At 67.7% G+C, this 52,445-nt stretch carries 47 protein-coding genes, 2 pseudogenes and 1 other annotated feature; of the genes and pseudogenes, 19 read left to right on the plus strand and 30 right to left on the minus strand.

Features of this window, described 5'->3' with window-relative positions; translation table 11 throughout:
- Nucleotides 1–122 precede the first annotated feature (122 nt).
- From ABD810_RS22945 to ABD810_RS22975, 7 genes are all read right to left on the minus strand, one after another.
- Nucleotides 123–593 carry a site-specific integrase gene (locus ABD810_RS22945; RefSeq protein WP_344943935.1) on the minus strand — a complete coding sequence of 157 codons (471 nt, stop codon included), beginning with the start codon at nt 591–593 and terminating at the stop codon, nt 123–125.
- Between the two features lie 802 nt (nt 594–1,395).
- Nucleotides 1,396–1,980: a hypothetical protein gene (locus ABD810_RS22950; protein WP_344943939.1), complete on the minus strand. Its 585-nt coding sequence runs from the start codon at nt 1,978–1,980 to the stop codon at nt 1,396–1,398.
- Between the two features lie 178 nt (nt 1,981–2,158).
- The gene (locus ABD810_RS22955; RefSeq protein ID WP_344943942.1) at nt 2,159–3,877 is read right to left on the minus strand and encodes a hypothetical protein; all 1,719 of its coding nucleotides are present in this window, start codon (nt 3,875–3,877) and stop codon (nt 2,159–2,161) included.
- Nucleotides 3,878–4,112: 235 nt separating this feature from the next.
- Nucleotides 4,113–4,988 carry a hypothetical protein gene (locus ABD810_RS22960; protein WP_344943945.1) on the minus strand — a complete coding sequence of 292 codons (876 nt, stop codon included), beginning with the start codon at nt 4,986–4,988 and terminating at the stop codon, nt 4,113–4,115.
- 219 nt (nt 4,989–5,207) lie between these two features.
- Nucleotides 5,208–6,515, minus strand: a complete 1,308-nt coding sequence (locus ABD810_RS22965; protein WP_344943948.1) for a tyrosine-type recombinase/integrase — start codon at nt 6,513–6,515, stop codon at nt 5,208–5,210.
- Nucleotides 6,512–6,964, minus strand: a complete 453-nt coding sequence (locus ABD810_RS22970; protein ID WP_344943951.1) for a hypothetical protein — start codon at nt 6,962–6,964, stop codon at nt 6,512–6,514. Before ABD810_RS22970 ends, ABD810_RS22965 begins: the two co-directional genes overlap by 4 nt.
- On the minus strand, nt 6,961–7,308 hold the full coding sequence (locus ABD810_RS22975) for a hypothetical protein (RefSeq protein WP_344943954.1): 348 nt from the start codon (nt 7,306–7,308) through the stop codon (nt 6,961–6,963). Before ABD810_RS22975 ends, ABD810_RS22970 begins: the two co-directional genes overlap by 4 nt.
- A gap of 165 nt (nt 7,309–7,473) precedes the next feature.
- Between ABD810_RS22975 and ABD810_RS22980 the strand changes: the two genes are divergently transcribed.
- A complete protein-coding gene (locus tag ABD810_RS22980) occupies nt 7,474–8,685 on the plus strand; it encodes a coiled-coil domain-containing protein (protein WP_344943957.1) in 1,212 nt (403 codons plus the stop codon).
- A gap of 13 nt (nt 8,686–8,698) precedes the next feature.
- Here the strand turns inward: ABD810_RS22980 and ABD810_RS22985 are convergent, their stop codons facing one another.
- The gene (locus ABD810_RS22985) at nt 8,699–9,493 is read right to left on the minus strand and encodes an IS3 family transposase (RefSeq protein WP_344944066.1); all 795 of its coding nucleotides are present in this window, start codon (nt 9,491–9,493) and stop codon (nt 8,699–8,701) included.
- Nucleotides 9,494–9,565: 72 nt separating this feature from the next.
- Nucleotides 9,566–9,694, minus strand: a sequence feature (AL1L pseudoknot).
- Nucleotides 9,655–9,972 carry a transposase gene (locus ABD810_RS22990; RefSeq protein ID WP_344943960.1) on the minus strand — a complete coding sequence of 106 codons (318 nt, stop codon included), beginning with the start codon at nt 9,970–9,972 and terminating at the stop codon, nt 9,655–9,657. It overlaps the preceding feature by 40 nt.
- Before the next feature lie 541 nt (nt 9,973–10,513).
- Between ABD810_RS22990 and ABD810_RS22995 the strand changes: the two genes are divergently transcribed.
- Nucleotides 10,514–15,010 (plus strand): nSTAND1 domain-containing NTPase, encoded by a 4,497-nt coding sequence (locus ABD810_RS22995; RefSeq protein WP_344943963.1) that lies wholly within the window; start codon nt 10,514–10,516, stop codon nt 15,008–15,010.
- Nucleotides 15,011–15,137: 127 nt separating this feature from the next.
- Here the strand turns inward: ABD810_RS22995 and ABD810_RS23000 are convergent, their stop codons facing one another.
- The 4 genes and pseudogenes from ABD810_RS23000 to ABD810_RS23015 form a co-directional block, all read right to left on the minus strand.
- A complete protein-coding gene (locus ABD810_RS23000; RefSeq protein ID WP_344943966.1) occupies nt 15,138–15,653 on the minus strand; it encodes a hypothetical protein in 516 nt (171 codons plus the stop codon).
- 93 nt (nt 15,654–15,746) lie between these two features.
- Nucleotides 15,747–16,037, minus strand: coding sequence for an AlbA family DNA-binding domain-containing protein (locus ABD810_RS23005; RefSeq protein WP_344943969.1), 291 nt, complete (start codon nt 16,035–16,037; stop codon nt 15,747–15,749).
- Nucleotides 16,038–16,152: 115 nt separating this feature from the next.
- Nucleotides 16,153–17,111, minus strand: a pseudogene (locus ABD810_RS23010) (IS481 family transposase).
- A 438-nt stretch (nt 17,112–17,549) separates the two neighbouring features.
- The gene (locus ABD810_RS23015; RefSeq protein WP_344943973.1) at nt 17,550–17,711 is read right to left on the minus strand and encodes a hypothetical protein; all 162 of its coding nucleotides are present in this window, start codon (nt 17,709–17,711) and stop codon (nt 17,550–17,552) included.
- A gap of 826 nt (nt 17,712–18,537) precedes the next feature.
- Here ABD810_RS23015 and ABD810_RS23020 point away from each other — a divergent pair.
- The 5 genes from ABD810_RS23020 (at nt 18,538) to ABD810_RS23040 (ending at nt 22,662) form a co-directional block, all read left to right on the plus strand.
- On the plus strand, nt 18,538–19,182 hold the full coding sequence (locus ABD810_RS23020; protein ID WP_344943976.1) for a hypothetical protein: 645 nt from the start codon (nt 18,538–18,540) through the stop codon (nt 19,180–19,182).
- Entirely contained in the window at nt 19,179–19,334 is a 156-nt protein-coding gene (locus ABD810_RS23025; protein ID WP_344943979.1) for a hypothetical protein, read from the plus strand. Before ABD810_RS23020 ends, ABD810_RS23025 begins: the two co-directional genes overlap by 4 nt.
- A gap of 268 nt (nt 19,335–19,602) precedes the next feature.
- On the plus strand, nt 19,603–20,427 hold the full coding sequence (locus ABD810_RS23030; protein ID WP_344943981.1) for a hypothetical protein: 825 nt from the start codon (nt 19,603–19,605) through the stop codon (nt 20,425–20,427).
- A gap of 55 nt (nt 20,428–20,482) precedes the next feature.
- Complete coding sequence (locus ABD810_RS23035; RefSeq protein WP_344943984.1) at nt 20,483–21,583, plus strand: helix-turn-helix domain-containing protein; 1,101 nt, start codon at nt 20,483–20,485, stop codon at nt 21,581–21,583.
- Nucleotides 21,584–21,672: 89 nt separating this feature from the next.
- The gene (locus ABD810_RS23040) at nt 21,673–22,662 is read left to right on the plus strand and encodes a hypothetical protein (protein ID WP_344943987.1); all 990 of its coding nucleotides are present in this window, start codon (nt 21,673–21,675) and stop codon (nt 22,660–22,662) included.
- A 496-nt stretch (nt 22,663–23,158) separates the two neighbouring features.
- Here ABD810_RS23040 and ABD810_RS23045 read toward each other — a convergent pair whose 3' ends face one another.
- Nucleotides 23,159–23,362, minus strand: coding sequence for a hypothetical protein (locus ABD810_RS23045; protein ID WP_344943989.1), 204 nt, complete (start codon nt 23,360–23,362; stop codon nt 23,159–23,161).
- Nucleotides 23,359–23,964: a hypothetical protein gene (locus tag ABD810_RS23050; RefSeq protein ID WP_344943992.1), complete on the minus strand. Its 606-nt coding sequence runs from the start codon at nt 23,962–23,964 to the stop codon at nt 23,359–23,361. Before ABD810_RS23050 ends, ABD810_RS23045 begins: the two co-directional genes overlap by 4 nt.
- 238 nt (nt 23,965–24,202) lie before the next feature.
- Here ABD810_RS23050 and ABD810_RS23055 point away from each other — a divergent pair, with 238 nt between their 5' ends.
- Nucleotides 24,203–25,333 (plus strand): ParB N-terminal domain-containing protein, encoded by a 1,131-nt coding sequence (locus ABD810_RS23055; protein ID WP_344943995.1) that lies wholly within the window; start codon nt 24,203–24,205, stop codon nt 25,331–25,333.
- Nucleotides 25,334–25,659: 326 nt separating this feature from the next.
- Here ABD810_RS23055 and ABD810_RS23060 read toward each other — a convergent pair whose 3' ends face one another.
- The 4 genes and pseudogenes from ABD810_RS23060 to ABD810_RS23075 form a co-directional block, all read right to left on the minus strand.
- Nucleotides 25,660–25,881, minus strand: coding sequence for a hypothetical protein (locus tag ABD810_RS23060; RefSeq protein ID WP_344943998.1), 222 nt, complete (start codon nt 25,879–25,881; stop codon nt 25,660–25,662).
- Nucleotides 25,882–25,893: 12 nt separating this feature from the next.
- Nucleotides 25,894–26,301, minus strand: a pseudogene (locus tag ABD810_RS23065) (helix-turn-helix domain-containing protein); the annotation flags it as partial.
- 408 nt (nt 26,302–26,709) lie between these two features.
- Entirely contained in the window at nt 26,710–27,051 is a 342-nt protein-coding gene (locus ABD810_RS23070; RefSeq protein ID WP_344944000.1) for a hypothetical protein, read from the minus strand.
- A 477-nt stretch (nt 27,052–27,528) separates the two neighbouring features.
- Nucleotides 27,529–28,158 carry an RNA polymerase sigma factor gene (locus ABD810_RS23075; protein ID WP_344944003.1) on the minus strand — a complete coding sequence of 210 codons (630 nt, stop codon included), beginning with the start codon at nt 28,156–28,158 and terminating at the stop codon, nt 27,529–27,531.
- Nucleotides 28,159–28,438: 280 nt separating this feature from the next.
- Between ABD810_RS23075 and ABD810_RS23080 the strand changes: the two genes are divergently transcribed.
- Nucleotides 28,439–29,071, plus strand: a complete 633-nt coding sequence (locus tag ABD810_RS23080) for a hypothetical protein (protein ID WP_344944006.1) — start codon at nt 28,439–28,441, stop codon at nt 29,069–29,071.
- Nucleotides 29,072–29,082: 11 nt separating this feature from the next.
- Here the strand turns inward: ABD810_RS23080 and ABD810_RS23085 are convergent, their stop codons facing one another.
- The 3 genes from ABD810_RS23085 to ABD810_RS23095 all read right to left on the minus strand — a co-directional run bounded on the left by ABD810_RS23085 (nt 29,083) and on the right by ABD810_RS23095 (nt 34,139).
- Nucleotides 29,083–30,348: a pyridoxal phosphate-dependent aminotransferase gene (locus tag ABD810_RS23085; protein ID WP_344944009.1), complete on the minus strand. Its 1,266-nt coding sequence runs from the start codon at nt 30,346–30,348 to the stop codon at nt 29,083–29,085.
- A gap of 16 nt (nt 30,349–30,364) precedes the next feature.
- Nucleotides 30,365–33,019, minus strand: coding sequence for an FxSxx-COOH system tetratricopeptide repeat protein (gene fxsT / locus ABD810_RS23090; protein ID WP_344944012.1), 2,655 nt, complete (start codon nt 33,017–33,019; stop codon nt 30,365–30,367).
- A gap of 250 nt (nt 33,020–33,269) precedes the next feature.
- Nucleotides 33,270–34,139 (minus strand): hypothetical protein, encoded by an 870-nt coding sequence (locus tag ABD810_RS23095; RefSeq protein WP_344944015.1) that lies wholly within the window; start codon nt 34,137–34,139, stop codon nt 33,270–33,272.
- A gap of 278 nt (nt 34,140–34,417) precedes the next feature.
- Between ABD810_RS23095 and ABD810_RS23100 the strand changes: the two genes are divergently transcribed.
- Nucleotides 34,418–34,891, plus strand: coding sequence for a formyl transferase (locus ABD810_RS23100; protein WP_344944018.1), 474 nt, complete (start codon nt 34,418–34,420; stop codon nt 34,889–34,891).
- Between the two features lie 26 nt (nt 34,892–34,917).
- On the opposite strand, the gene ABD810_RS23105 is transcribed toward ABD810_RS23100, so the two are convergent.
- Nucleotides 34,918–36,057: a UDP-N-acetylglucosamine--N-acetylmuramyl-(pentapeptide) pyrophosphoryl-undecaprenol N-acetylglucosamine transferase gene (locus ABD810_RS23105; protein ID WP_344944021.1), complete on the minus strand. Its 1,140-nt coding sequence runs from the start codon at nt 36,055–36,057 to the stop codon at nt 34,918–34,920.
- A 191-nt stretch (nt 36,058–36,248) separates the two neighbouring features.
- Between ABD810_RS23105 and ABD810_RS23110 the strand changes: the two genes are divergently transcribed.
- Together ABD810_RS23110 and ABD810_RS23115 are read left to right on the plus strand one after the other, a co-directional pair.
- Nucleotides 36,249–36,422 carry an antitoxin VbhA family protein gene (locus ABD810_RS23110; protein ID WP_344944025.1) on the plus strand — a complete coding sequence of 58 codons (174 nt, stop codon included), beginning with the start codon at nt 36,249–36,251 and terminating at the stop codon, nt 36,420–36,422.
- A gap of 104 nt (nt 36,423–36,526) precedes the next feature.
- A complete protein-coding gene (locus ABD810_RS23115; protein ID WP_344944027.1) occupies nt 36,527–37,213 on the plus strand; it encodes a Fic/DOC family protein in 687 nt (228 codons plus the stop codon).
- 124 nt (nt 37,214–37,337) lie between these two features.
- On the opposite strand, the gene ABD810_RS23120 is transcribed toward ABD810_RS23115, so the two are convergent.
- Together ABD810_RS23120 and ABD810_RS23125 are read right to left on the minus strand one after the other, a co-directional pair.
- Nucleotides 37,338–38,891 (minus strand): PucR family transcriptional regulator, encoded by a 1,554-nt coding sequence (locus ABD810_RS23120; protein ID WP_344944030.1) that lies wholly within the window; start codon nt 38,889–38,891, stop codon nt 37,338–37,340.
- Nucleotides 38,888–39,967 (minus strand): S-methyl thiohydantoin desulfurase family protein, encoded by a 1,080-nt coding sequence (locus ABD810_RS23125; protein ID WP_344944033.1) that lies wholly within the window; start codon nt 39,965–39,967, stop codon nt 38,888–38,890. Before ABD810_RS23125 ends, ABD810_RS23120 begins: the two co-directional genes overlap by 4 nt.
- A gap of 207 nt (nt 39,968–40,174) precedes the next feature.
- Here ABD810_RS23125 and ABD810_RS23130 point away from each other — a divergent pair, with 207 nt between their 5' ends.
- The 5 genes from ABD810_RS23130 to ABD810_RS23150 all read left to right on the plus strand — a co-directional run bounded on the left by ABD810_RS23130 (nt 40,175) and on the right by ABD810_RS23150 (nt 44,550).
- Entirely contained in the window at nt 40,175–41,041 is an 867-nt protein-coding gene (locus tag ABD810_RS23130; RefSeq protein ID WP_344944035.1) for a Scr1 family TA system antitoxin-like transcriptional regulator, read from the plus strand.
- Nucleotides 41,042–41,108: 67 nt separating this feature from the next.
- Entirely contained in the window at nt 41,109–41,924 is an 816-nt protein-coding gene (locus ABD810_RS23135) for an SAM-dependent methyltransferase (protein ID WP_344944038.1), read from the plus strand.
- Between the two features lie 10 nt (nt 41,925–41,934).
- Nucleotides 41,935–42,321, plus strand: a complete 387-nt coding sequence (locus tag ABD810_RS23140; RefSeq protein WP_425566942.1) for an ATP-binding protein — start codon at nt 41,935–41,937, stop codon at nt 42,319–42,321.
- Between the two features lie 54 nt (nt 42,322–42,375).
- Nucleotides 42,376–42,801 (plus strand): hypothetical protein, encoded by a 426-nt coding sequence (locus ABD810_RS23145; RefSeq protein ID WP_344944041.1) that lies wholly within the window; start codon nt 42,376–42,378, stop codon nt 42,799–42,801.
- Nucleotides 42,802–43,140: 339 nt separating this feature from the next.
- Nucleotides 43,141–44,550, plus strand: coding sequence for an AlbA family DNA-binding domain-containing protein (locus ABD810_RS23150; RefSeq protein ID WP_344944043.1), 1,410 nt, complete (start codon nt 43,141–43,143; stop codon nt 44,548–44,550).
- Nucleotides 44,551–44,652: 102 nt separating this feature from the next.
- Here the strand turns inward: ABD810_RS23150 and ABD810_RS23155 are convergent, their stop codons facing one another.
- The 5 genes from ABD810_RS23155 to ABD810_RS23175 all read right to left on the minus strand — a co-directional run bounded on the left by ABD810_RS23155 (nt 44,653) and on the right by ABD810_RS23175 (nt 50,525).
- On the minus strand, nt 44,653–44,802 hold the full coding sequence (locus ABD810_RS23155) for a hypothetical protein (protein ID WP_344944046.1): 150 nt from the start codon (nt 44,800–44,802) through the stop codon (nt 44,653–44,655).
- A 180-nt stretch (nt 44,803–44,982) separates the two neighbouring features.
- On the minus strand, nt 44,983–46,155 hold the full coding sequence (locus ABD810_RS23160) for a cytochrome P450 (RefSeq protein ID WP_344944049.1): 1,173 nt from the start codon (nt 46,153–46,155) through the stop codon (nt 44,983–44,985).
- 173 nt (nt 46,156–46,328) lie between these two features.
- On the minus strand, nt 46,329–47,507 hold the full coding sequence (locus ABD810_RS23165; protein ID WP_344944052.1) for an S-methyl thiohydantoin desulfurase family protein: 1,179 nt from the start codon (nt 47,505–47,507) through the stop codon (nt 46,329–46,331).
- 1 nt (nt 47,508) lies between these two features.
- Nucleotides 47,509–49,098 carry a hydantoinase/oxoprolinase N-terminal domain-containing protein gene (locus ABD810_RS23170; RefSeq protein ID WP_344944055.1) on the minus strand — a complete coding sequence of 530 codons (1,590 nt, stop codon included), beginning with the start codon at nt 49,096–49,098 and terminating at the stop codon, nt 47,509–47,511.
- A gap of 92 nt (nt 49,099–49,190) precedes the next feature.
- Nucleotides 49,191–50,525, minus strand: a complete 1,335-nt coding sequence (locus ABD810_RS23175) for a purine-cytosine permease family protein (protein WP_344944058.1) — start codon at nt 50,523–50,525, stop codon at nt 49,191–49,193.
- A gap of 637 nt (nt 50,526–51,162) precedes the next feature.
- On the opposite strand from ABD810_RS23175, the gene ABD810_RS23180 reads away from it, so the two are divergent.
- On the plus strand, nt 51,163–51,936 hold the full coding sequence (locus ABD810_RS23180) for a hypothetical protein (RefSeq protein ID WP_344944061.1): 774 nt from the start codon (nt 51,163–51,165) through the stop codon (nt 51,934–51,936).
- Nucleotides 51,921–52,409, plus strand: a complete 489-nt coding sequence (locus ABD810_RS23185) for a hypothetical protein (RefSeq protein WP_344944064.1) — start codon at nt 51,921–51,923, stop codon at nt 52,407–52,409. Before ABD810_RS23180 ends, ABD810_RS23185 begins: the two co-directional genes overlap by 16 nt.
- The last annotated feature ends 36 nt before the right edge of the window (nt 52,410–52,445 follow it).

Consider the following 52,445-nt stretch of genomic DNA (forward strand, 5'->3'; position numbering starts at 1 on the left):
GGTCGATGGTGGGAGAGGTACTGGCGGTACCCGCTGGCCATCGTGTCGTCCCGAAGCGATGAAAGCTGATTGGGGAGTCAAGCGTGACGGGGAGGCAGCTCCAGTGCCGACGAGAAGCCCCGTCACCGGGTTGTCGGTCCAGCGGTCGCCCTCCTCCAGGAACCCAGCAGCGCGGAGCCGTCGGCCCATCCGCCGTGGCGGCCGATGCGCTCCAGGTTCGCGCAGATGCGGCGGGCGGCGGTGGCGAACCCGCGGCGCAGCGAGTGGCCGGTCCACCGGCCCTCAAGTTCGGCGGCCGCCACGATGCGGGCCACGCCGTCGGCGACGGCCTCGGCGGTCATCCGGCCCTCCGCGTCGCCGATCGGGCACCCGGCCCGGGTCATCGGCGCGGCGATGCGGCCGTGCTTGTCGATGCGCAGCAGCAGCGGCCCGGCGGTGCGGGGAGCCTGCTCGATGACGGCCAGCAGCTGAGACGAGCCGCGCCGAGGTGGTCTAATCTCGCGCTGCGGCTTGCCGACCGCTTCATCGTCCTCGACGCCGGTCACGTGGTGCACGCGGGCACCGCCGAGGAGCTTCGCGGCCAGGAGGTGCACCGCCTCCTGGCCGTGTGATCACTCTCGCGGCTGGCGCGGGCACCGTCGGCTGGGTGGCTGCCTCACCGGTGTCGGCGCGCCTGGTGTACGCCGAAGTCGTCGAGCACAGCGTCTACATCCACCCGGCTGCCAGGCTCACGGGATCGACCGGGCCCTGCCGGCGGCGTTCATCACCGCCACCCAGGACGCTGGGATCTGGACGATTCAAGCCGGGATCTTCCCGCAGAACGCCGCCAGCCTCTCCCTGCACCCAGGCGCTCGGCTTTCGCGTGGTCGGCACCCGCGAGCGCCTCGGCCGCCACCACGGCACCTGGCGCGATGTGATCATGATGGAGCGGCGCAGCACGGTGGCCGAGCGATGACCTCACGGGCCGGCAGAACAAGGGGCAGGGTGCGGGAACATCCGGCGACCGGCGGTGGTTGTGCATCTTGTGGCCGGTGTGCCCAGTGTCCCCGGGCCTCATCTATCGCCTTCGCGGAATACCGTTCGGCTGGAGCCGCGTTGTGCATTTCGCCGAGAGGCGACCTGCACACCGGTACGCACACGTTGAACCGAAGGCCCCTCCCTGAGTTAGGGCGGGGCCTTCGGTGTGTCCGGGTGCCATTGACGAGGGCCTCCGGCTTCGAGGCGAGGGGAGGTTCTTGAAGCTCCGCGCCCTGATCGCCAACGGAGACTTCCCCACCTACTGGCGCTACCGCCTCGACCACGAACACCACGCCCGCTACCAGGACGACTACGACCTCAGTGCTTGATCAACCCAGTCCCTCAGAAGGAGCCGCACCCATCTCCTTTCGCCGGGTGTCAGGTGCAGGTGGAGGCGCAGGCAGCACAGAGCAACCGCACCAGGTGGTTGGGACGAATCACCACGGCTGGAGCCCGGCACGTGGTAGTGGGCCGACCGTAACGGTCGAACGCGGTCGGCCTCTGGCAGAAGCCGAGGTCGTGCTTCTCAATGTCACCAGCATCGATCACGACGGGCTTCCCCCCGACAACCCGGTAGTTCGTGTCATCGAGCTGGTTGTTGGTCTGCATGCGCATGAGCGCCATAGCCTCGGGGTCAGGGGCGCTGCCGTCGTTGACGAAGTACGGCATGGCCATGACGTACTTCTTGCGCCCGTTCCGGTCCTCCAGCTCGAACAGCGCGGACGGCGGCGCCCAGGGCATCTGGGACTGGCGGGCTGCCTGCAGCATCCTATGGTCGTGCAGGTTCTCCGGGAGCCACCCGTCCACCTTGTAGACGATCCCGCCGACCAGGTAGGCGGTGCGGTTCTGGCCGCACCCGATCTTCTGGACATAAGCGGTGTCCCACTTGACCTCGTAGAAGGCGTGGTAGGCGCGTATAGCGTCGTCGCTGTTAACCCGGGACAGGAACTCGGCTTCATCCACTTGGCACCATCCTTCGACGTGACCCGCCACCGGCCGCCCTACTTGATGGGGGCCCGTACAGGCTTGAGCGCGGAACATGGCGTCGTTGCTCACTCGGTTCCTCCGTCGCTTTGGCCTTCTGGTACGGGACGTGGATCCGGTCGGAGGCCTGGCGCAGCTCCTTGGCGACCGCGACGCGCTACCCCTCTGCCGCCGCCGGCGGCAGGACAAGAGGCCCTATCAGTGCCGTGGCCGCCCCGTGCGGGCCAGGTACCAAGGTGATCGTGTCATCGGCAGATTCGCCAAGAATGGCGCCTTGGTAGAACACATGCATGGCGCAGTCGAGTGTGATCTCCCGCCCTCCCAACTGCAAGCTCATCACCAGCGCTGCACGCAGGCGCATCTCCTGGTCTGTCTCCGGGAGGATTTCCTGCATGCGGGCGGGAAGAGGCAACCGGTCCCAGGACATGGGAACCTGCTCCCCATTAAGCAGGCGGCTGAACAGCAGGAGCTTCTTGAGCTCCTCCGTGTCGATGTGGGCGGGGATGACTACTCGTTGGGTGGTGTGCTGCTGCACCGTCCGCAGCGCCTCCAGCACCTTGACCGTTGGAGATCCCCACGGCGTGGTCGCCTCATCGACCTCTCCCAATCCCCAGACGTGGGAGAACGGCTGTCCCTCGCGCACCGCCAGCATGATCCCGGCACCCGAATTGAACGCTGAGACCAACCGGACTGCGGGAAGCACCTGCGCCGGTGTCTTGCCGGTGAGTGGCTGCATCGTCATCCGGAGCTGGCCGCTCCCGGGCCCGCCCATCAGAAACTCGCATTCCAGCACGCCGCTGCGGTCGCGTGCCGCGAGCCACCGTCCCTGCCCAGCCGAGCCCTGGGCATAGCGGATGTCGACCACGTCCAGATGCCCCAGCGGTGTCTCATCCGGAGCAATGAGCCGGATCTCCAGATCCGGTAGCTCCTCGGCGGCTCTTGGCGGGATCATGATGTGGATGCGGCCGTCACCGGTATCTCTTACCAGGCTCGGAGGTCCCTCAATGGCCGTGACCGTAGCTGGCACGTCTCGCAGCGGGGCGCCGTACTCGAGGAATTCCCGCACTGCCTGCAGTTCGGGGGACCCCTCCCCGGGCTTGAGGATGACGGATGTGGTGATCGGCCTCAGGTAGGCGGACTCACCTGCCCGCGGGATGGTCCACAACACCACGTAGGTGTCCTCGTCCAGTTCCTTGTACTCGATGAGTGCCGCCGAGGGACAGGACCGGGAGTCCGCGTCGTTCCAGGGCAGGTCTCTGAGTCGCCCGCTACGGATCTCGATCCTGTAGGTGTAAAACGGGTCGACGTCGTTCAGCGCGGCTGCGAGGCTGGCGTGCCGGCTCACCACGCCATCAAGCAGGCCCTGGCTGCCGAGACCTGGTTCGATCCGGGACCCGGCGTACATGGCCTGCGTCATCAACTCCTGCAGCCGTACCGCTCCGTTGCCGAAGAAGTACTCGACCAGTCGCGGGTTGTCGCCGGCTTTGCCATCGAGCGACGCGCGTCCCATCCAGTAGGTGGGGAACGCCTGGCCTCCAGTGAGCTCGCGGAACCAGTCCAGACGCTGATTCGAGGGATTCAGTGGCGCCACCAGCGTCCACGAGCGCACGTGACGGACCGGCAGCGTCTCGGCGAGGAAGATCTCCCACGACTCCTTCACCGCGTTCTTCTGGGCGGCGGTGAGCGGCCCGGTGTAGCGCTTGACCTGGTAGACGTCGAACCCGCCGTCGGGGTGCTCGATCTGGATATCGACGCCCCGGTCACCACCGGCCGGAGTGATCCGGTTGCCGTGAGGGTTCTCCAGCAACAGCAGTGCCGCCACGAACCGCTCAACGAGGTCACCATCCAGGTCGCTATCCCAGGGCACAGACGTCATGACGGCCAGCCAACCACACGGCCCCGACAGGAGTGGCCTACTCACCTCGCATATGGGAGCTACGAACGCGCGCCCGCGGCAGGCCACCACGGGGACCGTCGCGTCGCCGCTGCTCTCCCATACCGCGGGCGGAGGCAGAAGCGGGCGCGGCTTGTCGGGTCCATGGCGATGTCCTAACGTGCGGGGGAGGCACATTGGACATCGCTCGGTTTACGTCCCGGGGCCACCCTTAGCGCTACGGGGCCTTCCGGATGGCGCCGCTGGTGAACCACTGCACCAGGGTGACCGCTGCGTGGACCGCGGCCTCCGCCGTCTCCTGGCTGATGGGCTTGGTCGTCGGGCCCCCAGCGTGCCGGTTGCGCTGCCCATGCCAGAGCAGATCGATCAGGCCGATCACCACGCGGGCCGGCGTGGGCTGGCCGGTCTTGTCATCGATGACCAGGCTCCACTGGGATTCGGTATCTTCCAGGTGCTTGAGCGCCGTACCGAGCGTTGGCTTCCCAGACCGAGGGATGGTGACAGGGATGACGGCCGCCTCGACGGCCTTCACCGCTTCGCTGTAGGCGTCGCCAGGGTCTGGCCGGAATCCGTACGCCTTATCCCATGCCTTGCTCAGGTGGGCAGAGGCGTCCGCTGACGCATCCTTCACCACTGCGGCGACGGCCTGCGCAGCCGTTGGGTCTACCCGCCGGACGAGCCCATTGACCAGATGATTCACCTCCCACTCCGAGTGAGCTTCGTCCAGGATCATCATCAGGTCGCGCGCCATCCAGACCCACCACTGGTGGCTGTCCGGTTCAACGTCGGAGGCCAGGAGCCAGTTGTGGAGGTCCAAGGCGGCGTCGACCGCCTCGAACAACTCCTCCCCCTCCAGGAGCACGTCCATGATCGCTGTGCCGGTGACGCCGCCCATCTGGAAGATGTCGTTCCGCCAGAGGCGCAGCTCCAGCGATCTCTTCAGGTCGATCAGGTCCCGGAGGGTGACCGCGTGTACGAGCCAGACGCGAAGTGGCTTGAGCAGGAAGTCGGGCGTGCCCTCGACCATGGGGCGCTCGCCGGTCTTGCCCTGGCGCTCGCGCAGCGGACGCCAGGGGGTGTTCGAGTTCGTCACCGAACACAGCGTAAAGCCAGCGGCGACACTGCCGGGAACGAGGCAGGGCGGGAGCCGCAGCTCCCGCCCTTCCGCGTGCGGTCAGGTGTCACTGACCTTGTGCTCCCACCGGGTGACGCCGTCTACCAGCACCCCGGTGTCTCGCTGCGCACCCGCCTTGGCTTCCCCCACACGGGGGCTTCGCTTCCCAGCTGATCCGCGCCTTCACGGCGCGGCGGCCTAGATTTCGGTCGCCGGGTTGGCGTCAACCGGCATAGAGTCGGCGCCCGCGCGCCGGTACAGCACGTGGTCGGCCAGGTCGGTGCGGCGGCCGCGGTAGTCCAAGGTGGTGTCGATGGAGGCGTGCTGGGCGGCGTCGCGGACCTGTTCTGCTGGTGCGCCGTCTTCGAGGAGTTCGGTGATGGCGGTGGCGCGCAGCATGTGCGGGTGCAGTTGCTCGGCGCGCTGTTTGGGTATGCCACCGGCGATCGCCGCGGCGGTGAGTGCGGCGCTGGTCCACCATCGGTCGACGGGTCGGCCATCGTGCTGGGTGAACAGCAAAGCGGTGGCGGGCCGGCCCTTGCAGAGCTGGTTCAGCAGGTGGCGGGTGAGCGGGTCGGCGATGGGCAGGTGGACGTATTCGCCGCCCTTGTTGCGGAAGGTGACCACGGTGTGGCGGCGGCCGTTCATGTCCCTGCGGATCGCGATATCGCCGACGCTCAGGCCGGTCAGCAGTCCGACGCGGCCGGCAATGTCGTCCAGCAGTGCGATCGCGGCGGCCTCGGCAAGCCGGCCTTGCTCGGCCAGCCCGAGCAGGCCTGCGCGGAGCTGTCGGCGTTCCTCGCGGGTCAGTGCTTGGGTGCGGCCGCCGCGGGAGACCTTCGGCGGGATGACGTCGGCGGCCGGGTTGTGGGTGAGCACCTTGCGGCGCCGGGCGTAGATGAAGAAGCTGCTCAGGATGTTGCGCTGCTTGGCCACCGTCGCCGCGCTCAGCGGCTTGCCAGGTGCGCGCACACCGACGGTGAGTCTGCCGGTGGCCGCGGCGTCACGGTAGGCGATCAAGTGATCCTCGGTGACCGCGAGCAAACCCACCGGCGGGGTCAGGGTGTCCAGCCAGCGCAGGAAGGCGGCCAGCACCTGCAGCCGGGTCTGGCGGGTAGCCGCCGAGGGTTTGTCGGCCAGCCAGGCCGCCGCCACGTTGAAGGTCGCCCGGTCGAGCTGGTCGACCAGGTCGACGTCGTCACCCGGCACCTCGCCACCGTCGCGAGGAGCACGCCGCGGGCGCAGGCCGGCGATGTCCCCGATGCTGACCACCAGCGGCGCGGGCGGCGGGGCGGCATCCCGCACGGCCGGAAACTGATCGCGCCGGGTCTCCGCTGAGGAGCCATGCGGGTTCGGCTCGGGGGCGGTGTGGCCGCCTGGCAGCTGGCCCGGCCGGTACAGCGCACTGGGGGTCAGGACGAAGATGTCGTCGTCGGCGGCCGCAGCCCCTGGGGAGCCGTCTTCTGCTGTCGGGTCGAGCCCTGGGGTGCGGGACTGGAGCGTCATCGTCGGTCGCCTGCCTCTGCCATCTGTCCGGTGCGGGTGAACTCGTGCCGGACAAGAAAGCCGATCAGGCGGGTGCCGGTCTCGGTCGGCTGGACCCCCGCGCCTCGGCAATCGGTGCATCGACGGGGCTCGCGATGATCAAGGGTGGCGTGGGTATGATCGCGCAGCGCTCGCTCGGCGGCGACCGGGGCGCGCGGGAGGCTGCCATCGGGCGCGCCGCCCACGAGCCAGCTCATCTCCCCCGCCGGGCTGTGCCCGGCTGCGACCCGGGCCGCGCGCCGGACCTCCTCCAGCGCGTCGTAATCCCGCCGCCACGTGGTCCACGCGGCGCTGTCCACCATTCCCTCGCCCGCGCAGGAGCCGCACGAGCGCTCCATCGCCGCCAACAGGCCGCTGTAATCCGCCCGCTCCCCCTGCGGTGCGCCGGGCGGGGTGGCCGGAGCGCTCACGCCGGACCGCCGGCGCTGCAGTGCCACGTCGCGGCCAGGTGGGCGTTCAGCTCAGCCAGCACCCCGTCCAGGCGGGGCCCGCTCCCCGCACTCAGCCGGCCGCCGGAGCCTGGCACCACACGCACCCCCGCGTCGACGAGCTCGGCGCGGGTGAGCACCGCCCGTCCGCGGCCGCCGACCCAGAACGCGTCCGGGGTGGCGGTGTGCACCGTGCCGTCGCCGTCGACCACCAGCACGGTCCGCGGCGGCCGACCGCCGGGCGCCTCAAGCAGCAGCGCGCAGGCCTGGGTCCGGGTGAGGTGCGGAGGCCGGTCGGCCGGTGACGCGGCGGGGGTGCGGCGCATGCGAGGGCTCCTCTGCTCGACCTGAGGCGGGCGATGAGACTTAGATGATCAAGAGTGTCTCACAGAACCTGACTTCTGTGACACGATCCGACTAGAAAGATAAGAGATTCTAGATTCTCAAATCGAATATAGATATGAGAATCTTGATTCTGTAGGGTGGGGCACATGGACAGCGCTACTCCGCCCGGTGCCCAGCACCCCGCCGGCAGCCCGGACGTCTCCGTCGATCCCGCTGAGCATCCGGGCACGGCGGGCGCGCCGCATCCGCCGCCCGCACCGGGCGTCGGCGAGGCGAGTGGGGAGGCGGCCTCCGACGCCCCGTACGGCCGGTGCGCCAACCCCTCCTGCGCCGAGCTGCACGACACCGACGACGGGCTGCCCCGCCCGCTGCCCCGCCGAAAGACCAAGCCGTCGCGCTACTGCAGTGAGGGGTGCCGGGTCGAGGCCCGCAAGGCCCGCAACGCGCCGCCGGACACCGGCGAGGCGGTGGCCGGGGAGCGGTGGATGCTGCGTTTTGAGGAGAGAGCCCAGGACCGGAGCGCCCTGCTGCAGCAGGTGATGCAGGCCGTCGCCGGTGAGCAGGCGCTGCTGGGGCAACTGCGCGATCAGCTGTTGGCGCGCAACAGCGAACTGGAGGCGCGGACCGCCGAGGCGGTGCGCGCCGCCGAGCAGGCCGAGGCACGGGCCGATGCCGCCGAGCTCGCCCAGGCCCACGCCGAGGACCAGGCCGACCGTGCCCGCACCGCAGCGGCCACCGCAACACGCGAGGCCGAACAGGTCACCGCCCGCGCCCGCGCCATCGAACGCGAATCGCACGAGCGGGTGGCCGAGGAACAGCGGCTACGCGGCCGCGCCGAGCAGCGCGCCGAGGCCGCCGAAGCCGCACGAGAACGCGCCAGCGCCAACCTGGCCGAACTGCGCCGGGTCGCCCAGGCCGAACGCGAGCAAGCGGCCGAGGCCGCCGCCGCGCAGCAGGTGCGCATCGCCGAGCTGGGGCACGCCCTGACCAGCCGGGACGGCGAACTGGCCCTGGCCCGCGAGCAGGCCCGCGCCGCGCTGCAGCGTGCGCGAAGCGCCGAAGCCGACCGCGACCGGGCCGGCGAGCAGGCCGAGCAGCGCGTCCAGGCCGCCGAGCAGGCCACCCAACAAGCCCGGCAGGACCTTCAGCAACACCGCGCCGACACCCGAGGCCAACTAGGCGCGCTCACCACCGCCCACCAGGCCCAGGTCACCGCGATCACCACCCGCGCCGACGACGCCATCGAGCGCGCCAAAAGAGCCGAAGCCCAAGCCGACCAGGCCGCCCAGCAGCTGCAGGCGGTTCGCGCCGAGCTTGCCCAGGCCCGCGCCGGCGATGCGTCTCAGTCAGGGCGATGAGCGGTGCAGCGCGTCACCCACACATGACGGGACTGGTCGGGCGGCCACTCGCCAGCGCTCGGGCGCGGCAGCCTATCCAAGCCGCGGGAGGTAGCACCGGCTCACCTGCCGCCCGGTGGCGCAGACGGAGGGAGCGGCTCACGGCGGTTGAGCAGGAGGCACACGAAGCGGAACGCCCGCTCGCTACGCATATCGGAGCCAAAGATCGCGGCATGCGGTGATAGTGAGCACAAGCCCGATCTCGGCCATGGACGCGTCTGTGTACCTGGTGTACGGGTTGCTGCCCGACGCGGACGCCGGCGCCGGCCTCGGCCAGGCGCTGGGTGTAGCGCACGGCGACGTATTGCACGCCGCGGTCGGAGTGATGTATCAGGTCGGTGGTGTTCTGCCCGGCCCGGCGGCGGGTCCACAGGCCCATCTCCAACGCGTCCAGGGCCAGGTCGGTGCGCAGGTGCGTGGCGACCTGCCAGCCGACCACGCGACGGGAGAACACATCGAGCACGAACGCGGCGTACACCCAGCCGGTGAACGTGCGGATATAGGTGATGTCGGCCACCCATAACCGGTTCGGCGCCGTGGCGGTGAACGCGCGTTTCACCAGGTCCTGGCGCGTTTCAGCGGCCTTGCTCGGCCGGGTCGTGCGCGGGACCGCAGCCCGGGAGACCCCTTTCAGGCCGGCAGCTTTCATGAGCCGGGCGACGGTACACCGGGCCACGGGACGGCCCGCCACCCCGCCGTCGCGGGCGAGTGCGGCATGGACCTTGCGGATCCCGTACACCCCGTAGTTGTCCTCGTGCACCTGTCTGATCGTCGCGGTGACCTACTCGTCCCGAACCGCCCGCGCCGACAGCGGGCGAGACCGGGCGGCGTAGTAGGTGCTCGGAGCGATCGTGGCGCCGGCCTCGGTCAGGGCGGCGCAGATCGGCTCGACTCCGAAGGTGTGCTTGTGCTCGTTGATGTAAGCGACGATCAGCGGGAGGGGCGGTCCAGCTCCGCCGCGAAGAAAACCGACGCGCTCTTGAGAATCGCGTTCGCCCGGCGCAGCTCCCGGTTCTCCCGCTCCAGCTGCGCGATCCGTTCAGCGTCGCTGCTGGTGGTTCCCGGCCGGTCACCGGCGTCGACCTCGGCCCGCTTCACCCAGGTCCGCAACGCCTCCGGATGGATGCCGAGCTGGTCGGCGATCCGCTTGATCGCACCGGTCGCGGTATCGGGATCCCGGCGGGCCTCGACCGCCATCCGGGTGGCACGCTCACGGAGCTCGTCGGGGTACTTCCTTGGTGCGGCCATTGCTCCTCGTTCTCCCAGGCTTGATGGTCTCCATCAAACCCGGTACGAGACACTGCCAGAAGTGCGAGGGATCGGCCTAACCTCACTGTAACGGCCCGCTTCCGGGCGATATCCGCCGGGTAGCCGAACACGGCTGCGGGGGAGACAAGGGTTCCCCTGAAGGCTGGCGGTTGCGCTGGCTGGGGAGATCTCCAGGACTGGACGGTGACCAGCAGACCGAAAGCCGAACCGCTGGGGCGATGGCGGCGTGCTGGGCGGTCTCCACTGCGCCGATGTTGATCCCAGCTAGACAGTCAGAACAATCTGCTGAGATGAGGTAGCGCTAGGTGAGGTTCAGCCGATAAGTCTTAGATGCCGGTGGCCGGGGAGACCGGTGTGCAGTTCGAGGTCGTCACCTGGTGTTCCGGGGGTGGGTGCCGAGAGGTCAGGAGTGCAGCGGGTGGGCCTACAGGGCGAACCACAGGCCGAACAGCCTGAGCCAGGTGGCTCTGCCTTGCCGCCCGGGCAGCTCGCTGCGGCTCAAGACGGTGCGCGGGGTTGGGTGCGGCAGGCGGCCGCTCATTCGGCGCAAGGGCTGGGATGGGCGACGCCGCGGGCGCTGCTGGCCACGCTGTGTGCGAGCGCGCTGGCTCCTTTAGCCGTCGCGGAGCCGGGCCCGGCGGTGGGGGTGGCCGGGATCACGGTGATCGGGTCGATTGGGGCGAACCTGCTGTCGGACATCATCGGCGCCTCTCTGACCGCCTCCTGCGCGAAGACGCGTACCACCGCTCCAACGCGCAACGACCACGCCGTGGCTCCCGGTGATCAGGGTGCTGGGGCGATAGACGAGCGGGTCAAGCAGGTAGAGCGGGAGCTCGCGGCCAGACTGGAGGAGGTCCTTCAGGCCGGTGGCTCCCGCGCCGATGCGCTGGCCGAGACGCTGGCCGTGGTGCTGACGCAGGTCAAGGCCACTCAGGTGGTGCTCGTCGAAACCATTGAGCACGGCGATGCCCGGTTGCTGCGGGAGATGATGGCGGGGTTCGCCGAGTTGGACACGGCCACCGGCCGACTGCAGCAGACGCTGTACCAGCAAGACGCCGAGCACCGCTTCGATCGGGTGCAGCGCCAGCGGCAGGAGGTCCTGCTGGTGGTGATGCGCGACGAGTTGAGCGAGCAGCTGAGCGCGCTGGAGCGCCGACTTCTAACTATCTCCGGCCCGTTGCCACAGCAGGGGGCGAGCGCGGGTGTGGTGTGGGCGCAGGGCTGCCCGTATCAGGGGCTGGCGCCGTTTGGCCCGGCCCAAGCGAGCGTGTTCTATGGGCGAGGGCAGGCCACCGCCCGGCTTGAGGCGATGGTCAATGCCCGCTGCGGCGGAGGTCTGATCGTGGTGACCGGGGCGTCGGGAGCGGGCAAGTCCTCGCTGCTGCACGCTGGGCTGCTGCCCAAGCTCACCATGCTGGCCGCCGGAGCCGCCGATGGTTCCGGGGGCGGCGTGAGGTGGACACAGGTGAGCTTCACCCCCGGGGCGCGGCCGCTGCAGGAGTTGGCGGTGCAGCTCGCGGTGCCGTGTGGCGCCGACCCCGATGCCGTGCTGGCAGAGTTACGCGCCGATCCCTCCCAGGCCGAGGTACGGGCCAGGCAGGTCCTGGCCGCCGAGACGATCCGCCGCCGGCGGCAGGACCAGACCGACGGCACCTCCACGCGGTTGCTGGTGGTCGTCGACCAATTCGAGGAACTTTTCACGCCGGTCACCGGCAAGCACACCGAGGAGGCGAAGGCGTTCGTGGCCGCCTTGGAGGCGATCACCCTCGCTCCGGGTCTTGCAGGTCGCGCGCCGGAAGCCACCCTTGCTGGGCACATGCAAGGGGATCGGACGGGCGAGGAACCGGTCGGAACCGTGGTGGTCGCGGTCCGTGGTGACTTCATCGACCGATGCGCAACCCAGCCGGCGCTGGCCAGGGCACTGGAGGAACGGGTGTTCGTGCTGGGCCCGATGAGCGAGCACGAGCTGCAGCGGGCGATCACTGGACCGGCCGCGGCGGCTGGGCTGGTTGTGGAGGACGGTCTGACCGAGCAGGTGATCCGGGAACTGGCCGGCCAGGCCCAACCCGCGGGCGCGAAACCGGGTAAGGCCAGCGTGGTGGGGGCGTTGCCGCTGCTGTCGATGGCGATGGTCCGCACCTGGGCCAACCGGGAAGGCGGGCGGCTGACCCGGCGGGGGTATGACCGCTCCGGCGGCGTCGCCTCCGCTGTCAACGACGCCGCCGAGGACACCTACACCGCTTTGAATCCCCGCCTGCAAGAGATCGCCAAGCGCGTCATCTTGGCGCTCACGCACACCGCCGCCGACGGGATGGTCACTCGGCGGCGCGCAGCCTGGGACGAGCTGGCCGCCCTGTGCGAGCCCGAGCGGCCCGAACTGGCCCGGGACGTTGTGGAGACGTTCGCCGCCGCCCGGCTGATGGTCACCGGCCCTCCCACCCCGGTGGGGCCGCCGGACGTGACCACCGTAAGCGCCGCTGGCGATGATCCCGCCCAGGCGGCCACCGCTGCTACGGCGACACCTGCGGCCTCGACAGCGGCCGCTACGGTCGAGCTCGCCCACGACGTCTTGGTGACCGCGTGGCTGCGGCTGCGCTCCTGGCTGGCCGAGGACCAGGCCGACCGTGTCCTATACGGGGAAATCCTGCAAGACGCCGCCGAATGGGACGACGCCGGCCGTGACCCAGCTTTCCTGTACCGCGGGATCCAGCTGGAAACCGCCTGCAACGCCGCCGTCCGCTGGCAAGCCGACCCTGTCCGCTACCTCGGCCTGACCGGCCTTGCCGACGCCTTCCTTAACGCCGCCGCCCGTGCCGCCACCGGGACCCGGCGCCGCTGGCAGGTGGTGTTCTCGGCGCTGGCCGGGCTGCTGGTGATCGCGCTCGTCACCGCTGCGGTCGCTATTCGTTTCGGCCAGGACGCCGACCGGCAACGGGCCTTGGCGCTGAACGGCAGCGCCAAGATCCAGTCGCGCCAAACAGCCGCCTACAGCCAATCCCTGCCCGGGGAACCGGCAATCTCGGCGCGCCTGGCTGCGGCAGCCTGGGCCATCTCCCCCACCAACGATGCACGGGCGAGCATGATTTCGCTGCTTAATCAACCCGCACGTGCCGTCCTAACCGGCCACACCGACTGGGTGAACTCGGTGGTGTTCAGCCCGGACGGGACGCGCCTGGCCTCCGCCGAATCTGACAAGACGGTGAGGGTGTGGGATGTGGGCACCGGCAAGCAGGTCGGCGCCCCGCTGACCGGCCACACCCGCGTGGTGAACTCGGTGGCGTTCAGCCCGGACGGGACGCGCCTGGCCTCCGCTGGATCTGACGAGACGGTGCGGGTGTGGGATGTGGGCACCGGCAAGCAGGTCGGCGCCCCGCTGACCGGCCACACCCGCGTGGTGAACTCGGTGGCGTTCAGCCCGGACGGCAAACGCCTGGCCTCCGCTGGATCTGACAGGAAGGTGCGGGTGTGGGATGTGGGCACCGGCAAGCAGGTCGGCGCCCCGCTGACCGGCCACACCAGCTTTGTGAACTCGGTGGCGTTCAGCCCGGACGGTACCAGCCTGGCCTCCGCCGGAGCCGACAAGACCGTGCGGGTGTGGGATGTCGGCACCGGCAAGCAGGTCGGCGCCCCGCTGACCGGCCACACCAGCTTTGTGTTATCGGTGGCGTTCAGCCCAGACGGCAAACGCCTGGCCTCCGCCGGGAACGACGAAACGGTGAGGGTGTGGGATATGGCCACCGGCAAGCAGGTCGGCGCCCCGCTGACCGGCCACACCAGCTTTGTGAACTCGGTGGCGTTCAGCCCGGACGGTACCAGCCTGGCCTCGGCCGGAGCCGACAGGAAGGTGCGGGTGTGGGATGTGGGCACCGGCAAGCAGGTCGGCGCCCCGCTGACCGGCCACACCAGCTTTGTGAACTCGGTGGCGTTCAGCCCGGACGGTACCAGCCTGGCCTCCGCCGGAGCCGACAAGACCGTGCGGGTGTGGGATGTCGGCACCGGCAAGCAGGTCGGCGCCCCGCTGACCGGCCACACCAGCTTTGTGAACTCGGTGGTGTTCAGCCCGGACGGCAAACGCCTGGCCTCCGCTGGATCTGACAGGAAGGTGCGGGTGTGGGATGTGGGCACCGGCAAGCAGGTCGGTGCCCCGCTGACCGGCCACACCAGTTTTGTGTCCTCGGTGGTGTTCAGCCCGGACGGCAAACGCCTGGCCTCCGCCGGGAACGACGAAACGGTGCGGATGTGGGATATGGCCATCGGCAAGCAGGTCGGCGCCCCGCTGACCGGCCACACCGACTTGAACTCCTCGGTGGCGTTCAGCCCGGACGGCAAACGCCTGGCCTCCGCTGGATCTGACAGGAAGGTGCGGGTGTGGGATGTGGGCACCAGCAAGCAGGTCGGCACCCTGCTGACCGGCCACACCGACTTGGTGTTCTCGGTGGTGTTCAGCCCGGACGGCACCCGCGTGGCCTCCGTCGGAGCCGACGGCACGGTGCGGGTGTGGGATGTGGGCACCGGCAAGCAGGTCGGCGCCCTGCTGACCGGCGACACCAGCTTGGTGTCCTCGGTGGTGTTCAGCCCGGACGGGACGCGCCTGGCCTCCGCTGGATCTGACGAGACGGTGCGGGTGTGGGATGTGGCCACTGGCAAGCAGGTCGGCGCCCTGCTGACCGGCCACACCGACTTGGTGTCCTCGGTGGTGTTCAGCCCGGACGGGACGCGCCTGGCCTCGGCCGGAGCCGACGGCACGGTGCGGGTGTGGGATGTGGGCACCGGCAAGCAGGTCGGCGCCCCGCTGACCGGCCACACCAGCTTGGTGAACTCCATGGCGTTCAGCCCGGACGGTACCCGCCTGGCCTCCGCTGGATCTGACAAGACGGTGCGGCTATGGGATGTAGCGTGGCCGCACGATCTCCTGCGAGCGGTCTGCGGCATCGCGGGCCAAGGATTCACTCCTGCTGAGTGGCAGCGTTACATCCCCGACACGCCGTACCGGCCCACCTGCCCGGCCTCCCGCTAAAAGCGCCACAATCTATCCCCCGTCAAGTCTGTGTGTCGAAGTTTTGCCGAAGTCTCATCAACAGCCTGATGCCCGAACTGTGCAAGCCGAAGTATCGCGGAGCCAGCACCCAAACGATGGTGCGAATCTAGGCGAGACGAAAGCGCTTGGCTGGGCGCGGTGCCGCCTCAAGCTGTATGACGAGGGGCGGCTCACCGAGCGTGAACGTGAGCTCGGCATTGGGGTGTGATGCGCGACTCACGAGCGTCCCGGCGCCGTCGACGTAGAGGTCAGCACGGACCGCGTGCGACGTCCCCACACCCGCCTGGGCGACAAGCCGTCGACGTGCCACCCCGGTCCGGTCGAAGATCGAGCCGCTCATACCGATGGCGAAGTCGTCGGTATGGACCGAAACTGCGAATGCCTGCGCTGATGGACTGTCCAGGATCATGTCGCCGGGTGGATCCGAAACCAATGTGATGGTCAGCATCGGGGTGTGGAGGTTGCCGCTTGCGCTCTGTACCGCGTTCATGGCGTCCTTGGCTAGCTCCAGGCGCCGGGCCTCCAGGTCGACGGCCGCCCCGAAACGGCGGCGGTAGGCGGCTTCGATGTCGGACTCCGACAGCCAGATCTTTCCGCTGCCGTTCCGGCGGGGCCAGCGCATCACCCCTTCTTTCCCTGGCGTGAACACGGCGTGTGGGGCGGATGGACTCGGCAGGACGGAGATCAGGAGGAATCCGGTCTGTTGGCCGGACGGTCAAGGGTCTTCGACGATGCGTACGTCGAAGCGGGGCATCCGCTGGATCCGATCGGCGGCGACCTTCTCGATTCGCCGCTTCAGCCCATCTGATACAGGCATGTTCGCTACGCGTACGGGAATTGCGCTGGTTCGATCGCCGATCATGCCGACGACGATGAGCCCGCCGCGGTGGTTGGCGAAGGTTGCGATGTCCACCGCGATGTCATCGTTGCCGTCGTCCCCCGCCTTGTACTCGCGTTTGTAGTCCAAGTCGTCAGTTTCCCCGGGCTGCTGGGTCGCCGACGACACCAGCGATCTGCTGAAAGGTCAACTTGTTGAGGTCGTCGCCGAAGACGGCTTCTAGGCGGCGAGGGCTGTAAAACATCGCGGGGACGCGCTCCTTGCTCGATCGGAATGGCACCAGCTAGCTGTATTGACCCGGAGCGTTGTTGACGCGGCTGATCGGGGGGCGTCCTCCCAGTGCGGTGTGGCAGCGGTGGTGGTTGTAGGTGTGCAGGAAGTCTTGCAGAGCCGCGGTGCGTTCGTCGTTGCTGGTGTAGGGCTTTTGGTAGGCCCATTCCTCTAGCAGGGTGCGGTTGAAGCGTTCGACCTTGCCGTTGGTCTGCGGCCGGTAGGCGCGGGTGCGTTTGCCGGTCGCACCGAGGTCGGACAGGGCTTGGCGCCAGGCGGTTGCTTTGCGGTAGCTCCAGGCGTTGTCGGTGAGCACGCGTTCGATTGTGGGTATGCCGCAGGCGGCGAAGAATGCGGCGGCGCGGCGGAGAAAGCCGGCGCAGGTGTCGGCCTTCTCGTTGGGATGGATCTCGCTATAGGCGATGCGGGTGTGGTCGTCGACGGCGGAGTGGATGTAGTCGAAGCCGACGGTGTGGGCGCGGTCGTGGTTGCGCTGATCGCGGCCGTGGATCCGCCAGCCGCCGCCGTCGGGGATGCGGCCGAGCTTTTGACGTCCACATGCACCAGCTCGCCTGGCCGGTCGCGTTCGTAGCGGCGGATGAGCACTCCGGTGGGCCGGTCCAGGTGGGCCAGGCGGTGCAGGTGGTGGCGGGTCAGGATGCGATGCACCGTTGAGGGGGCCAGGCCCAGGATCGGGCCGATGCGGGCCGGGCCGAGCTTGCGTGTGGTCCGCAGCCGGCATACCTGGGCTTCGATGTGGGCGGCTGTGCGGTGAGGTGTGGTGTGCGGGTGACTCGATCGGTCGTGTAAGCCCGGTTCGCCCTGCTCACGCCATCGGCGCAGCCATTTGTGCGCGGTGGTACGGGAGATGCCCATCTCGGCCGCCACATGCGCGACCGGACGGCCGGTGAGAACACGTTGGACCAGCAGACGCCGACCATGAAAAGTCAGCCTGGCATTACGGTGGGACACGAGGCCTCCGTGTGATGCAGATTCGACACCTACACCACACCGGAGGCCTTCCTATTGATCAAGCCCCACCGTCAACAACGCTCGTGGTCAATACAGCTAGCCGGTGGCGCCGGCCATGCGTTCGCGCAGCGGCCTCCAGGGGGCTACCGAGCCGGACGACCAAGCGACGTCCATGTGAGGCGGACCAGTGGCCGGCGGTTGCGGCCGTTGAGCGGTCCTTACAGGCGCCCGCGTCCTGGGCCGCCGGGCTGAGGTTAAACAATCGGCACACTTCGGTTCCCGCCGCAGCAGGCCGGGGCCGATCGGGGCCACACATCCCCACCTGATCCGGCAGCACCGTCCAGGCCAGGCCGACAGGTCATCAAGAAGGCACGATGGCCAGTCTCAAGCTGGGTCAGACTCTGGCCTTGCGGACAGTGCCCCCTCAGTCTCACAGTCTCATGCCGTCCAGGAAGGTAGACCTATCCAGACGTTGCGGAGGTGGCTGATGACCTCCAGCACGCCGACGCCGGGAATCTCGGCGTGCAGCCAGCGGACGGGCGCGGCGGTGTCGGCCAGGCGGGCCTGGCGGGTGGCGGCCTTGGCCGCGCGCAGCCACACCGCGCCGTCGACCAGGCGGCGGCCGGCAGGGCGTCGATGGTGTCGATGTGGGTGCCGGGCACCTCGCCGCCGTCCCTTTGGCGCGGCGCGGGCGAAGGCCGGGGATGTCGCCGACGCTGGCCACCATCGGCGCCGGGAGCTCGAGCGCGCCTAGCTCGCCGGCGCGTGCGGGGGCGGTCGGGATGATCTCAGCTCACGCGACCCAAGATCTCACATAATTAGCATTAGGTGAGAGGAGTCCGGGGCGGTGACGACACCCGCTGACACCGGCCTACAGCAGCCGACACCGGCCGACTCCTGGCGGGAGGCGTCGAGGGCTCACCGGCGGGCGGCTCGAATTAGGCCGACTTCCGATCGACCCCTTGCAGTCACCGGACGAACACCTACCGCTTCTTTCGGACAGAGGACCCTTCTGCGGGTGAAGTGGTCACGGCACCGCGCCGAGGTGGTCGGCATCTTCCGCTGATCGGGCAGCGTACTTGCCGCTCCTCCATTTTTCCGCCATCTGGTTTTCGTCAGGGTGCTTGTCACGTTGGGCATGGTCACGGGGAGATCGTCACCTGGATGTACCACTACTCCCGCTGATCTGTCCGGAATGACACTAGGCTTCCGTTTGGAAACCTGGCCGCTCATGTGGCCTACTTTCCAACGTGAATCAACCACTGGCGCCGGTTCCATCCGGCAAATCTACGGAGGCGGCTGCGGGCAGGCAGGCCCGGGCCGCACTCCTGAAGCGCGCGAAGCGCTCCAATGTCCCGCTCCGCCGTGACTTTGTGCAGCTCAGCGACACAAGAACCAGACCAGGATCAGTGTACTGGCCGCGTTCGTGAAGGCCGGCCGACTGCGTGCCCTGCGCGCGTACCTGATCGTGCTGGCCGCCAGCTCCTCTGAGGACGAGCGCGGCTGGTACACCGAGTTCGACAGCATGGTGTGGGCGCGGCTGTTCGACGCTCATCAGAGCGCGACAACCGCCTCAGCGCGGACGGCGGCGTGGCGGACGCTCAAGTTGTTGGCCGACATGAAATTGATCGAGGCCATCCGGGTGCCGAAGAGTCGGAAGATCGGGGTGAAGCTGCTACGCGAGGACGGCTCGGGCAAGGACTACACCCGCCCAGGCAAGGACGGCAATAAGGACCCGTACCTCAGGATCCCAACCACGTTCTGGACAAAGGGCTATGACGAGCGGGTCGACCTGCCCGGCCTGGCTATGCTGCTGGCGCTGTGCGCCGAGCGGGGTCGGTGGGCGATGATGCTGCCCGAGCACGTGCCGGACTGGTACGGCTGGTCGCCGGACACCGCCGAGCGAGGGCTCAAGAAGGTAGTGGGGCTGAATCTCGCCGAGCGGAAAGAGAAGCGCAAGGCGGCGCCGCTGACGCCGCTGGGCTTCACGAAGTACTACGAGTACCGCATCCGCCCCGTCATGAAGGCGAAGACGGAACGGCCGCGCGCGCAGAGCGGAACGGCCACGTGAACAAGAAGAATCTTCCCGAGCTGGACCGCGACCTGGTCAGATTCCAGTTCTCCATCCCCCGCTCGTGGGGGTGGGTCTTCCTGGGCATCATGATCGGCAACCTCAACGAGGCCGGACCCGTCCTCGACATGCTCAGCAAAATGCTGCACTAGGCAACCGGTCAGCCCGCCTCCGCGGCGGCCAGGCCGGCGGGGGGTGCTGGCCGTAGTCCTCGCGCTCAGAGGTCCATCGTCTCGGACTCGCGCCGTCGCATTGCACGGCGGTGAGGTGTTTGCGGGGGTCTCCACTCTCCCATGGTTCACCGTAACCTCCATGCCTTCGCCAACCGATTCCTAGATGAGCTAGACGCGCAGAAAACTAAAGTGATATCTATTGATCACCGCTCAAATCCTAAGCGGCAGGCGACTGGACGGAGCTGGCGTGACTGGACTAGATGGGCCATCTGCTTGGGCGCAGGAGCGGTTTGGTGACGCCGCCGGCATCCTTCGGCGAGAGATTCCCGCAGCCTTATGGGACGCGCACAGGCGGGCACTCGACGGTCATCTCGCGCTCGGGCTCAAGACGAACGAGGCATACGGGTTGATCTGGCTGGCTCAGCACGAGGAGCTGGTCGCTCGTCTGCGGGGGCTCGACGGGGCACGGGTCTTCAAGCCGAAAGGTGCACGCTATGAGCTGGCGATGATCGGCAACGTCGTGCTCTACCCGTGGCGGTACTCCGATGGAACCCGAGTCCCGCTGGAGTACGCGCGGATGGAGTTATCCGACGTGCGGCGCGCCCTACTCGCCCTTGCCGAGCCTCCGGACGAGGAGCAGCTCACACTGGACTCGTTCTATGCCGCCGACGATGACCTCGAAGCCGACGAAGAGCAGTCCAGGGAAGACTTTCGCCAGCTCGCGGAGGTCGTACGGGTGGTCTTCGTCGCCTATGCGAGCAATCCACGTTCAGGCATCCTGAGCGCTGAGTGGGGCGACGCTGCACAGGCTGATGACGACGGCCATCTCAAGTGGACGCACCACGAACCTCTCCCCATGGCGGCCCTCGGCGAGTCCGGGGGAGAAGCTGGCACCGGGCAGCCGACTCCACTTCGTCCTGTCGCGCCGACCGGTGGAAGCAGTTCATCCGCACGCCGGTTCGACGATGCCCCTGTGCCCGAGCCAGTCTTAATGCCCAAGTCCCCGCTGACCGGCGTGGACAGCGAACAGCAGGAAACGACCACAGAGACTGGAACCGATGAGGAGCACTGAACAGCTCCGCCTTCTGCTCGGTAGCGAGGGTTCAGGCCCGACATCGACGGATGTTGTGGCGGCGTTCGACCCGGCACGCCTGACGCAGGCGCGACACCTGGCGGGTCTCACGAAGTCGGCACTGGCTCAGCAGGTTGGGGTCAGCGCCGCTGCTGTAGGGCAGTGGGAGGCGAGCACCACGCCCCCCCGTCCAGACCATCTGCAACGCGCTGCGGAAGTGCTGGACGTCCCGATCGACTTCTTTGCCCTCGGACGGCCGTACGCTCAGGTGGATGCCTCGGCTGCACACTTCCGAAGTCTTCGATCCACTCGCGCGGCTCAGCGCGCGAAGGCCATAGCGTTCGTTGAGCAGACGTGGGAACTGGCCTACGCCCTGGAGAAACGCGTCCAGCTTCCTCCGGTAGACCTCCCCGGGTTCAGCGGAGGCGAAATTCACCACGACGACTTTCCGATCGATCCCGTCGAAGCTGCCCGAGCGCTTCGCTCTCACTGGGGCCTTGGCGAAGGTCCCATTCCGCACTTGGTACGGGCGATGGAGAATCACGGCCTGATCGTCACCCTCGTGCCCTTCGCTGGCGCTGACACCCCGCGTATCGACGCCTTCTCCACCTCCAGACTCCCGAGGCCGTTGGTAGTACTCACTCCTGACAGGGCCGACGACGTCTACCGGCACCGATTCACAGCCGCCCACGAAGTCGGCCACTTGCTTCTGCACAGCGACACCGCACCCGGTGACCATCAGCAGGAGCGAGAAGCCGACCTGTTCGCCGCCGAGCTTTTGACTCCCTGCCATGTCATCCGTCCGCTCTTGCCGACGAAACTCGACTTCATCGCGCTCAGCGAAGTCAGCAGGACCTGGGGGGTATCGCTCATGTCGCTGATTTACCGCTCCAGAGAACTGGGTTTGCTGTCCGACGCCACCGCACGCCGTGCCTACCAGCGCATCAATCAGATGGAAAAGCTCGGTCTCATACTTCCCGAACCTGTCGCCAACTATCCGGGCGAGACCCCCTGCCTGCTCTCCAAAGCCTTTGCGCTGGCTGAGACCCACGGGCTCAGCTATAGCGTGCTCGCTCGCGAACTCAGGTGGCGGATCCCTCGGTTGAGGCTGCTGCTCGGCGAGGCCGACACCCGGCCCGCCCTGCGGCTCGTCTAAGAACGCACGATCTGCGGTTCGAACGAGGCGTCCCGGTCCCTGAGCACCAGGTAGGCCAACAGCACTCGGCAGTGAGCAGGAGCCGGAAAATGCGATTCAAACGTCGGACCGTGATGCAGATCGCCGACATGATCTGCGGGAACTTCCCTCAGGAGTCAACGTTCTTCCTCTACCGCAGCAGCTCGTTCCTCACCGAGTTCTACAGCGATGTCGACACCGACTACACGCACGACGGATCGACTCGGCAGATCTGGGTCGCGGACAGGCTGGAGGAGATCCTCCAGGAACCCCACGCTGGCACCGGGAAGGTTCCGCCGACCTTCGCCCGCGTGATCCAGCGGCTCATGGACCCAGCGGATGCGATCAACGAGGACCAGCAGCGCCCGGGCGCGTTCGCGATGCTCAACGCAGCGTTGGCCCGGGAGGGGTTCGAGGCGTACTACGCGCCGGACAAGCAGTGCTACCTGCGGCACATCGCCACCAACACCACGACCGCTCCTGAGCACAACCCGCACAGGCCGTTCTCAACCACCGAGCTCGAGCGCCGCGACCAGCTACGCGCCTACCTGGAGAAGGCCTCGGAAGACGAGCTGATCGAGGAGATTCTGCTGCCGCTCTTTCGGCAGCTGGGCTTCCACCGTGTCACCGCGGCCGGACACAAGGACAAGGCCCTGGAGTACGGCAAGGACGTCTGGATGAAGTTCACGCTGCCCACCCAGCACGTGCTCTACTTCGGGCTCCAGGCGAAGAAGGGCAAGCTGGACGCTTCCGGTACCAGCCGCGCCGGCAATGCCAACGTCGCCGAAATCTACAACCAGGTGCTGATGATGCTCAGCCACGAGATCTTCGACCCCGAGTTCGGCAAACGTGTCCTGGTCGATCACGCCTTCATCGTCGCAGGCGGCGAGATCACTAAGCAGGCTCGGAACTGGCTCGGCAACGCACTGGACGCCTCGCAACGGCGGTCGATCATCTTCATGGACCGTAACGACATCTTGGACTTGTTCGTGGTGACCAACCTGCCCTTGCCCCCGGCCGCGTTACCGCCGCAAACCTGGCCCGACGAGCCACCGTTCTGACACCCGTATGGGACCACGCTGAGGATGGGGTACGTCCGTCAGCATGACGAAGAACAAGCCCTCAGACAGAGGGACGAAGTCGCGTATGCAGTCAACGGCGGACACCAAGCCCAACAGCAAGACCGTCGACCGTGGATCGGCGCGAAAACCGCAGCCACCAAGAGGGCAACTCACAGTGAGCAGACCGGTTCGTATCGTCGCGAAGTGACGACACCTTAGCACTCTGATTTGATCTTTGGTTCGGCGATCAGGTGGTCTGATTCACCATCTTGCTGCAGCCAAATCCGCGGATCGCGGTTCGGTAACGGTGCTTCGCCGGATGCTTTTGATCATGGTGTTTGGTGGTGTCGTCGACACGGTCGCTTCGCGGTCGTCCGGTCGCCGGCGCAGCCGCGGGTAAACCGTGCGGTGGGTGGTTGATCGGCGGTGTGCCAGAACGACCTCGCCCCGCCTGCAGCTGGCGCTGGCGCGGGCGTGTGGCCGGGGTGCCCGGGTGTCAGGTCTCCTCGTCGGCGGCCGCGCGCTTCATGACGTCCTTCCACTGCGCCGAGTGAGTGTCGGCGATGTAGTCGGCGAGCTCCTCGGGCGGCAGGCTCTCGTCGAACAGCCCGGCGCGGACCTCCTCATCGTCGCCACAGCACTGCTCGCACTCCTCGATGTGGAGCACCATCTGGCGGATCTGCTCGGCGCTGTAGCTCACCGCTTGTCCTCCTTGCCGCTCTGGTGTGCGGCCGCCAGTTCGGCGAGCTCGGCTCGCTGGCGCAGTTCGGTCTGGGTCTCCTGCAGCGCGGCGATGCGCGCCTCGTAGCCCTCGCGCAGCGCCTCCCGTTCCCGGGCGGCGTCGGCGCGGACGTCGTCGGCGCGGACGTCGTCGGCCCGTTGCTCGGCAGCGGCCGCGGAGGCCTGGGCGGTGGCCAGCTCCGTGCGCAGCTGGGCGAGCTCGTCACGCGTGTGGGCGAGCTCCTGGCGGGTCTGGGCGAGCTCGGCGGACGTGTCGGCCAGCCGCCGGTCGGCGAGCTCGGCGCGCCCGGTGGCGGCCGCGGCGGAGGCCTTGGCGTCGGTGGCCTGGCCGTCGGCGACGGCACGGGCCTGGTCGGCGGCTTCGGCGCGGGCGATGGCGGCCGAGAGTGTGGCCTTCAGGTCGCGGTTGGTCTTCTCCAGCGCCCGGTTGGCCTTGGCGAGGGCTTCGGCGCGTTCCCATTCGGCCTGGCGCTGCTGCTGGGCGTGGGTGGCGGCGGCGGTCTGCTCGCTTGGCGCGCTGCTCGGCGGCCGCCCGCCGGCCCTCGTGCTCGACGACCTCACGCCAGGCCGTGCGGACCTGCCGCTCTTTGTCGGCTTCGGCGTCGCGGGCCATTCGCTCGGCGGCCCGCCGGGCCTCGAGCCGGGTTGCAGACTCCTTTCTCGTGGCTCACACGTAAGACTTTGACCGAGCACGTGACATACGGCTATCACACGTAATTTTGACACAGCACACGTATGACACGTATCTTGGCTCCCTGAGGCGCACCGAGCGCTTCGCCCCGAGCCGAGGAGCGCCACCATGATCGAGACCACGCAGCACCTGGACGAGCCAACACACCCGCTAGTGATCGTCAACGTCAACGAAGTTGACGATGCCGGCGGCGTTCACATCGAGACGCAGATGACGGGCCGGTATCTCGTTGACCTTCACCGCCGCAAGTTGCTCACCCTCACGGGCAACATTCGGCCGGCGCATATGCAGGAGAAGCTAGTCGGCAAGACCAAGACCAAGGTCAACAAGTGGACCAGCGAGCTGCTCAACAACGACGCCATCATCGGGAACATCTCGATCCGCCTCGATCCGTCCAAGTCGGAGTACGAGACCTGGTATGACGACGAGAGCGGCCAGACCAATCTGACCATTACCGAGGGGACGCTGGACTGCGCGGTCGACTCGCTCTCGCGCATCAAGGCGATCCTGCAAGCGGCCGACAATCCACTGGGCAGCTTCAACCTCGACACCCGGTTCCAGGTGCGAATCTGGCTGGTCGATGACGACACAGCCAAGAAGGTCGCGACGATCTACAACACCCGCGGGGACAAGGTGAACGACTCGACCGCGAAGTACGCCTACTCCGAGACTAAGGAGCAGGAGCTCGCCCGCCGCCTGGTCAACGGCAGCGAGCACCTCGGGCAGGACAACATCGAGGTGCTGTCCAACTCGGTGTCCGCAAGCTCCCACAAGCTCACCGCCTTCAACACGATCAGCCGTGCGCTCGAGACGTCCTGGAAGGGCGGCCCGGTGACGGCCGCCGACGTCGAGGCTCAGTCGAGCTGGCTGATAAGCGCCTGGAACTCCCTGGTTAAGGTCCGCCCTGAGTACGGAAAACTGTCAACCCCCGTCCGCCAGGCGCAGCGTTCGGCGAACATCGCCTCCACGGCCGTAGTGATCTACGGGCTTATCGGCGCCATGTCGACCATGTACGCCGAACACATTGACCCCGAGGTGGCCTTCAAAGTGCTTGGCACTGAAGACGGCAAGAGTGATGTCTTCGCCTGGAAGAACCCGATCTGGTCGCGGGCCGGCGTGGTTGCGCCGACCGGTTCCGACTCGGGCACCTTGACCACTCGAAACAGCTTCCCGGCCCGCCGTGCGGCCACCCGTGTCCTCCAGGAGATTATGGGCCTTAGCAGCGACCCCACCGACTGATTGCAGAACTCGTGGCGAGGTACCGCCCCTACGTGAGGGCGGGACCTCGCGCAGGAGCTCCACAGCCACCCTCGCGAGGCTTCCGCAAGGGGAACCTCAACCGGGCGCACGGCATGGGAGGGCATGAAGGCGGCGCGTCGCAGACTCATTGCCGCCGCACAGCGCCGCGCGGCCAGAGATGCTCGCCGGATGCCTCCACTCCCGCGTTCACCGCGCCCGCGGTGACGGCCAACTCTTCGGCGAAGGCAGCATCACTGTGCACCGGAGTCCGGACAGCGGTGCAGGCGACTTCAGAGATTGACAGGGGGCACCATGAGGGACGCGCGTCAGAAGTCCGCGGCCGTGTCCGTGGCCACCGGGTCGCCGGCCTCCAGCGCCTGCTGCTCGCGCAGGTTGGTCCAGGCGTGGCGGACATCGGCGATCAAGTCGGTGACGGCGGCCTTGCGGGTGGCCGGGTGGGTGCCGCCGCCGCGTACCCCGGCGCCCAGATGCCAGGCAAGCCCACCGCCGCGGCGGCGCGCCTCCCACCCCGAGCGGCCCCCGGTCACCGTGCGATGCGGCTACACCAGGCCCAGCCGCTCCCCGGCCACGATCACCCAGTACCCGCCATCCCCGGTCGAGGCCAGCTGGACGGCCGCCAGTTCGGCGTCGGTGTACCAGCGGGGCCGACGGATCGGGTCGGCGTTGTTGGTCCACGGCACCACCTCGCGATCGTCCTGCTGGTCCACCACGACCGGCTGCAGCGTGACCGCGAGGCCTGGCGGCGTGGAGTCCTGGACCTCCTCCTCCGATCCGCCGGCCTCGGCCGGGACGGGCAGGGCCGGCGCCTGTGCGGCGGGCACTGGTTCGTCGGCCTCCAGCGCCCGGTACAGCGTAGAGCGGCCGATCCCCAGGTGCTTGGCGATCACGCTGACCGACTCCCCGCGGGCCCGGCGGTCGCGGGCGATGGCCAGCACGTCGGCGTCGACGGCGGCGGGCCGGCGCGGCGACTACCACTGTCGCCCTGGTCCTCAAGGAGGGTAAGAGCTGGCCTACCGCGATCCTGTGCGGGGCCACCGCCTTCGTGGGGACCGCCACGTTCATGAACGAGGTGATCTCGTAGCTGGGGTTTCGTCAAGCATCGCGGTGGTCGTCGGCGCGTGAGGTGTCCCGGGCCTACTTGTCACATCGCCCCCCGGGACTAGCGCAGGTTCGACAAGGGTGCGGGACTTGATCGACAACGGAACGGTCAGTGCGTAAGCAGCCCAACGCGAGTGAAGTCGCCGCGCGTTCGACCTTCGGGGAAGCTGGGTGCGAAATTAGCGCAGCGGTTGAGCCCGTCGTGGCGCTCCGGCTCGGCGTCCAGGTCGAGGTCCAGGCCGCTGCCGACGGATCCGTCAACGGCGAAGGGATGCTGCTGTGCTCCAGGCAGCCGTGCCCCCGGCGAACCATGCGAGGCCGCTCCCCTGGCCGTTGATGAGCAGACTTCCCGCGATGACGAAGAAGATCAGTCCGGTGACGATGAGACCGTACATGGCTGTGACCCGGGCGCCTCGGCGCAGGGCGTGCAGTTGTGCTCGACGGCGGAGCCGACGCTCCCTGCGGCGGAGCTGACGTACTCGGTCCTTGGCCACCTTGACAGCGGCACGTTGCTCGGCGAGGTCGATCTCGGCAGCCTTGATGATGTCGTCGGGGACACCGTCGATGGACAGCGTCTGGGGCTCGGGGGTGGCGGTCATGCGGTCTCCCGGAGGTATGTGTCGTGCACCGTCATCTGACACGACATCGGCCGGTACCCCGACTGTGAAATGAGGTACCGGCCGATGTCAGCTACTTAGGGGCGCTTGTACCTGTCAATTAGACAGAACGCCCCCTGGTAGCCCATCCACTGTCCGACGGCCATGCATCAGAGCGGTCGGCGATTCCTTCGCCTCCCGCGTGGCTGCTTCTCCCGGGAGGCCTTGCCATACCGGCTGCGGAGTGCGCAGGTCTTCGATGTACCGGATTAACCGGGTACACCTCGCCCCAATGAACGCGTTGAACAGCATGCTCACCATGCGAACGAGATCCACAGTGTCTCCTCTTCCTCTCCTTCGTTTCTTGGGCTCATCAGCCATCTCCTTCTGCTTGGAGCCGTTGCTAGGGCCCCACTCGGATCTGCGCCGTTCACCCGGTGAGGGGTCGGGCACGTACGCAGATCCGGGAGGGGAACTACCTCACTTCTCCAAGTTGCGCGGCCGGTAGTCGAAGCGCCGCCGGACCTCTGGATCATCCAAGATCTTTTGTGCGCGGCGGAGGGCTTGGCGCACGGAGTCGTGCGACCAGCCCATGGCCTGAGCGATCTCCCTGCCGTTCAGGTGGAAAACGTGCCGGAGTACGTAGGCGGTGTGATCGCGCTTGGTCAGGACGTCGTCCAGGACGTCCTTGACGGTGCGGTAGCCCAGGCTGGATTCATCGCCCTGGAGAGCGCCCGACTGCAGGACGGAGAAGTCATCGCCGAGGAGCTTCTCGGCGCGCTTCTTGATCTTGTTGAGCTCGTCGTAGGCGCAGTTGATGCACACCTTCGTCATGTAGGCCGCGGGGTTGTCCACGATGTTGCCGGCCCTGAGATAGGCGGCCATCCTCACGCGCGCCTCGCCCCACACGTCGTCGACGTAGCGCTTATCGATTCGGGTGAGGATGATCTTCTTGTATATGGATGACTGCCGTTCTAAGTCCTCCAGGATCCCCTCTATGCTCTGAACCTTGCCGCGCCTGGCACTTCCCCCCCGTCTTAGGAAGCCCTGGTTCGCCATTTTGAACCGCAAAGGGTTCTCCGCCGGTTCGGCCACCTGCTCGTTCTCCATTCGCTCTCCGAGAGTTGGCGCGTGTCCCGGTCTACGCTGACCGTGGACACTCCCTCATCCGCCCGCTCATGTCGTTCGACGCCAAGCCGAGGCAATGTGTGAAGCAGAGCGAGAGAACTCAAGGGATATTTCTTACCTCGGCGCTGGGGTCCAGGGCCGTGCCGTGCCACCACCGGCGGCAAGAAATTCCCCTGCGGCGACCCCCGGCGCTGCCGCGCCGCCCCGGTCCGATTACCCGTAGCCTCGAAACGTGGCGTCTGGTGACCGGAAGGGCTGGACAGTGGAACCATCGCATGCGATTCGGCGCATCGGGAAGTTGCTGATACAAGCCGGGTACAAGCTTTCGAAGGAGAGCACCATCAATTCGGTGCTGGTCGAGATGGCGGGACAGGACGGCGCGGCAGCGGCCAGGGTGCTGTCTGACCTCAGGGCGTCCCGCTTTCCCGAGAACGAACTGCGCTCCGCGATCACCCTGTTGCGGGGGTCATACGAGAAGTATCACCGACGATCGATGGACCGGTCTCTCCGGGAAAGGATCCGGGCACACTTCGGCGCGACCGGCGGTCCCGAGGCTCGGTTCAGAGGGGCGACGGTGGCGCTGACCATCGCGTACCTCTACAAGGCCGTCGATGACGACGGGCCCCTGCAGATCTGGCTCGAACGCGGCACGGCCGACTTTCTCGCTTCGTACGAATCGGTGGTCCCCGGCCCGGCCCGGAGCGGAACCCGGGAGCTTTTCCACTACGTCCAGGCCATCAATCCGGCAGATCCCATTGGTGGCTCATCCCGAACCGTCAGAGTGCCGCCGTATACAGAGACGTACACCACCGCGGCGGACTCCCAGGACTATGCGAAGCGCCTCGCGCACCTGCGCGCCGAGTTCGAGGAGACACGCAGGGATTTGCTGGCATAAGTCGACGGTGGTCATCTCGTCCGTGTCTCGACCAGCAGTGATTCCAGAATGTCCAAGCCCGCCAGGAGATCGTTCAACGGCGAGGTGAAGGTGATGCGCACCACCATGTCGTACTCAGGGATGCCGAAAACCGACCCGGGCACGACGGCCAGTCCACGGCGAAGGAGTGATCGGCTGAGGTCGCCATCGCGCAGGAGCACCTGACCGTCACGGGTCATCCGACCTCGCACCTTCGGCATGCGCAACAGGACGAAGGAGCCGGCAGCGGGCCGTACGTACTCGACCATGCCGTCAGTCCGTTCGTTGATCTGCGCGAGCCGCGCCGTAACAACCTCGAGCAGGTCGCGATACGTGCGGACCACCCAGGCGAAGTAGGACGGCGGCGTGCAGCGCAACGCGGCGGCCCCGAGGAGTTGGTCCACCTCGCTCGGTGCGGCCGTGTTGAACCAGATGAAGGTTCGTATCGCAATGCTTTCGAGCAGGTCGCGGGCCGCGGCCGCGTAGCCCACCCGTAGCCGGGCCAGACCGTAGCACTTCGACAGTCCCCGTAGCGTAATCGTCCGATCGAACATCATCGCGGCGAAGGACTGGAAGGCGTCGCCATTAAGGATCATGTGCCGGTAGATCTCGTCGACGATGACGACGACATGCGGGTGCCGTGCGACCACCTCGGCGATCTGCGCCAATTTCCGGGGGGAGAGCACTTCGCCGGTCGGGTTGCCGGGGTTGACCAGAAACAGCGCCGCAATGTCGCGGTGGGCCTCCAGCGCGGCCGCGATCCGGTCGACGTCGACCTCGTAGCCCAGCTCCCCTATCGACGGAGTCAGGAAAATGGCGCGGCCACCGATCTGAGCCGCGGCCAGGAGCGGGAACGTATAGGTCGGCGTCGGGAAGAGCACCGCGCCTCCGCTGTCCCCGAACGCCTGGAGAAGCGCGGCCATGAGTTGCGTGACGCCGACGCCGCACACCACCTCACGCCGGCCAGGACGCACGGGCACGCCGTCGCGCGCGAGGTCGTCCACCGCCGCCTCTTCCAACTCCGGTGCGATGATCTCCGGTGCGCGGTACGGATGGAGGAGCACCGCGTGCGCGGGGTCGGCGTCCGTGGCCACACTGTCTGCGAGATCGCGCAGTGCCTCGGCCACACAGGCCGGAGGGGGCAGCAGAGGGTTGCCGTGAAACAGGTCCACGGCCTCGGCCGGGTACGGGTTGTAGAGGCCGATCCACCCGTCGACCACGCGGCGGCGCAACTCCTCCGTGTCGAGCAGGAGTCCCATGGGATCGTGCCTCCTGTCACGTACTGGGAGGAATTGCGGCTGTCCCGAAGCGGACGGACTCGCGCTCGAAAGCCTCTGCCTGGGCGGCCACACATGCGGCCACTTCGTCGTTCCCCTGCTCCTTCAACAGCATGGCCAGTTCCTGATGGTCGCTCGCCAGGCAGCGGTGCCGTGGGCCCAGCGCCGCTTCGTGCACGGCGATGGCCCGCCGGATGTGCCCTTCCGCCTCGGACAGATCGCCCATCATGCGCAAGGTCGTGGCGAGCTCGCGAAGGTCCTCCCCGACCCGCCAGTCTTCCTCAGCGAACAGGCCGGTGTCGATGGCGAGCGCCCGATCGAGCGTGGCCCGCGCCGCCGGTAGATCGCCTCGCCGTCGGAGGATCCGGCCGAGTTCCCGTAGATCCTCGGCCACGCGCCAGTGCCGGCCCTCGTAGGCGGTGTCATGTACGGCCAGGGCATGCCGAGCGTGCTTCTCGCCCTCCGGTAGGCGCCCCATCAGCCGCAGAGTGGCCGCGAGCTCGCGATGATCCTCGCCGACGCGCCAGTCATCCTCACCGAGAGCAGCAGCGTCCACGGCCGCCGCTGTCTCCAACTCGCGCCGTGCTCGGCGCAGGTCTCCCCTGTCTCGTAACAGGCAAGCCCGCTCGCGGATCATCCATGCCGCGATCCAGTGGCGCCGACCGTAGACCTCGAGGAGTACGTCATGGGCGTGCGACATATGGCTCATCGCCTGGACGAAGTTACCCCCGTCCCGGTAGACCCTCGCCAGTTCCCGATGGATCACCGCCACACCCCAGTGACGCTCGCCGAGATTGGTCCGGTCAGCGGCCAACGAGAGCTCCAACTCCACGCGGGCGCGGTCGAGGTCACCGAGCTTGCGCAGTACCCGGCCAAGCTCGCGGCGGGACCATGCCACACGCCAATCGTCCTCACCGTAGGCATCGCGACGGATCGAGACGGCCTGTTCGAAGAACTCCCGAGCCTCGGCGAACCTGCCGATCTCCTGCAGGGCGTTGGCCAGTTCCCGCAGGTCGTCGGCCACGATTACGCCGCGTTCACCCGACGCGGCCCGGTCGGCATCCAGCGCCCGCCGGAGCTCGGGGAGGGCCTCCACCGGCTTGCCGAGATCGACCAGTATCCGGCCGCGGGTGCGCAGGAGAAGCGCGAGGGCTGTGGCGTCTTCGGGACGTGTCTCGGCCCCGGGACCACCGACCGCCAGCAGCGACGCCGCCAACCTGAGCTCACCGCGGTTGCGCAGGTACGTCGTGGCGCGCTCCAGCAGGTCCGCACGGCGGGCGAGATCCAAGTCATGGCGCTCCGCATGCACCGCCACCTCCAGGACGTGCGGCAACAGACGACCACAGGTCGGCCACGACGCCGGGTCATGGACCTTCTTCGGGAACGCCGTGCCGACGACCGTCATCGCCTCGCCACACCACTGGCGGGCCTCCCCAGCGGAGAGCCGGTCCCTGACCAGGTTCTGAGCGAGACGGTGCATGGAAACCGCCGCGCCGTCGCCGTCGACGGTGACCAGGGCATGACGGGTGAGCGCCCCGATAGCGTCGACGCGGTCAAGGACACCGGTCTTCCCTTGAGTGGCAGCGGCCAGCAGTTCCAGAGGTATGTCCTGGGGTGCGAGGAACGCACACAGGCTCAACACGGCGGACGACGTCGCGGCCGTCGCCGCCGCCGCCTCGACGGCCATTCCGACGGTGGCGGCGAGCGACCGCGAATAGAACGACGCTTTTCCTCTGTTGAGAAGCTGCGCGGGTTCAGAGCGAAGCGTGGCCAGGTAATCGGCGGGGGACATCCCCGTCTGTCTGATGTAGGCGCCGGCTTGCGCCAACGCCAGCGGCAGATCGCCAAGTTCGGCCGCGATTTCGCCAATCGCCCCCTGCTCACCAAGACCACTCCGGCCCGACAGCAGGGCGACCGACTCCGATCGATTCAGCACGGGAACCGGTACGGCGGGGGACAGTTGCTCCGACACGGTGTGACGCGACGTCACCAGCACATGCCCTGAGCATCCGGACGGCCAGCAATCGGTGAGATCCTCCGCCGACCCTACGTCATCGAAGATCAGCAGCCAGCGGGATCGCCTCCTGAGCTGGTCCAAAACCTCGCGTGCTCCCAGCGTGGGATCGGACCTCTCCTCCAGGTCTAAGAACCGGGCGAGCTCAGCCAGCCGGCTGACGAGGACGGCCCTGCGTTCGGCGGGAATCCAGCAGATCAGGTCGTAACGGTCGACATTCCTGTAGGCGTATTCCACCGCCAACTGGGTCTTGCCGATCCCGCCGGCCCCATAGAGCACGCACGCGCCCCATCCTCCCTCGTCCTGGAGCAAAGAGCAGATCGCCACCAGCAACTCCTGACGGCCAATGAAATGCCGGTTTCTCGGCGGCAGGCCGACGATGTGCCGGTCACCCACGAGCGTGGCCTTCCCTTTCCCAACCAGCCAGACCATGGCGGCCACAACGAGCAGCGACCCGCCGAGGATCGTGAAGGCAACTCTCAGGGACGGCTGAGTGAGAGCGGGGAGCTCCAGGCCGAGCGCCTTGACAGGCCCACCCGTCACGGCGAGCAGCAGGAAGACTACGCCGAGGCTCACCACGGCCGCCAGGGATTTGGGACTCACCGCACGAGCGACAGCCCAAAATCCGAAGCGACCCACGACGCTCCTTCCCCGTGCCGACCCAAAGCCCCAGGAGACATTAAGTTTAAAGACCCCCACTCCACCGGCGAGTCGTGGCCTTTTGCGCTCACTCCGGGGACCCAGCCCGCATTCTGTCGGGTGTCTCCGGACAGGAGCCGATGCGCCTGAGCTGCAGAAGCGGCAGCATCTCCAGCTCTACCGCCAAAATCCGTACCAATCCTCCCAACGTCAATCAACAGCACGGCCTCGGCCACACACTGTCAGACACCTATCGCCGGGTGGGCAAAGCGTCGGCATCGTCGTCCGGGTCGTCCGTGTTGGCTTGCCTCCTTGGGTACGGCAGGCGCTGCCCGCTCGGTGGGTCGTTCACGCTGGGCTCGGGTCTATGCCGGGGTTTGATTACCACCGCGCCGAGAGTGGCCTGCAGCAGCACCAACGCGTCAAGCTCGGGAACGCCAGCGGGCAACTGGTCGACCTCATTGGCAGTCTCCAGGTCTAGATCGGCACGGTCGGGTGACCGGGGCCAGGGCACCAGGGAGGCGGCTGCGCTATCGATGTCCTGTGGTGGGACGGTGTCGGTTGTCTGCCAGGAATCCAGCAGCTGCCACCAGATGCGCCGTTGCTCGCGATACAGCGCCAGGCGCCGAGCGTGGTCGGTGTCAGCGCCTGTCTCGATGGCGACCTGGTCCAGGCTGCGGTCTCCGCGTCGCCAGCCGGCCGGGCCGCGTTCGGCCAGTTTGTAGGCGGCCAGGGTGCGCAGCGCGTCGGTGGTGGCACTCGAGCTGAGCATGGCCAAGCGGCCCAGCTCGGCGGCACCGGTCGGCTCGCTCGACAGCGTCTCGTACACCAATGCCACGGTCGGTGTGCCGTGGAAGGCCGGGTGCACGGTTTCGATGCGCCCACCGCGCCAACGCCGCCAGGCAGCCTCGGCTTGGTACCGGTCGGGTACGCGTAGCTGGTAGCGGTCACCGGCCCGGCCACGTCCGGCCACGATCCGCACGATCAAGGGGTCGGGGTGTTCGCGCAGTCGCTTGAGGTGCTTGGCGACGGTGGAGTAGTCCAGCCCGCACAGCAGCGCCAGGTTGCGCACGCCGAAGGCCGGCGTGGCGGAGGTGTCCATCCGGGCGGCCACCGCCATCGCTCGTAGTAGCACCCGGGTCGCCTGCACGGCCCGCCCGAGTTCGGCTCGCCGCCTCGTTCCGTTTGATGGCGAAGGATTGCAGGTCCGGCATCGACTGCGGCGAGACTCGCCAGGACGGCAGACGGTCGGACCTGCGTGTGCATCCGAACCATGTGTGCGACCGACAGCGATCGTTTGCGACGCCCGCACCATGTGCGTCCGACTTAAGAAGGCAGCGCGCATCTTGTCGTCGCTGCAGCAGTCGGCGCACAAGCGCTGGCCCATGACCCGCAGCTTTGGGCTCGAGTGATTGGGGCGAGCTGGAACCGGGGCGATGCCACCTGGTGTTCAGCGTGCTCTACGACAAGATCATCGGACCGAGTTTGATCGACAACACCGAGCAGATCCTCAACTGCCACCCCGGCCGGCTCCCCGAGTACCGGGGCGCACGGCCGGTGAACTGGGCACTTCGCAATGGCGAGACCGTCCACGGCATCACGATCCACCGCATCGACAGCGGCATCGACACCGGCCCCATCATCGCCGAGGCCCTGTTCTCCATCTGGCCTGACATCGACGAGGTCACCGACGTCTGGCAGCGGTCGATGAGATACGGGCGCCTGCTCATTTCCGACACCCTGCCCCGGCTCGACCAGATCGTCCCCCGCCCTCAGGACGACGCCCGCGCGGTGACCCACTTCAGCCGGGACAACGCCGCCCTCGGCGACCGCAGCGACTGGACCAGGAGCATGTCCACCGGCAGCACCTGACCCAGGCGTCGCAGCCAAGGCGAACCTCAGCGGCCGGCCGCCACCGACAGCACGACGTCGACGAGCCGGTCGGCCGCGTCCGGCCGACCGTAGGAGCGGGCCCGCTCGGCCACAGCGGCGCGCCGGCCGGGATCGGCCAGCAGCGGGGTCACCGCCTCCCGCAGGGCATCGGCGGACACCTGGCCGAGCAAGGCGACCGCGGCGCCGCCCTGAACCAGGTGCCGCGCGTTGTGCGCCTGCTCATCACCTGCCGACGAGGCCAGCGGGATGAACACAGCCGCCTTACCCAGTGCGGTCACCTCGGCGATCGTCCCCGCACCGCTACGGGAGATCAGCACATCGGCCAGGGCCAGAACGTCGGGCAACTCCGGGCCGACAAAGCCCGTCAGCAGGTAGCGGGCGGCCAGGCCGGCCGGGAGGTCGGCGGCGTGGCGGCGCATCTGCTGGTAGTTCGCCGGCCCGCACTGGTGGATGACGTTGGCATGGGACAGCAGCCACGGCAGGACACCGCGCACCAGGTCGTTGATCTGCCCCGACCCCTGGGCGCCCCCGGTCACATACACCGTGGGCAGGGCGCGGTCGATGCCCTGCAGGCCCAGCGCCGCGATCGCCTTGTCCGGGTTCCCCGACAGCAACTCGGGCCGCACCGGGTTGCCCGTAACGACGGCGGCTCCGCGCACCGGCTCCGGTAGCAGCGGCACGGTCGATGCAGACGACACCGCCACCCGCGCCGCGGCGCGGGCCAAGATCTTGTTGGCAAGCCCAAGCCGGACCGTCTGCTCGTGCACCACCAACGGACGCCGGCACAGCCTGGCCGCCAGACCCACCGGCACCGCCACATAACCCCCCGTGGCCAGCACCACGTCAGGACCGAACCCGGCGACGAGCGACCGGGCCTGGGCGACGCCGAGCGGGACGCGACCCATGTCCCTCAAGTTGGCCGGGGAAACAAGCCCGAGCGGGTTTCGCGAGCGGCGCACCTTGCCGGTGGCGACCGCGGCGAACTCGATCCCCTCCCCCGCTGCGACGCGGGCCTCCAAGCTGTTGGCCGATCCCACCCACACGACCTCCACCGCCCCGCCGAGTCTGTCTCGCAGCGTGCCGATCGCGGTGAGCGCGGGGTAGGTGTGCCCGCCGGTCCCGCCGCCTGTGACGATCAGACGCAAGGGCCGTTGTCGATCGAACACCAGCCGGTTCACAACGCGGACGATAGCAGCGGATGTCCCCGGCACCGGCGTTCTTTGCGCTGCCGGGGTGGCCGACCTGTCCGTCTCTCATCTGCTTGGGGTGGCTGCGCCAGCATTTCCAGGCCGAGATCACATAGCCTCAACACAGAGGAGGGAAGGAGGATCTACGCATGTCGGATCATGAGACCGAGCTCACCGATGCGATGGCTGAGGCCGTGGCGGCACAGCGGCTGGAGGGGCTCACCCCTACCCCGCTGGCGATCGCCTTGATGGAGCAGGTCGCCGCCGGTGATCTGTCCAGTGCTGCTGCGGTGGAAAAGCTCCTGGAGCACTACCGGGCATGACCCTCCCGAGCGGACCGAGGTCTGCTGGCAGGCCGGGTGACCCTTATGTTGATCCCGCCAGTGGAGTACTGCGCAACAACCTTGGCATTACCGATCCGAAGCTGATGGCACGGGCCGAGGCCGACGTGGCGTTGCTTCGTTATTTCGAGGTCGCTGTCGGGATCGTCCGGATCGAAGGGCGCTACGACCTGGCGCACCTGCAAGGGTTCCACCGGCACCTGTTCGGCGATGTGTATCCGTGGGCCGGGCAGATCCGTACCGTGGGCATCGCCAAGCAGGACGTGTTCTGCCTGCCCCAGTTCATCGAGGGATACGCCGCCGCGGTGTTCTCCAACCTGGCCGCCGACAACTGGCTGCGTGGAACCGACCACAGAGGCTTCGTCTCTGGGCTGGCACTGTACTTCTCCGAGATCAACGCTTTGCACCCGTTCCGAGAGGGCAACGGCCGCACGCAGCGAGCCTTCCTCAGCCAGCTCGCTGCCGACGCCGGCTTCCACATCGCCTGGTCCCGTCTGGACCCCCAGGACAACCTCGCGATCAGCGTGGCGGGGTTCCACGGCGATGTGCAGACGGTCGCCGTCGTGCTCGGCCCTCTGGTAGCGGTCAACCGCGGCCTTGAGCCGTGGGCTCACGATCTGCTGGTCGGCTCCCCCGATCCGAGTCTCATTCCCCCGGCCACCGCAGCCAGAGCCAGGTCGGTGTCCGCACCGGTCCAGCAGGCAAGCGCCACTCCCCCGCCCAAGCCGCCGCGCCGTCGCACCTCGGGCAAGCCCCGGCGACGTTGCCGGTGAGCTCGCCCGCAGCGGGTGCATGTCGGCGAGTTCGACCAGGCGCGAAGGGCATGTTCTCACCGCCTGAAGTTCGAAACCACGCGGTACCGCGCACACGAGTCAACGCGGACCACAAGTCCCGCGTTCATGGCCCAGCTACATCGGTCGCGGGAGAAAGTGACCGACATGCCAGCTGCAGTGCCAGCTGGTCGGTCTTCTTGAGAGGGGTGGTCAGGAGGTGCTCGATACGGGCGATACGCTCTGCGACGGTGTTTCGATGCACGCAGATTGCCTTGGCGGTCTGGGTCGGTGAGCAGCTGTTGCCCAGATAGGCGGTGAGGGTGAGCAGAAGCGCGGCGGAGTCGGGCGCCTTCAGCACCGGTGCCAGCAGTTGTTGGGCGTAGGCGCGGAAGGCGGGTTCGCCGTACACCTGGGCCAGCAGGTGATGGGCTCCCAGGTCACCGACGAAGCTCACCGCGCCCGGTTGGCCGGTGGTGGCGATCGCGCGGGCGGCGCGCTGTGCCTGGTGAACCGTTTCGGGAATGGCGCTGGGCCCGGCGGCCGGCTGGCCGACGCCGCCGACCAACGGTGTGTGCCCGGCGGCGTTGTAGTAGCAGATGCAGCGACGCAGCTGGTCGACCAGGTGGTCGATGTCGGCGGATGTGGATCGGGTGGCGGAGGTTTTCCACAGCGACCAGCCGTCGGCGCGGGTGATCAGCGCGGTGTCCAGTTCCTCGGTGGCCAATGCTCTGGTCAGGGTGGCGGTGGCCTGGCCATTGCTGTCAGGCAGGGAGTCACGGTGCCAGGTGAGATGAAGTCCCACGTGCCAGCCGTCCAAGGCGACACCCAGGGTGGCGGCCTGCGCAGCGAGGGGTTCGGGGACGCCTTGACGGGGGTCGAGCTGGAGCAGCTCGGTGAACATGCCGTGCAGCCGGGTCCGGTCGCGCTCGGCGGCGAGCCGCTGGCGGGCGAGCCAGGCGGCCACTGCCAGGGTGGCGACCTGGAGCAGCGTACGGGCGGTGTCCTGCCATGCCGGTCCCCCGTGAGCGGCTTCGCAGGCCAGCCACATCTGGCCGTCCGCGCCGTGGATGGGTAAGGCGGCCAGGACATGAGAGGGAACGCTGTCGATGATGGCGCCGGAGGACCAGTCGATCGTTTCGGGCCGCAGGTGAAGCAGGCCACCGGCGATCACGGCGCCGTCGGCCGCGACCAGCGCGACGCTTGCGTGCAGCACGCCGCCGACGATGGACAAGATGCGGTCGATGCTGTCGGCTGTGGTCAGCTTGCGCGCGGCGATGCCCAGGACCCGTGCGTAGGCCAGTTCGGGTTGCTGGGCCACGGCCATGACATGCGCGGCGACGGCGGCCGGTGAGGGGCCCTGCACGGCGACCACCGGGAGGTTCAACCGGTCGGCCAGGCGGATGATGGACTGGGGGGGGTCTTCCAGATTCCCCACCACGATCAGCATGCGACCGCCGCGGTGGTGGACGCGCAGCAGCACCTGTTCCACCAGGTGCTGACGGCTCAGGCCTCTGGTGGTGCTGATGTCCATGACGGCGACCGCCCCGGAGGGAAGCCGGTTCAGCTCATCGGTTGAGACCAGCGCCGCGTCGCGGATGACGTGGGTGAGCCCGTCTGCTCCGCCGATGAGCCGGTGGCCGGTGAGGACGGCGTCGTTGAGCAGGTCGCGAACGGTCACCGCAGCCATGCGATGGGCCCGCCGAGGTCTTCATCCAGCAGTGTCAGGCCGAAGGCCGGGGGGGACACCAGATCGCGGGCCTGGGGCAGGGTCCAGTGCACCGGAGCGGGGAGCTTGAGCACATCGACTTCCCGGCCCGGGGCGATGTGTTCGGCGGAGATGGGCTGCCAGGTGAGGGCGTCCAGCACGCAGATGATGTCGGGGACCGCGGCCACGACCCGCCCGTCATCGATGGCCAGGCGATACTCCTCACCGACTTCCACGCGCAGCGTCCGCCGGGAATCGCGACGGTGTTCGATGGTCACCGTGCCCCCGGTGCGGGGGCGGGCATGGCGCAGCACCTGCAAGATGCCGCCGGAGAACAGCAGTTCGGCGTCGAATTCGGCTTGCATCGCGGCGCGTTCGCTTCGATGGCGCTGGGCGGCGCGCAGCAGGCGGCCCAGGGCCAGCGCGCCCCTGATGGAGCCGGTGATGGCATGGCGGGCCGCTTGGGCGGCTTGCATGGGGTAGATGGCGGTGGCCGCCCATCCCCCCAGGGAGGGCATGGCGGCGCGCAGCATGCGTTCGGCATCACCGTTGTCGCGTGACTGGGCGATGACCATGTGGTTGCCCAGGGGGTCGGCGAGCACCGCGGGGGTGGCGCTGAGGCCGGCGGCGTTGAACGTCACCTGGTCGATGCGGGGGAACGCGCGGCCCATGCCGTCGGCGTCGATGAGCGGCAGCCCGGTCCACGCGGCGGCCGCGACGGCGAACAGCGCGTTGGCGCCACCGACTTCGAACCCCATCAGCGCACTGACCGGTGTCCCGAGCGTCTGTCCCAGCGTCGTCACGGCGTGCTGGAATTCATGACCGGCCGGGAGCCGCTCGCTCAGCAGGGTGATCGACCCGGTGGCGGCGATCGGCGCCACCATTGCGCGGGGAAAGAGTTCCATCGCCTCGATCAGGTGGACCGGGCCCAGCCGGGTCAGGGTGTGCTGGAGCATCAGGGCCACCGTGGCGGTGTCGCCTCCACCGCCTGATCCCAGCAAGGTGGCTCCGGCGGCCAGGTCGGCGACGTCGTCGGAGTCGATCTTCATAACCGGCCGCGCCGGACGGGATGGGAGACATCACGGGCCGGGTCGGGTCTGCGGGTGGGGCGGAGGCGCTCATCCACGTGTGTCTCCTGGCGAATATGAGGCTGGGGGATATATCCACCACCGGTGAGTTCGTATATGTTGCGCCTGTTACACAACGCGTGTCAACATCGCTTCTGGCGGTTTGTTGCCGGGAAGGTCGAGTGCGGAATGCGTGAGTTTCTTCCTCAGCTCCCGACCTTTGCCGAGCGTCTTGAGTACCTGTTCAAATCCCGGCGGCGACCCAACGGTGAGGAGTGGGGTGTCCGGGAGACCGAGCGGGCGATCAAAGCGAGCGGCGCAAAAATCGACCACACGACGATCTCCGATCTGAGAAGCGGCGCGAGTTCCAACCCCACGCTGCGCAACCTGGTTGCCCTCGCCCAGTTCTTCGGGGTCAGCCGTGGGTGGCTGGCGGGAGACGATCCACACGAGCAGTGGTGGGATGCGACCAGTGTTCCCCTGTCGTTCGAGGAAACCGCCGACCTGGAGTCGCGTGCGGCATCGATCCGGATCTACGCGCCACTGTCGGTGCCGGGTTTGCTGCAGATCGAGGAGTATGCGCGCGCCGTCTGCCAGTGGATCTGTACCCCTGGTGAGGTCGAGGACTCGGTGCAGGCCATCCTTGCCCGGCAAGAGATCCTCGACCGCCAGCTTCCGCCGCATCTATGGCTGGTGCTGGACGAAGGGGCCCTGCTGCGGGCACCGGCCGGCGTCGACGCCCAGGTGGGCCAGATCGATGCGTTGATCTGCGCGACCAAGCTGCCCCGGATCACCGTGCAGGTTGTCCCGTTCTCCCGTACGGGCCGGCTTCCCGAACGCGGGTCGTTCAGCCTGCTGCGATTTCCCCAGGACGAGCCGGATGTGGCGGTGGTCCGCCAGGCCAACATGATGGACGAACTGGTGACATCGCCACGTGAGACCGGCAGGTATCACGAGGCGCATACCCAACTCGCTGTGAACGCTCTGGACCCGACGACCTCTCGTGAGGTGCTTATCCGGCTCCGCCATCAGGTCGCGGTCGATACCTGGCAATGAGACAGCCGTTCACGCGCTGCCGGGGGCGTCACGCCGTTCGCACACCAGCCACTACAAGGAGTGTGGAATGCAGCAGGACCGGGCCGATGGCGTCCGCGCTGACGTGCCGAACCCCGCACGGATCTACGACTACGTCCTGGGTGGGAAGAACAACTTCCCCGTTGACCGGCAAGCAGCCGAGTACCTGACCCAGACCAGCCCTCATATCCGGGGCGCGATGCGGGAGAACCGGCATTTCCTGCGGCGCGTGGTGCAGTACTTGGCCGGCGAGGTGGGCATCGGGCAGTTCCTCGACATCGGGGCCGGCCTGCCCACGGCCGGTAACGTGCATGAGGTCGCCCAGCGGGCGCGGGTGGTGTACGTCGACAACGACCCGGTCGTGTTGACGCACGCACGCGCCTTGCTCGAGGATTCCGACCTTGTGCGGGTCGTGAGCGGGGACGCGCGTAAACCCCGCGACATCCTGAACAACCCCATCGTGCGCACGTTCCTGGACTGGCAGGAACCTGTTGCGGTGCTCATGATCGGCCTGCTGCACTTCATCCCCGACCAGGACGACCCCGCCGGCATCGTGCGCGTGTTCCGCGACGCCATGCCACCTGGAAGTCACCTCGCGATCAGCCACGCCACCGTCGACGGCTACGACCGCAGCCTGTGGCGGCCGGTGCGTAAGGTCTACGACCGGGCGTCGAACTCCACCACACTGCGCACCTACACACAGATCGCAGAGTACTTCGACGGGTTCGACCTGCTGCCCGCAGCCGAAGGACAGCCACAGGGGGTGGTGTTCATCCCCCGGTGGCGGCCTGAGGGCCCCCGGGAGGACATCACTGCGGAGAACACCGGCATCTACGGCGGAGTCGGGGTTTTGAAAAGGAGATGACCGGCCTGCGATGAAGGATCATCGCGTCCGCTACACGCTGGCCACCAAGCTCGTCAACGAGCTCGTCGAAGCGGCCGATGACAAGCAGCTAACCAAGACAATCGCCCGCTACGGCCGCGTCGACCTGCTCTGCATCGACGAACTCGGCTACATGGAGCTCGACCGCCGCGGCGCCGAACGGCTCTTCCAGGTGCTGACCGAACGCGAGGAAAAGGCCAGCGTCGCGATCGCTTCCAATGAGAGCTTCGGCGGCTGGACCAAGACCTTCACCGACCCCCGCCTCTGCGTGGCCATCGTTGACCGGCTCACCTTCGGCGGCAACATCATCGAAACCGGCATCAAGTCCTACCGCCTGGCGCACACCCAGGCGCGTCACGACCACAGCGCGGCAAGGTGACGCTCGCTCACGCCGCCTTGCCGCCGCTCGATCCCCTTCTCTAGTGGAGCAACTATGACCGTTTCCCACCGTCCTGGTGACCCTCACGGCAACGATGACATGGAGATCACCATCAGGCTGACCGCTTCCGAAGCCCACAGCATCGGCAGGGACGCCCTCCTCATGGCGGAAATCCTCGATAGCTGTTTGTGGGCCATGGCCATGCTCCGCACGGGTGCGAACTCGCGTGACGCTGGCTCTCCCGCACCGACGGTCGGCGATTGGGCAGCGGCACTGCGTGGCCTGGACCGGCTTGCGCCTCGGCTGCGGGGAACCCGCGACGCTGTCGTCCGGGCTTACTTGGCCTTCGGAGGCAGCACACAGCGACTGGCTGATGTCATGGCCGTCCCGCTATCAGAGATCCAGAACGAGACCGAACGCATGATGGCAAAGCCCCCCGACGTCTGGGAGGAGTGGGCGACCACACCCCGCCCCGAATAGCTGCTCATCGCTGGCTCGCCATCCCACCGCAGAGGGTCAGGCAGTCGGGTTCCGTGACGTACTCGGGGGTGGGCAGGCGCGGCCCGGTGGGGCGATCGGGGGTGTCCATGCGGGGCGGGAAGTCCTTCCAGTCGTGGGAATCCGGAAGGTAGGACACGGCCGGGGTTTACGTCTCGCTTCCATTCGTGCAGTTCACGACGGCTTAGAAGGCTGGCAATGCCCAAACGGGGGCGGGGCGGGCAAACACCGCCCGGATGTCGTAGCCCCGTTGGGTCTCACCTTTCGCCCGCCTAGGGCATGCTGATACGACCCTGTGCGGAAGCGAGGACATCCCCCACCATGGCGTTGAATTTCGACATCAGCAAAGCCCCGTCACGCCCATCTGAGCTGGTGGCTTTGGCCGATGCGGTGTTCGATGCCAGCGACGCCGATGAGAGCGTGTGGCTGGAGTGGAAATCGACGCTTGACCTGAAGAAGAAGCAGGGCTGGTGGCATCTCGCTCGAGCGATTATCGGGTTCGCCAACCGCATGCCCGACGTGGCGGCCCGCTTCGCTGAGGGACGGGCGTATCTGGTGGTCGGTGTCTCCCCAGGAGTGCTGCCTGGCATGCCCTCGATCGATGTGGTGGATCTGGACCAGGGGCTGACCCCATACCTCGGCAAGGAGGAGCCGCCGCGTTGGCGGGCGACTTATGTCCCGCTCACACGCGGAGACGTGACTGCTCAGGTACTGATCGTCGACGTCGACCCGCCTCGATGGGGCGACCCGATCTACTGCATGCACAAGGAGTCCGAAGGCGTCCGAGACGGGGACATCTTCGTGCGAGTCAACGGCGCGACACGGCCGCCCAGGAGCCACGAACTGAAAGCTCTGTGCGATCGATTGAAGCGAGGCGCCCAGGAGATTCAAGTCGAGTTGCGCGTCGCAGCCGGCGCTCCTATACGCCCGATTGACACCAGCTCGGAGGCCGTTGACAACTGGCTAGCCGGCAGGCGCCGTGATGCCATGGCATCGCTCGTCTCCTGGGAAGAGAAGCAAGCCGCTAGCCGTTCCCCCAGGTCCTACAGTTCCTTCGACTTCGGGGAGCTGGTCGACCGCCCGAGCGTATTCTCGGCGATTGACCAGGCCATGACTAAGCCCGAGACCCGCACGCCGGAGGAGTACCGTCAACAGGTCGAGGCGTACGTACGGGCATGCGCTCAGCACTGGCCGGGCCTAATAGTGGCTGGCGCGGCTGCTCACATCGCTCCGCTCGATCTGGAGCTGGTCAACGCGTTGCCGGCCAACCTCGCCGAGGTGGAAGTTGAGCTCTATATTCCCGGGGACGTGCACAGCGTTCGTCCCCGCCCGGCGCAGGCGCAGGTGGCCAACGAGCCGTTTGTGGACCTGCCCCGTCGACCGCTACCGTACGGGCCTCGGAAAGAGTCGATCATTCCCCACGTGCCGGGCCTCAACGTGTCTCGGCCTTTCCTGACGCCGCCTCGGGTGAGCAGGCCTCGGCCGCGGATCGACAACGGCGGTTCCACCAGGATCACCTTCCCGGCGGTGCACCTGCGCCCTCATCAGCGGCTGCGTTTGGATTCCATCGTTGTCGTGGTGCAATCGCCTGCGCCGTCCACCCTGGTCGGCCGCTGGCAAGCCACGTCGACAAGCATGGACGGCACCTTAACTGGCGATTTGACCATCAGCGTCTCCGACGATCCGGTGCCTCTAGGCGTGATTCTCAGCAAGCCCGTCACCTGGCGCTAGCAGACCCCCGCGCCCAGCCGACACGCGGAACGAGAACCCCAGCAAGTTACCTGCGGGTACGGGTGCGAACTGCGGTTTCGCACTCCCGCCATTGTTCGGCGCTCAGGGGCGCAGCCGCCGCGGCTCGGGCAGGCTCAGCCGGTCGACGGCTTCGCGGCGTCGCTGTTCCGGGCGCCGGTCGTAGCGGGCGGTCGTGGTCGGTGACTCGTGCCCGACGATGGCTTGGGCGGTGGCCAGGTCGACGCCAGCCACAGCTCAGGCAATCCCGCTGCCCCTGTTCGGACACGCCTTCGTTCACGCCGGGGCAGACCTCCCCGCAGCGTTGAGTTTCGGGGCGGGGCAGCCCCTGGGGATCGTGGCCTGCTATCGGCTGTCGTTTGACCGAGCCCTCATCGTCACCGACTCCTTCAGCGTGATCGCACGGGACACCCGTCAGCGCAGAGTGACCGTGGTCGGTAACGTGGCGAATCCGTACACGTTGGGGTTGTGCGCCCGGGTGGCGGCGGCCATGTCGATGTGGAACTCGGGGGTCAGCCTTCTGACGAGTTCCTCCAGGATGATTCGCGCCTCCATGCGGGCCAGGCTGGCGCCCAGGCAGAAGTGCGGGCCCACGATGAACGGGATCGCCGCCGTGGTGTCGCGGCCGATGTCGAAGCGGTCTGGGTGGGCGAAGACCCGCGGGTCGCGGTTGGCCGAGCCGATGAGCAGCAGCATCCGTGACCCGGCCGGCACGGTGAGGTCATGCAGGTTGATGTCGGCGGTGAGCAGGCGGGCGGCCATCTGCCCGGGGCTGTTGTAGCGCAGGGTCTCCTCGACCCACCCGGTGATGTTGCCGTTCCATGCCGCGTCCCGCTGCTTGGGATTACGCCACGCGGCGCACCAGGCGTTGCCGAGGAGTTTGGTGGTGGTCTCGTTCCCGGCGATGCCGAGCAGCATGAGTACCGGGACGATGTCGTGGACCTGCAGGCGGGCGCCATCGACCTCGGCGGCGATCAGGGCGCTGGTGAGGTCGTCGGTGGGGTTGGCGCGACGGGTTATCACCAGGTCGGTGTAGTAACCGGCGAGCGCGTTGTTGGCCTGGCGCATCGTCTGTGGGATGCCGGTGTCGCCGACGCCGCGGGCGATGACCTGTTCTGACCAGGTGCGCAGCTGGGGTCTGTCGGCGGGCGGTACACCGATCATCGTGGAGATCACATCGATGGGGACTTTGCTGGCGAAGTCGATGAAGTCGAACGTGGGGCCGCCGGCGAGCGCGGTGTCCAGGTGGGCGGCGGCGAGTTCCCGGATGGTGGGTTCCATCTCCCGGACCCGGCGCGGGGTGAATCCCGCTGACACCAGGGCGCGCATCTGGGTGTGGCGTGGCGGGTCCATCGCGACGAACGAGGCGTACTTGTGCGCGTTGGGGCTCCATTGCTCCAGGGTGGGGCCGTGTGAGCTGGAGAACAGGTCAGTGTCGCGGAACGCCGCGGCGACGTCGGCGTGCCGCGACAGCGCCCAGAAGTCCAGCTCGTCATTGCGGTAGAGCGGCGCTTTGTCCCGGAGCTGCTGGTATATCGGCCAAGGGTCGGTGTGTAAGGCATGGTCGTAGGGGTCGAAAGAAGTCACGGTGCCCTTCCCCGGTCGGTCGCAGTGGCGCCCATCCGCGCCACCGCCAGCTAATCAGCCGCTCCGGTCACCCGACCAGATGGGAGATCAACATGCCTGGCGTGCAGGGGCCAGCGGTGCTTGGTGTGGTGCTCCGCCAAGGGGCGGCGGTTGGGTCAGCTGTCGAACAGGGGTCAGCGGGTGCCCGGGTGGGCGCGAAGGCCTGCCGGCGTTACCGCCTCCAAACCGGTGCCGGGGTCATGCTCGCCGGTCGGTGCAAGGGTGACGGCGAGCTGTTCCAGGGGGGTGTAGGGCTCGGTCAGGCCGAACGCCGCCGGGCCGAAGCAGTCCAGAGCTGCGGGGGTGCGCATCAGGTCGGGGGTGGAGATGGCGAAGATGCTGAGCCGCTGACCGTAGCGCAGCGCTTCGGTGGTGACCGGCGCTCCGGTCTCGGAGTTCAGGGTGCAGATCAGGTCCGGCACGATCGCGGCCACCTGCCCGTTGCGGTGGGCGATGAGGTGCTCGTTCTGGAAGGTCAGCGTCATCTGCTCACCTTGGTCGTCGAGGGTCACGGTGCCGCGGGCGAAGCCGGCGACGGTGCGTCGATCCACATCGACGACCTTGCCGGCGAACAGCAGCAGGCCGTGGCTGTAGATGGTGTCCGCCAGCGCCGCGGTCAGCGCCTGGAAGGGGTCGTAATGGCGCAGGCGGGCCTGACGTAGCGCCGCGCCGATCTTCATGGCCAGGGTGAGGGTGCCGGGAATGGAGGTGCGTCGCACGGTGGCGGCGTCCATGGGGTAGTCGCAGATGTAGGCGGCTCCGCCCATCTCGATGGTCATCGCGCGGGCACGGCGTTCCATCCGGATGTTGTCGCTGCCGGTGTCGATGAGGCAGACGTCTCCGTGGTCGGAGGCGATGGCCATGGGCGAGCCGGACACACCGTGGACGTTCCAGGTTTCCATCTGCAGTTCGGGAAAGGCCCTGCCCATGCCGTCGGCGTCCACGATGGGCAGATCGAGCTGGGCGCCGAGCAGCAGGGGGATCATGGAGTTCAGCCCGCCGCTCTCGGTGGGCATGGTGGCGGCGGCGGTGCGGCCCAGGTGTTTCTCCAGTGCCCGTAACGCGGTGATGTTGCCGCGCCCCGAGGGCAGTTTCTCGATGAACACCGTGGGTGCGCCCATCATGGCCGAGGGCAGCACCAGCGCGTCGTCGGGCAGCTCGTCGATGCCGATGATGTGCACCTTGCGCCCGGCGCGCAGCTGGTGCAGGACCAGTTGGTGCCCGATGTGGGGGTCGCCCCCGCCGCCGGTGCCCAGCACCGCGGCCCCCTCGGCCAGATCGCGCAGCCCTTGCTGGGTCAGGGTGATCGCCATGTCACGGTCCTTCCTGGCGGCTGGGGGCGGGGTCGTGGACAAGGTGAAGGTCCCCCACGGCGCGGACCCGGACGCGGACCGCGTTGCCGGGCAGGTAGGGGACGTGCACCTCTTCCATCTCGGCGATCTCGACGCTACCGGCGGCGGCGCCGGCGGCGTAGGCGCGGTCGATGGCCTCCAACCGTGCCTCGTGCAGCACCTCGTCGCGGGTGTGCGCGGCGGTGATGGCATACAGCCGATCGACCTCTCCCCCGATCTGCCCGATCGCGGCGCCGATGGCGTTGGCCACCGCGTGGTGCTCGGGCCGGTGGAGCGATGCTCCGCTGGGCAGCACCTGGGGCATCAGGACGCTGCCGCCGCCCACGACAATGACCGGCAGCGGCGTTGGGGAGGTACGCATCTGCTCGACACGGTCGGCCACCTGGGCGGCCATCGCGGTGATGCCGCGCCTGACCAGGCGCCGGTCCAGATGAGCGACCAGGCCGCGGTCACCGATGTCGGCAAGGCCCGCGGCGACGGCCAGGTCGGTGGCGGTCAGCACCGCACCGCCGAACACCAAGGCTTGGCTGGTCAGCTGGTATCCCACGCTGTCGGGCCCGATCTGCAGGGTCGGGCTCTGCACGACGCGGCTTCCCCCACCCAGTCCGACGCTGAGGATGTCGGGCATGCGGAAGTTGGTCCGTACCCCGCCGATATCGACCTCGCCGGTCGCCTGGCGCGGGTAGCCGGCGCTGAGCACGCCCACATCGGTGGTCGTCCCACCGATGTCGACCACCGCGCAGTCGCTCTGCTCGGCCAAGAACGCCGCGCCGCGCATGGAGTTGGTCGGCCCGGAGGCGAAGGTGCGCACCGGGTACCGGCGGGTGTACTGGGCGTCCATCAAGGTGCCGTCATTTTGTGACAGGTACAACGGCGCGTGCACTCCCACCGCGGCCAGGGCGGCGGTGAACGCTTCGACGATCTCCTCGGCCAGATCCCGCAGGCAGGCGTTGATGATCGTGGCGTTCTCCCGTTCCAGCAGCCCGATCCGGCCGATCTCGTGCGACATGCTCAGGTGCAGCTGCGGCAGCTGGGCCAGCAGCAACGCGGCGGCGTGTTCTTCGAACTCCTGGCTGACCGGGGAGAACACCGAAGAGATGGCCACGGTGGCGATGTCGTGCCGGTGCAGATGCTCGGCCACCTGCTCCAGCTCGGCCGGGATGAGCGGGGAGATGGGCCGCCCATCGAACTCCACCCCGCCATGGCACATGTGGATGCTCGGCTGGATCGCGTTGATCAGCCGGTCGGGCCAGCCGACGGTGGGCGGCAACGCGGCGGTGGCGGGCAGCGCCAGCCGTACCACGGCGGTGCGGGCCAGGCCGCGGCCGGTCACCAGCGCGTTGGTGAAGTGGGTGGTTCCGATCATGACCGCGTCGATCTGGTCGTGGCCGGCACCGCAGGAGGTCAGCAGCTGCCGCAAGGCGGTGACGATGCCGGTGGTGACATCACCGGTGGTGGGGGTTTTGACGGTGGCGACCACGGTGGCCTTGTTCATCAGGACGGCATCTGTGTGGGTACCGCCCACATCGATCCCTACACGCAAGAGCAGCACTCCTCAATCGGCGAAGACAAGGGCTCACGCGACACCCCGAGCTTGGGCAGGGTCTGGTCGTACGTACAGCGCGAGCTTGGGCAAGGACGTGGTCATGCCGCAGGGACCGACGACTTCTCCGCGGCGGGGACCAGACCGATCTTGGCTGCCAGCGTGTAGGCGACGAACGCCACCACCAGGGCGTTGAGCGCCGGAACGCCCCAGGTGACGTACTTGCCGACCAGCGCGGCCGCGACCCATACGATCAGGGCGGCCGGCACGACCGCGGGGGCGGTGGGCGGAAGCACGCCGGTCGCTCGGGAGGCCTCCAGCGCGGGCCGCCAGCGGCGGACCAGGTAGTACTCCGCCACCATGATCCCGGCGACCGGTGGGATCGCGACGCCCAGCAGCACCAAAAAGTCGATCAGATGGTCCAGGATGCCGGCGGCCGCCAGTGTGGTTCCGATGACTCCAAGCACCACGGTGACCACCGGTCGGCCGACCCGCACGCCGAACGCGGTCTGCAGCGCGTTGGTCATGCCCAGGCTGGCCGAGTACAGGTTCCAATCGTTGATCTTCAGGGTCGCGGTGACCAGGACCAGCGTACCCACCGCACCTGAGGTCGTGGTGACGATCGCTATCACATCACCGGTGCGCAGCGCGTGCGCCAGCAGCACGCCCACCAGGGCAATCAGGTATTCACCCAAGGTGATGCCAAGCACGGTCTGCTTGACCACATCGGCGACGCTGCGGTTCATCCGGCACATGTCGGGCGAGATGACCGCACCCACGATGAATCCGCCGGCCACCAAGGTCGTCGCCTGGGCCAGATCGAGCGGCGGTCCCGCGGGGGCCGAGGCGATCAGTGCGCTGAGGGACTGCTTGGACAGCTCCACGCTGATGGCCCAGCCGGCCAGCAGGAGAAACGCCGGGACGGTGATCCAGGCGACCCAGGCCATTCCCTTGAATCCGTGGACGACCACGACGGTGACCAGCAGTCCCGCCAGGACCGACCACAACCATAATGGAGGCCCGCCCAGCAAGGTGGACAACCCGGAGGCCAAAACAGCCGATTGCACGCCGAACCAGCCCAGCAGCGCGATGGCGATCACCACACCGACGATCCCGGCACCGTAGCGGCCGAAGCCCGCCCATCGGGCCAGCACCGTGGTGGACAGCCCTTCCCGCATCCCGGCGATGCCGATGGCGATCGCGACGACCTCCAAGATCACCGCGCCCAGCGTGATGGCCAGCACCGCGTCCCAAAAGCGCATGCCCATGCCCAAGGTCGCGCCCAGCAGGAACTGTGACAGCGCGCTGAGCATGCCGAACCGTTGTACCGCCACGGTCCACCAGCCATAGCGAGCCGACGGCGGCACCCGTTCCAGGGCGTAGTCGTCATGTGCCAGCTGCACGCCCTGTGACACCTTGACCGCTGAACCAGACATCCGCTGTCTCCTTGATGATCAGTCGGGATCTGCACATGACGGTAAGGGCGCGACCCATCGTTTGGAATAGGCGAAATGCACGGCAACCAGCGCGCTATTGGGCCGTTAGCCCATACGGTTGAAGTTTCAACCCAGCGGAAGCCTCCTGAGGCCCATGAACCCCATCATTTACCCCTGAACCGCAGTGACCTGCGTCGATGCTCCGGTGGCATACCTCGGCCACCATGCGATGTCGAGGCGTGTCAGCCCCAACGCAGGCACAACTGTCCACCCAGCGCCAGACCGCGCATCCGACCGCCGCTGGCGGAGTGCGATCAGCATTCCGAATGGCTTTTGTGCGTGCATTATGTCCGTTCCAATACCGAGGCAGATCGGTCAGCATTCTCCCTACACAAAATCTGTCTCTGCAATCCCATATATCGGCTCAGATGCCAGCCGTGGCGGTGAATGAAGCGCCCCCACTCACAAAGGACGACGACATGACGATCCTCATCTGTTTGCTGCACCCCGGTCGCACGTGGAAATCGTCGGCCTGGCGCCTTTCCCCGCACCCATGGCCGGGGACCATCACCGCGTCCTCCCACAACGTGGGTTCCCGGCAGGACGGTCAGTTACCACCCCGCAAAGGATGGCCGAGATGACCGGCTGGGTGGAGGTTCCCGACATACGAACCCCACGACAGCCGCCACAACAACCAGGGCCCTTGGTCATCAACGGGCAGCCGATGCACGGGATATACCGCCGGCCGACCGCTGAGGGAGGCGCCCAGGGCCTGGCGGCCTACAACGGGCACCAGATCTGGACCTGGCCGGAGCTTCATATCCCCCACGCCGCGTGCCCACCGCTGTGCAGTCCATGGAATCGGATATTCGCCGAGCCTGCCGACTCCGATATCGGCCGCGCGCTGAGCACCGCCGGCGCTGACACCCCGGACTGGCACGCACGCTCGGCATACGCGGTCCTGCGGGGCGAACTGGCCTACGCCGAGGCTCATGTCTCCATCCCGCAGATGTTGTCACTGTGCACCGAAATCGGCCGCAGCCACCTGTGCTTGGCGTGCGGATTCCACAGCGCCGACCACGCCGGCCTGGCCTCGTTGCGCGTGGCGCGCGATCAGACCTTCGGCGAGTTATGGGACCTTCCCACGCTGATCAAAATGTATGAGCAGGTTCTGCCACCGTGCCTGGCCGAACGCCAAAGCCGTGCGCTCAGCCAACACGCGAACCTGCGCATCTCCTGTTACGCATACCACCCACGGCTACTGGCCGAGGTCGAACTCTCGGTTCTTGGACTGGTGATCGGCGACACCCCCTGGCACATCGCGCATGAGTTACTGCAGCTGGCACAGCTAGATGTCGGAGGGCCGACCACGCGCATGGGCCAGGATTTGCGCGTATGCCGCAGCGGGTGAGCCAGCCATACCTCTCCCCCGTTGTTCGCGACAGCACCAATGCATTGGAGCACACGATGACCACATCCAGTGGCCGCCGGGGCCGGCACGCGCGACCCGATCCCTACGCCGATTCGTGGCCGACGGCACCCGAACGCGGCCGGCTCGAACAAGGCGGACCGCTGCCACTCTCGGCGCCGATCCCGGCCCAGCAGGTTGCGACGTTCGACGAAACGATGGCGGAGACGGGTCGTGGGGCGGTAAGGAGGGCGGCGTCGCTTCCCGGTGAGGTGGCGGATCTGCGGGGTCACCTCGCCGCTGCGGCCAGGCTGTCTCCGGATGATATTGCGACGGCACAGATACCGGCCGTGGACGGCCAGGCTCCGGCGCGGTTACCCCCAGATGTGGTGTTGGCGATCCACCGGGTTCGTCGTGCGGCACTACGGCTGATGCAGGAGATCGACACCCGAATGGATGATGCCGCAACCCGGTAAGGCACGTAGGCCTGTAACCGCCGTTGACCAGGCCTT

Source organism: Sphaerisporangium flaviroseum (assembly GCF_039537005.1).
In the GTDB taxonomy this organism is placed as follows: Bacteria; Actinomycetota; Actinomycetes; order Streptosporangiales; family Streptosporangiaceae; genus Sphaerisporangium; species Sphaerisporangium flaviroseum.

Bases quoted from the DNA above. Each gene is read 5' to 3' on its own strand.
- ABD810_RS23135 (WP_344944038.1), top strand. From the start codon at position 41,109: ATGCAGCAGGACCGGGCCGATGGCGTCCGCGCTGACGTGCCGAACCCC.
- ABD810_RS23115 (WP_344944027.1), top strand. From the start codon at position 36,527: ATGGCACGGGCCGAGGCCGACGTGGCGTTGCTTCGTTATTTCGAGGTC.
- ABD810_RS22980 (WP_344943957.1), top strand. From the start codon at position 7,474: ATGGACAGCGCTACTCCGCCCGGTGCCCAGCACCCCGCCGGCAGCCCG.
- ABD810_RS23110 (WP_344944025.1), top strand. From the start codon at position 36,249: ATGTCGGATCATGAGACCGAGCTCACCGATGCGATGGCTGAGGCCGTG.
- ABD810_RS22990 (WP_344943960.1), bottom strand. From the start codon at position 9,972: ATGGCCGCACCAAGGAAGTACCCCGACGAGCTCCGTGAGCGTGCCACC.
- ABD810_RS23140 (WP_425566942.1), top strand. From the start codon at position 41,935: ATGAAGGATCATCGCGTCCGCTACACGCTGGCCACCAAGCTCGTCAAC.
- ABD810_RS22965 (WP_344943948.1), bottom strand. From the start codon at position 6,515: ATGACGCTCCAGTCCCGCACCCCAGGGCTCGACCCGACAGCAGAAGAC.
- ABD810_RS23185 (WP_344944064.1), top strand. From the start codon at position 51,921: ATGCCGCAGCGGGTGAGCCAGCCATACCTCTCCCCCGTTGTTCGCGAC.
- ABD810_RS23125 (WP_344944033.1), bottom strand. From the start codon at position 39,967: ATGAAGATCGACTCCGACGACGTCGCCGACCTGGCCGCCGGAGCCACC.
- ABD810_RS23150 (WP_344944043.1), top strand. From the start codon at position 43,141: ATGGCGTTGAATTTCGACATCAGCAAAGCCCCGTCACGCCCATCTGAG.
- ABD810_RS23095 (WP_344944015.1), bottom strand. From the start codon at position 34,139: ATGGCGGTGGCCGCCCGGATGGACACCTCCGCCACGCCGGCCTTCGGC.
- ABD810_RS23000 (WP_344943966.1), bottom strand. From the start codon at position 15,653: ATGCGCTGGCCCCGCCGGAACGGCAGCGGAAAGATCTGGCTGTCGGAG.
- ABD810_RS23175 (WP_344944058.1), bottom strand. From the start codon at position 50,525: ATGTCTGGTTCAGCGGTCAAGGTGTCACAGGGCGTGCAGCTGGCACAT.
- ABD810_RS23130 (WP_344944035.1), top strand. From the start codon at position 40,175: ATGCGTGAGTTTCTTCCTCAGCTCCCGACCTTTGCCGAGCGTCTTGAG.
- ABD810_RS23180 (WP_344944061.1), top strand. From the start codon at position 51,163: ATGACCGGCTGGGTGGAGGTTCCCGACATACGAACCCCACGACAGCCG.
- ABD810_RS23075 (WP_344944003.1), bottom strand. From the start codon at position 28,158: ATGGAGAACGAGCAGGTGGCCGAACCGGCGGAGAACCCTTTGCGGTTC.
- ABD810_RS23070 (WP_344944000.1), bottom strand. From the start codon at position 27,051: ATGACCGCCACCCCCGAGCCCCAGACGCTGTCCATCGACGGTGTCCCC.
- ABD810_RS23145 (WP_344944041.1), top strand. From the start codon at position 42,376: ATGACCGTTTCCCACCGTCCTGGTGACCCTCACGGCAACGATGACATG.
- ABD810_RS23055 (WP_344943995.1), top strand. From the start codon at position 24,203: ATGATCGAGACCACGCAGCACCTGGACGAGCCAACACACCCGCTAGTG.
- ABD810_RS23165 (WP_344944052.1), bottom strand. From the start codon at position 47,507: ATGGCGATCACCCTGACCCAGCAAGGGCTGCGCGATCTGGCCGAGGGG.
- ABD810_RS22955 (WP_344943942.1), bottom strand. From the start codon at position 3,877: ATGACGTCTGTGCCCTGGGATAGCGACCTGGATGGTGACCTCGTTGAG.
- ABD810_RS23085 (WP_344944009.1), bottom strand. From the start codon at position 30,348: ATGGGACTCCTGCTCGACACGGAGGAGTTGCGCCGCCGCGTGGTCGAC.
- ABD810_RS23040 (WP_344943987.1), top strand. From the start codon at position 21,673: ATGCGATTCAAACGTCGGACCGTGATGCAGATCGCCGACATGATCTGC.
- ABD810_RS22975 (WP_344943954.1), bottom strand. From the start codon at position 7,308: ATGCGCCGCACCCCCGCCGCGTCACCGGCCGACCGGCCTCCGCACCTC.